Here is a 55,497-nt window from a genome sequence, read left to right on the forward strand (position 1 = left end):
AACAACAGGTTATGAGGAACGGCGCGGCATAATCCGAACCTCGGCATTATGGGCCTTATGCCGACATCGGCATAAGGCCCATTGGACCGGCAGCGAAAAGCGGCTGGAGCGGATCAAGAAGTTTGCAAATCGTGAAGCCTATGCCTTTGAAGAACTGGTCGCAGAAATTGGCGCTTGTTTTCTTGGTGCTCAGATTGGCGTCGCGCCGGAATTCGACCAAAGCGCCGCCTACGTTGAAGGGTGGTTGAAAGCGCTCAAAGAGGACAAACGGGCGGTTTTTCGTGCGGCATCTGAAGCGCAGAAAGCCACAGACTTTGCTTTGCAAGCAGCAGGTCAAAGCAAGGAGGTGGCAGCATGACTCCCGACTATCACAGCGATGATTTTGCGACGGCGCGTTTGGAAGATACCGTCAGCTTGCGAAGCGCCGCCCGTGAGGCGCGCGCCACGCTTTACGCGGTGTTGAGCCGGCTGGAACTGAACGATCTGGACGGCGAGGAGCAGCCCTATATCGACGATTGTCTTGGGGCTCTCGCAATCCTTGAGGAGGCGTTGCGATGACCTTGGAAGACATCAAAGCAGCAGTGGACGCGGGCAGCCGCGTTCACTGGGTCAGAGTTTGGCTACGTCCAATCCCGCTTGAATTAGGCGAGGGGCAATCTTTTTCATCTTGGCAAACTCTGTGCCGAAGGACGTTCCGATCCCCAGTCCTTCGCAGAACTCTTTCCCTGTCACGTTCTGAAGAACATTGTGGTGCTTGATAACTTGAAGATGCAGCTCGGCCACGTACCCGTTGCGCGGTGATTTTTCGAGTGCCTCGCTGATTGAAGCCAATGTTGTGTTGACAGCCATGATATCTTTCCTGTGCAATATGCATTTAGCTAAAAGCATATTGCACAAAGCAAGTCAAACTGAAAGTGCCCGATGGCGGGTAGGAGTATTGTGATGATCCAGCACTGATCGATGGCTGGGCGATCTATGTCCGAGTTGAGGCATCGGACGACCCGCAACAGCCCTTTGATCTACACGAGCTGCCCGACCATCAAACCTATACCAGCGCCGAAGGCGCGGCCCGCGCAATAGCGCTGCAATTGCTTGGCGATGCTGAGGCGTGGAACCACGACTAGTGGTGCCATGCCTTGCGCATGTGGCCGGGCTTTGCCCGGCGGTCGCAGCTTATGGCTGCTCCAAACGGAATACAGGCAGTTGATACAATATTATAATATTGAATCAATTATGGCGAAATGCCATAACAGAGCTGCCTGTATGATGCTGGCAAGAAATAGGGGTGATTACTTCACATGGGCCGACCGCGCACACCACGGCACAAGCGACTGACGCAGAAACAGCGTTTTGCCATCGTGCGCAAGCGTGCCGAAGGGGTGCCGATCGAGGATCTGGCCCGCGAATTCGGCGTCACGACCCGCAGCATCTTCTACACGTTGAAGGCCGATCAAAGCCGCAAACTCGACGCGCGCGTGCGCTCCGAACTGGTGAATGTCCGGCTGACGCCAAAGGAGCTTGCGGGCTTCGATGCGGTGCTGACACGGCATGATATCACCAGCCGGGCGGAGGGGCTGCGGCGGTTGATCCATGCCTCAAACGATCTCTTTGTCCCCGACGATGAACTGGCCAATCAGATGCAGGGGCTATCGGCCTCGCTCAATCGCACCGGCAACAACATCAACCAAATTGCGCAGCGCCTGAACGAGGCAAAGCGCCAGGGTAAGACGCCGCCTTATGGCAATTCTGCCCATGGCCAAGTGCGCGCCTTGGCCGGGCTGATCTTCGACATCGCAGACCAGGTTCAGGACATGGCGCAGCGCCGACGCAGCGCGCTGTCCGGCGAGGTTGCGCGCGTTCTGAGGGGTTTTGCCGATGGCCCGGAGTAACGCCGTTGCGGCCGCACAGGAGGCCTTCTTTGATCGAGACTGGAGCCGCATTCGCGGCAGCGTTCCGCGTGCCCGTGCAAAGCAGATGGCGCGCGCCGCCATGGGGCATTCCCCCGCGATCTTCAAAGCCATTCGCGACGGCGGAACGCACAACAAAACTCAGCTGCGTAACCAGCTGGAGTATCTAACCACCAAGTCGAGCTTCATCATCGACAGCCGTGGCACCTATGACGGCCAAAGCGTCTTGTCCGTGAAAGAGATCGAGCAGGTCACGCGCCGGTTTTCCGCACAGTGGAATGAGGGGTTCCATCCCAAACTGGGGCAGACCTCGCACCTCTTGATGGCCTTCCCAATTGGCACGCGCGGCGAGGATGTTGCCGAGATCACGCGCGAGATCTGTGAGCGGTTCTTTCAGGGCGAAGGCAGCCACTTTGACTATATCGCCGCCGTGCATGAGGACCGGGATCACCCGCATGCCCATATCGTACTGAACCGGCGCAGCAAGGACGGTGAATTCTTCTTTTTGAAAGAAGGGCACCACTTCAACTACGACAGTTTTCGCGAGGCGATGGTTGAGGTGTCGGACCGCTATGGGCTGAGGCTCGAGGCGACCCGAAAGCTTGAGCGAGGCATCACGACGAAGATGCCAAGCGACGTGGACCAACGTCGTGCAGAAGCTACGGGGCAGAAGCCGACCGAGCGAGAGCGCGTGGGGGCAGAGCTTGACCGTGCATTGGCTGAAGTCGCCCAGAACGCGCGGCTTTATCGCGGCCTGGCTGCCGAGGCCTCGCGCGAGAACCAGCATGACATCGCAGCAGCCTTGGACAAGGCTGCGACGCTTTTGGCGCAGGGCAAACCGATTGAAGCAGATGGAAAGGTATATGGCATGGCCGAAGAACAGCATTCCTTTGACGAGGTCGTGGATGCCTTTCACGACAAGATCAACCAGGCCGAACGCATTGTGGCGGACGCCCCAGTAGAGCGGCGCGCGGCGTTCGAGCATGAGCTGAACGACATCTATCGCTCTTTGTCACATCTCAGCCCAATGGGAGCGCAGTCCCACACCTTGCTCGAAGATGCCTCCAAGAGCGGGATCTATTCGGCCGCGAACATTCAGGCCGACGCCCAAAGTGCATTGCGGGATACAGCTCTTACCGAACGTCTTGAACAGGCTTTGAAAGGCACCGGCATTGACGCGCAGGATGTAGCGCGTCGGGTCGAAATCGGCGCGGGCAATGCCGCGCTCGAGCGGCAATGGCTTGGACAGGATTTGAAGGCAATTGCCGAGAAGGATGGCTTTGACCTGTCACGCGCCGATGAGCTTGAGAAAGCGATCGACCGCCTTGACCAGGTGCACAGTGATCTGGGCCGGATGTTGGCCAATGCTGAAGTTCTCAAGGACAGTGGAGCGGTGGAGGCCGACCGGGAGGAAGCCATAGTCGACGGGTTGCCGCCGACCACCTCTGACATCCTGAGCCGTTTGAGAGATGATCCGACCGCAGATCCATTCCGAAACGATCTGGAGCGCGAGACTTTGAGGGCCGAACTGGAGGATCTGGCCGGTGAAGAAAATACCCCGGACTTGGCAATTGGCGATGAGACCGCGCTGGAGGAACATATCGAAGACCGTTTGGACCGGCTCTATGCGGCTAAGGCCTATCTGCAGAGCGATGCCGCTCTGGCGAACAGTGTGGCGATGGAGCATGTCCTAGACGAGATCGCCAATGAAGAAATTGATGTTCAACGCGAGCGGCATGTCGATGCCGACGGCGAAAAGGGCGTGACGCATGGGTAAGGCGCGGATCGCACTCGGCGTCATGAGCTTTGCTCTTCTCGGCGCGGTGCTGGGGTATGTTCTGGCGTCGGCCTTTCTGACATTCCGCTGGTTCGGGGGCGGGGCGGATATCGATTTCCTGATGTTGGCGCGCAGCTATGGGGTTCTCCGAATGACCCATCCGGCCGATATGCAGATTGTTCACTTGATCGTGGGGATCAGCACTAGTGCCGGTGTTTTGCTCAGTGCGGTGTTGATGAACGATGCGCTGACCAAATTTGGGGAAACCCACTGGCAGCAGATGTCCGAGATGAAGCGGAACGGCTTTTTCGGAAAGCCCGGCCACGGCTTTGTCCTCGGCAAAATGGGTAAGCCTAAGAGTCGCAAACCCTTCGTGATGTCCAAGGTATTCCCCCATGCTTTGATCGTGGCCCCGACCGGACGCGGCAAGACGACGGGTTTCGTCATCCCAAACCTTCTGACCTATCGGGGCAGCGCGGTTGTGCTGGACGTGAAGGGTGAAAACTTCGAGGCAACCGCCCGCCACAGGGCTGCGCAGGGTTACAAGGTGTTCCGGTTCGCGCCAACAGATTGGAAGGATGGCCGCTCGCACCGCTACAATCCTTTGTTGCGCATATCGGCGCTCGAAAATGTCGACCGTCAGCAGATGGAGCTGCAACTCCTGGCCTCTTTGTTCCTGCAAGCAGATAACGACCGGGTTCAGGGACTCCTTGATGGCGGTGTCGATCTATTCGTGGCGGCGGGGCTTTTGGCGTTCGAGCGCAAGCGGCCGACCTTGGGCGAGATCTATCGCATCACCGCATCTGGCGGGGACAAGCAGAAGGAATATCGCCGCCGCGCCGACGAAGTGGTCAATCCCGCTGCCAAGCTAATCTTCATGCGCATGGCCTCGACCAACAACGACACGCTCACCTCTTATCTGTCGCTCTTGATGACGTCCGGCCTGAAGCAGTGGTCAAACCCCGCCATCGACCGTGCGACCGCAACGTCAGACTTCGATTTCCGCGACATCCGAAAGTCGCCGTTTTCGGTTTATCTTGTGGTCGAACCGCTGATGGTAAAACCGCTCGCGCCGTTGATCCGCTTGTTCTTCTCGGATTTACTGGCATCGCTTCAGGATCATGAACCCGGCAAGGACGAACCCTGGCCGGTGATGATCATGCTCGATGAGTTCAACCGCCTGGGCAAAATGCCGATCGTTCTGGACAGCATTGAAACCCTGCGATCGTACCGAGCCAATCTTGCGATCGTCACACAGACAATCCCGGCACTTGACGAGATCTATGGTGAAAACGCCCGCCGCGCCTTGCAGGGTAACGCGGGCATCAAGCTCTATCTGACGCCCTCGGATGAGAAGACCATCGAAGAGCTTAGCAAAGCCGTCGGCAAAACCACCAAGCGCGTTGTGACCCGCTCGCGCTCGGTCGGTCGCAACCCCTTCGCCGGTCGCAGTATGTCTGAACGGACCGAAGAGACCGCGCTGCTACCTGAGGATGAGGCGCGGCGCATGGATCTTGATGACATCGTTCTGGTGGTCGACGCGCAAATGCCCGTGCGAGCCAAACGGATCAAATACTATGAAGACCGGTTCTTTAAGCAGATCTTCGACAAGCAGACAGGCGATCTGCCATTTCCCTCAGCGGGTGACCAGATGCGCGGCCTACAAGGGCAGATCAAGGCGCTGGAGGCTAAGATTGGCGCGCTTGAGATGCCTAAGGTGGTTGCTGCTGAGGTATCAAAAGTTGGTGGGGAACGGCGCGAAGAGATCGAAAAACTGGCGTCTTACGGGCAGGGCGTGCAGTCCAGCGATGAACCTAGTCTGGATGATTATCGGTCTGGAACAGAAAGGGTGGATCGTTTTTTGGAAGATGCGTTCCGGTAGTTTGACAGGGAGGTTTTTTGCACAGAAACTCTCAGGCTCGATGTACAGTCAGTTTGGTGAGCTATGGCGTCTTAAGTCATCGAAGACACTCTCTCGGGGTTGCGGTTGATGGATGGGGGTACAATTTTGGCGCGAGTTTTCGGTTGCCAGTTCACTGGCCTCTGACACATAGTGAGAGGTGGCAATGAACTTCATTGTAAAATTTGAGTATTTGGAAATTTACATGATCCAACACTTCTTAAAGATTGAAAATCTTGGCGTTTTTTCAAACTACAAAAAGCCTGCGGGGATGGAACCCTTTAAGCGATTTAACTTGATCTACGGGCTCAACGGCTCGGGAAAGACGACACTGTCCCGTTTTTTTGCAGACTTGAACACGGGACAAGCGGAAGGTTTCCCCAACCTCAAGTACAAGATCAAGACCGAAGATGGAGATTTTCAACAGGGAGCCCCCTATTCGCGCAAGATAAGAGTATTCAATGCGGAGTATGTGGATGCCAACATTGGCAAACTCGAAGGCACGCTGAATCCAATATATGTCATAGGTGAAGAAAATAAGGCGCTTGCTGAGACTGTGAAGTCTGACGAAGCTCAGCTTGCCTTGCTGAAACAGCAGCTTGAGGAAAAGTCGTCTGAAAGAGATAAGTTGGTAAAAAAGAAGGGGAAGCTCTTCACCGATGTGGCCCCAAAAATTACCGAAGCCTCCAAAGGGGCCGTCACTAGGACTTATAACAAACGAAACGCCGAAAAAGCCTATGGTGAAATGTCCAGTGCCAAGCAGCTTTCCATCGATGAGTTGGCCGTCACGTCTGCGGAAATGAAACAGACTGCTCTAGACCGTTTGGATGAATTTCCAACTGTTAAAATGGAAACTCATAAAGGTGAGCAAACTCTCTTTGAGGCGCTAAAACTGCTGAGAGACGTAATCTTAAACCTCGGGCGAAAAAGTGCAACATCTGCTGCAATAGAGCGCATAAAAACCAATCCCGAATTGGCGGATTGGGTCGAGCGTGGGAGAGATCTTCACGATAGGAAAGATGACCAGATTTGCGAGTACTGCCTGCAAAAAATCCCCGAGGACCGTGAAGCGGAGTTAGCTGCACACTTCAACGAATCTGATAGTAAACTAAAGTTAGAGATCGAGAGTGCGATTTCCTCAGTTCGTACAGCCAGAGACAAAATTGAACGTATTAAAGGCTTGAGTGAAAAAAATCTTTACCCTGAACTTCAGGAAGAATTCTCAAAGAATTCAAAGGTCCTTTCCGAAGAACAAGCCCAGATACTGTCAAACCTGAAAGAAATGGATGAAGCGCTTAAGGACAAGCTCACTAGGCGTACAGAGAGCTATGAGGTGATGATTTCCGCACTCAGCAGTTCAACCTGGGATGCGGCAGTAGAAGCACTCAACACACTTATCAGACGCCACAATGCAGAAACTGATGATTACCAGAATCGGCTCGACAGTAATTTTTCGAAGATCGAAACACATTTCTTGTCGGCGATCCAACAAGATGTTCAAGATGTTTCAGATGAAATCAGTGTCTTGGATGGCGAGATTAAGGCGTGCATTGACGGTGATGCGAAGCACAGCACTCTGGGTACTAAAGATCTAGAGACACGCATTAAAGACAACCGAGCTAGAATATCTAACTCCCATCAAGCTGCCGCTGACTTGTCTCAGAAACTGGCCTCTTTTTTGGGCCGTGATGATCTAAGATTTGAACCTGAAGGAGAGGGTTATCGAGTAATGCGTTTTGGCCGAGCGGCAAAGAGGCTAAGTGAAGGCGAGAAAACAGCCATCACCTTCCTGTATTTCGTTGTCGGCTTGAATGACCAAGATTTTGACCTTGAAGATGGGATTGTTGTGATCGACGATCCGATCTCCAGCCTAGACTCCAGTTCAGTTTATCAGGCCTTTTCCTATTTGAAGAGTGCAGTGAAAGATGCGCGGCAAGTCTTTCTTTTGACACACAATTTTGAGTTCCTAAAGCTTCTTCTAGGATGGTTTACCTATGGAAATCAGAAAGATAAGTCGTATTGGATGCTGCACTGCACCAATACCAGTCCTGGTGCCAGAGAGACCGACCTTAAGCCGTTGGATAAAGTTCTCATAGAAAACCGAAACGAATATATATATCTGTTTAGAACTCTTGCGGAATTTGTTTCAGATGGGACGATTGCTCAGTCTTATCCAATCCCAAACATAGCAAGAAAAGTGCTCGAGACCTTTCTAGACCAGCATTCTACCGGAAAATCTTTTTTCAAGAAGCTGGAGAATCTTGACTATGATGAGCAGATCAAGTCATCTTTGTATAAGTATACCAATGACTTATCACACCCGACGATGTCGGGCCTTGACCCAGCATTGGTTGGAGAAACTCAGACAAATATTAAGCACCTCTTAGAGATGATCCAAACCGTTGCACCAGTGCACTACAAGGCTCTTACGGGTGCGGAAAGTTGATTTGGATCGATCTCGAAAAGTTGGATGGTCTTACCCCTATTTGCGAGGGAGGCACTACGATTTCAGGCCAACTGCGAAACTGTTGCATCGGGGTAAGAGCCGCACCATTCGCGGAATACGGACAGAACAATTATGCGCCTACTAGTTTCAGCTGACACTCACCTCGGATCACCCATAAGATCTGTAGCACTGCGCAATCCCGACCTCGGAGATCGCTTGAAGCAGGCCAGCCGTGATGCCTTTGTCGAGATCGTTGATCTGGCGGTATCGGAACAGGTCGATGCGTTTGTGCTTGCGGGTGACATTTTTGACAATGGTTACCCGGATCTTAAGTCCCGTGCTTTCCTGATAACTCAGCTGGCGCGCGCCGCAGAAGCTGGGGTGCCTACGGTACTGATCCGGGGCAACCACGACGCGCTTTTGGATCACAATGCTCATGGAGACTTGGGGCCAAACATCCATCTTTTGCACAAAGACGCTCCTACCGTCGAAATCGGTAATGCTGCGTTCCATGGCCTGTCTTTCGATACGGCGCATGTGGCAAAGAGCTTCCTACCGGACTACCCAGTTCCAGTTCCGGGAAAACGAAATATTGGTCTTATGCACACCTCGCTAGATGGTGCCCCAGGTCATGATCCCTATGCGCCTTGCGCTGAACAGGACCTGATGGGGCACGGTTTCGATCTTTGGTGTCTCGGGCACATTCACGCACCGTTTGAGCGAGTTGATGGATCGGTTCTGGCGGTTATGCCTGGTATCCCGCAACCGCGTCATTTTGGCGAGCGTCACGGGGGAACTGTGACCTTGGTTTCGATGGGGGATGGGGTCCCGGAATTTGAACGCCGAACGGTTGGGCGACTTGGCTTTTCTGAATGCTCTCTAGACCTAAGCGCATGTTCTGACCAACAAGAGGTACTTAGAAAATTGCGCGACGGCTTGATGACCGCGCAATCGCTAGGGCGCGATATAGCTGTGCGACTTAGCACTACTTCGGATCGATACGGTACTGAGCTTGTTACAGAACTGGCGTCAGAAGTCCTAGACAGTATTAATGGCGTATTCCTCGACAAGGTTAAATCGGCACCGCCGGTCAGCCAATCCAGTGCCGAGACTGATGATTTGGTTCGCTTGATGCAGGAGGAATTGACCGAAGATGGTTTTCGACAGGCCGCTCTCCAACAGCTCGAAGAACTGCGTCTAGCTATGCCGTCAGAAATCACAGACGAGTTTGCTGAGGACAGATTGGACGCACTTCTCGAAGAAGCGATTGCGGAAGTCTCTCTAAATCTGCATGCGGATATTTCCCAATGAGATTGAACCGGTTGGATCTTATCCGTTATGGGCGCTTTAAAGATGCCGATATTTGTTTTCCAAAACCGGCCGATGGGAAGCCTGATGTAACGGTGGTTTTCGGACAGAACGAGGCAGGCAAGTCTACCGCTTTCAATGGTTTTCTGGAATTGCTTTTCGGTTTCAAAGGCGGGGCCCATCCCTACGCTTTCCGGTTCGATCGAAGTGATCTTGTGGTGGGTGCTGAACTTGATCTGCCTGAACGTGGAACCACCGTATTGCGTCGCAACAGCAAGAGAACCCAATCACTGCTGGACTCGAACGAACGCCCTATCAACGAGGCGATTTTGTCTGGAGCTCTGCACGGCCTGACTCGAGACACCTATGAGGAACGGTTTTCACTCAATGAGAAAGGTCTGCGAGAGGGCGGCGAGCGAATTGCCGGAGCGCAGGGTGACCTTGGCCAACTCCTGCATGCAGGTCTCTCCGGTCTGACAGGGATGGCTCAAACTCTGGATTCCTTGGCCGAGCGAGCAGACAAATTCTACAAGAAACGTGGTCGGGGTACGGTATTGAAGACCGGCAGTGATCGCGTCAAAGAGATTGGTCGCGAATTGCGTGCTGATCACTTGACGACTGAGCGAGAGTGCAAACTTCGCCAAGATCGTGACCGGACAGTAGCCGATTTCGAAACTGCCGATGCTGAGCTTCGACAAGTTTATCAACGACAAGCAGCGTCGAAGGCTGCGGAGTTATGGTATGTTCGGACCGAGAAGATGGGGCAACTGACTGAAGCCTTGGCCGATTTTCCCGGCGGTCCCGACCTTGCCCCCGATGCGGCAGAGCGTGTCGCTGGCCTGGTCGAGAAAATCGCGGCTCAGTCGATCCGAGTCACTGAAGCGGAAGAAGAAATCGTCAAACTAGATCAGATCATCGATGACCACCCAATCGACAACTTGGCTCAGCCTTTGAAGGCAGAGTTGGAACGGCTTGATCAACTAACTTTTGATGGTGCACCGCTTTTGGGGCGCGCGAGCACCGCGAAGGCTGACCTCGACCGTCGCCGCGAAGACTTGGACAACCTCGGAGAGCAAATAGACAAAGTATTGGTTCTCCTCGAGGTGCCGGATGCGCCGCCGTCCACAATCACCTTAGAGGCAAATGATTTGGAAGACATCGCCACCGCAGTGCAGGAGTGCTTGACGGCCAGTCTTTCAGCCAGTGCTGCAAAGGAGGCCGCTGAAGTCGCTCTCGTCCAACATGGCAAAGCGCCCTGTGAGCCGCAAGATTTGACGGCTCTGAGACTCGCCTTCGAAAAATGGAAAACCGTAGCGGATGTGTCCGCTTTCGAAGTTGCTCATGGCCAAACTTTGGCGCGCCTGACCAAGGTCGCAGCTGGTCTGCCGCAGTCTTGGATGGACCTTGTTGCAGCAGGCTTACCTGCGCGAGAAACGCTCGAAGAAGTCAGTCAGGATTGGGCAACCCTAACTGCCGATCTTGCGTCGGCCCGGAAAGACCTCGAGGCCCGTGTAGCCGAGTTGGTGGAGGCGCGGGCAGATCTAACGACGCAAGAGGCCGCACCTGACGCCGTTGACATCGTCAAGACCGAAGAGACGCGGCGTCAGCGTGATATCGAATGGCAGCAGCATCGGGGCGATCTGACAAGTGAGACGGCTGACCAGTTCGAGGAGGCGATGTACGCTGATGACAGCGCCCGAGCTCATTACCTTACGGGGGCTGAGGCTCGGCAGCGGCTGTTGGCCGCACAGGGGAAGGTGCGGAGCGCTGAAGCCCGGCATGAAACTGCAAAGAACCGTCAAGACGACTTGATTGCGAGACATGACCGCTTGTCAGAAAGCTGTTCAAGATTGGCGCTGGCACTGGGGTTTGAAGCAGGCACGCCCCCTTCGGCCTTCAACGCTCGCCAACAAGCTCTGACGACGGCGGCCGAAGCCGCGGCCGATGTTTCCAATGCTGAAAGAGCGTTGAAAGACCGTCTTTTGCAACAAGCGGAGGCTTACGATGCATTGACTGGAGCGGCGCGTCCCCTTGGGTATGATCCCGCGCAAGGTGATCTGCCCACTCAAATTCAGAGAGCGCTCACGTTGGAAAAAAGCGATCGCGAGGCTTGGGCCAAATGGCAGGATGGCAAGAAGACCATTGCTGAGTTGGAAAAAAAGGCTGAGCAAGCGAGCGACGATCTCGACTTCGCTTTGAATAAGCTTGAACAGTTAACTGTTGCGTTGCCGTTGCCGGATTGTTCGCTTGATGGTATTCGAGCCGCTTTGCCGCACCTTCGGAGCCTGCAGCAGCTTTATGGAGAGCATAGAAAGCTCTCAATGCGGATTGGGGCCTTGGAGCAAGCGATCGCTGCGCTGGCAGATAGCGCAGAGCGCTTGATCCGAATTCTGGGGGATCCTGAAAACGATGCAGATCCTGTCCAGATCATCGACCGCGCTCGCTCGCGTCAAGCTTTGGCCGTGCGGGCAGACGAAAAACGGGAAGAGGCGGTTCTGCGACGGGATGAACTTGACCGTTTCAAACGTAGCGAAGAGACGGAGCTTCAGGACGCGAACGCCCACCTAGAATCTTGTTTCGAAGGGCAAGGACGTCAGGACTTGATGCCTCGCGATCGTGTTGCAAAGTTGGTTGAACGTGATCGTCTTCGAGCGGAAAAGGCAATTGCGGCACGTGAACGCCAAAAAGCCCGAGAAGGAGTCGATGCCGATCTTTTCGCCGAGGAACTAGATCGGATGCCTGACGCCACGCGCCCGACAGAGCTGGAACAGGCGCAGCAAGACGCACAGCTCACCCGGGACGCCGCCCGCGATGCTCAGCGAGAAGCTGACCGTCTATATCGCGAAGCTTTTCAAGCCGCCGACCGCAGCGACCTCGCGACCGAACAAGCGACACTGCTGGAAGAGCTACGGAGCGGCGCGCGTCAGGCGGCTGTGGCTAGACTCGGAGTGCTGGCGGCACGAGGGGCGCTGCGTCGCCTTGCGGCAGAGCGGCGCGGCAGCATGCTGCGCGACGTCGAAGAGGCTTTCGTCACCATGACCTCCCCGGCCTGGACCGGTGTTGATGTCTGGACACAGTCCGAAGGCGAAAAGCTCGTCGGTATTCAGCCAGATGGAAACACGGTTCCTGTGGAGCAGATGTCGACGGGCACAATGGGTCAGCTGTACTTTGCGTTGCGTCTTGCTGGATATCGCAGCTTTGCGCGTGACCCTGGCCCACTGCCGATGGTCCTGGACGATATCATGGAGACATTTGACGATGTGCGGGCACGAGCGGCCTTGCAACTCTGTGCCGAGATCGGCGCGAACGGACAAGCAATCCTCTTCACACACCACGCGCATCTGGTCGAGTTGGCAAGAGACTGTATCGATGGGGTGGCGATCGTAAACATGCCAGACTGAACTTTAGTCTGAACTAATGACGAGACTGCCGCGCAAAACCCTGGAATCTGGCTGTAGCGTTCTAAGGCCAACTTGCCCCATGACCATTATTCCAACCGCTTCGCCCGTTCAGCAACTCTCTGAACCATCGAAACGGTCGCGCCACCTGCCTGCCGTATCCCAGCCCCCGCGATCTCAGCATTCGATCTGGTCCCAAACCTTGCCCGCGCCCGTGACCCCTTGGTTCCAATCAACCCTTTTGCGAAGCCGCCAGGACCCGGAATGCTTGGCGGTCCGGCCATCATGAAATTGCCTGAGATGGAGCGCACGATCAGCGGGGTGGCGATGATCATGCCGCCTGCGAGGAACATCATCATAAAGAAGGGCACAAGTGCACCGATGTTGCTCGCGCCAGAGGGATCTCCGAGTTCGGTCATCAGCGAGCGCGACATCCCGACGACGGTGGAAAACACGCCTGCGATCACGAGGGGGTAGAGCGCGTAGGATACTGTGCTGGACAGCCAGCGGTGGAAATAGTCCTTGCTGACATCAAAAAGCGAAAGCGCGATCATGATGGGGGCGATGCCGATCATGAAGGCCAGCATGATCTTGGCGAAGATCAGGACCAGGCCGCAGAGCGCGCCGATGACGCCTAGTAGGAATGCGCCGATCGCTCCGATCAGGGCTCCGGCCATCCAATGCATGTTGTCTCCGGCGGCATTCAGGTAGTCGCCAAATTCCTCGATGAGATCGTCGAAGGCCTCGGCAAAGTAGGTTGCACCCGCGCCGCCTCCGCCAAGGCCTGCCACCATGCCGCCCGCGAGCTGGTCGAGCCCGTTGATAAGGGCGCTGGCTACCGCGTTGAATTGGACCCAGTTCATTGCGAATAAAGAGATCAGCATGAGCTTGAGGGCGAACCAAAAGGCGGTTCGCCCATCCATCGATTTGTACTGAAACACCATGTTGAGGAAGACGCCGATCACGGCGAGCGTGGAGGCGACCGCAATGACGCCGCCAAGCTGTCCGGCGACGTTGCCAAAGGTGGTTTGGGCTGCGTCTTCCAGAAAATTGTCGGTGGTCTCTACCATCCAGGTGACGACGCCCATCGGATCTTCCTCGGTCTGCTTTAGGCGCTCGCGCCGGTGCGTCGTTTCATGAAGGCCTTCAGGATATGCTCGCCGTCAAAATCCGGCACGACCGAGACCAGCTCCCAGCCGTCTTGGCCAAGAGCCGTCAGCTGCGCTTCGATCTTCGGTGGCTTTGTCTTGGCGGTGTTGATCTGTTCAATCTTGTATTCAAACATGAGCTGTTTCCTTTGAATGGGCCGGATCAATCGGCAGGTAGAATTCGGTGATGCCACGTGTGCCTTCATAGCGACCGGCCTGGATGATCACATCGATCGAGCGGGTGATGTAGTCGTTCATGTCCTGGTAGGTCATGGGCACGTCAGTTTTCAGGGCGGCGATGGCGAGGCGCTGCACGGCCAGCTGAGGGGTTTCAGCATGCAGCGTGGTGAGTGAGCCACCATGGCCCGTGTTTATGGCCTCCAGGAAGGTCATGGCCTCTTTGCCGCGCACTTCGCCTAAAACAATCCGGTCCGGCCGCATTCGCAGGGTGGAGGTCAGCAGGACATCAGCGCTGCGTGTGGCTTCGTCGCGATCAGACATCAGCGTGACGACATTGGGCTGCGTCGGACGCAGTTCAGCGGCCTCTTCGATCGTGACGATACGCTCGTCGGCGGGCACGAAGGAGAGGATTTTACGTGCCGTGACGGTCTTGCCGGTCGAGGTGCCACCAGAGACGATCATGTTGAGCTTGTGCGTGACGCAGAACTTGATCGCCGCATCGATGTCGCCGGTGGCCACGACATCGCGCAGCTCGGCGTTGCGCTTGCGCCGCGCACCTTCATTGTTGCGTTCTTTGCCGAAGAGATAAGACAGTTTGATCTGGTCCAATGGTAGGTCCGCAAAGAACCGCAAAGAAATCGCATAGCCGCCATCGACAGCGGGGGGCTGAATGACTTGCGCGCGGATTGGGCGGTCACGGTAGGTGATGCTGACCGACACGATGGGCTTGGTCCGGCTGAGCGTGGTGTTTGCGGCCGAAGCAATCTGATTGCCCAGGTCTTTGATTTCGTTGGGCGAGAGCGGTCGATTGACGGACCGCATAAAGTGATCCCCCTGAAACTCCGCCCACAGCGTGCCGTCGGGGTTGATGCAAAGCTCGATCAGCTTTGGATCACGCGCTTCGGGGATCTTGTCCATCGAGCTTTGCAGATAGCTGGCCGCCATGATCAGGAAATCTCCAGATCGCGATCAACCATCACGGTGACACGGGCACCTTGATCGACATAGATCACGGGCGATACAGAGAGATATTCGCCAATCACGCTTTGCGCGCTGTCCTGAAGGTCTTCGCCAATGCCCTCGAGCACGTCCGACGCAATCTCATCTTCGGTGTTCTGGGCTGCCACGGCGGGCAAGGCTCCTATCAGCGATATCAGGGCGGCTGAACCGAACCGCGTGCCAAAACGGCTATCGACAAAACCGGTAGTGCCGGACCGCCCCAGTTCATCGCCCCCGAAGGCGCTGATTTCGACGGTCTGGTTGCTGGGCAGAATGATCCGGTCCCAGGCGATCGTCACGCGTTGCTGTGCGATGTCGAGGCCGGATTGATACCTCCCGATCAGACGCGCGCCGCGCGGTATCAGAACTCGTGATCCGTCATAGGCGTGGACGTCTTCAGACACCATCGCACGGACCTGACCGGCGAGCGAGCTGTCGATTGCGGTCTCCAGGACTGCCTGGATCATCGTGCCCTGAACAACCGTGTTTGACGGGTTCACAATCAACTGGGCCTGCGTTACCTCAGCGGGTTCAGCGCCATTGCGGACGAAGTCTGTTTCGCCATCAAGCCTTCGCTGCTGCGCGGGGGTTTCATTGTTGCCGTTACCCGATCCGCCAAAGGCGATGATTGGGCTGGCGATGCGGGCTTGGAGTTCGTCAAGTTCGGCTTGCCGCCGTCGTTCCAGCTCCTGAAGGCGCAGTTCCTCGGCCGTGGGGCCGGTTGGTGCGGGCGTGCGCGGGGCTTCCAGGCGTGCAAGCTCCAGATCGTTCTGCAGACGCTGGATTTGCCGCGCGCGTTCTTCCAACTCCTCGCGCAAAGCGGCTTGCGTTGCTGTCGCCTCGCTGCGCAGGGCATCGATCTCTGCGCCCAAGGTATCCAGCGCGTCTGTATTGACGGTCGGAGCCTCAGGTGCTGGCGCGTTGCGCAGTGCTTCAAGTTCGGCCCGCATAGCTTCCATTTGCGCGCGTAGCTCTTCTGTTTCGCTGTCTGGTTCCGGCGGCGGGGTAGTGTCAATCGGTGCAGGCGTGGACTCGAGCGCACCAAAGCCCGGTCCCGCCGCTTGGAATTCATCCGGTGAGGCGGTTTCCAGGCTTTCGGGTTCAGAGCCGCCAGAGAACAACAGCAAGAGACCACCAAGGGCTGCGATTGCTCCGATGCCTAGGGCAATCGTGACAACAGATGGCGGTGCATTTCGGTTTTGTGGTTTTCCTTCAAGCGCTTCGAGCCGCTTCTTAAGCTCAGCTGTTTCACTCATCGGGGTTTGCCTCGCTCATCTCTTGGACGCAGATCTCATCCTCACCGAGCCTGAGAACCCATCGATCGCTGACACCTGACACACGGATCACGCCGTCTGGCCTTGCGAGAGCATTCACGCTGCGCTCATTGCCAGCCGACCAGCGAAAGATTGCGGGCAACGGCGCGTTTGCGGCGAAGCGGAAATAGGTGAAGGTGCCGTCATCCCAAATCTCGCGTGGGGTAATCTCGGATCGGGCGCTGACGCCATAGGCGTGGTTTGCAGGTTGGCTTGCGGCCCCTCGAGATTGCTGGGGAGCCGCCTCAGGATAGGTGAAACGGATGACGTAGAAGGTCGGCGAACTCGCTTCGGTCACGTTGAAATAATAGCTGCGCCGGTTGGTGTAGACGGTGATGTTGGTATGCGCGCCGCGTGTGACGGGCTTGATCGCAAAAGCCTGACCACCGGGCACGCCGTCCAAAAGGAAGCCCTCGGTATCGCCTGCAATGATCGAGCGGATGGTTTCGCCCTGGCCAAACTCAATGCTGGTCACATGGGTCAGGCTGGTGCGGATGCGATAGACCTGCCCATCCTGATAGGTGGCCAGCCGGACGCGGGCATCATAGGGGCCTTGGCGCGGCTGGGTTTCTGCATAGGCGGTGCCAGCAAGCGGAACAAAGAGGGCGAGGATCAGGAACAGGCGGCGCATGGGTTACTCCAAACGATCCGAGCGGATCGCGTATTCTGTGACAGTGAAGCCGAAAGGGTTCTGCCAGACGTCGTCGATCGACCGGCTGTTCTCGGGCCGAAACTCAAACATCAGAGTTGCGGTGAAGAGCCCGTTTTGACTGCCGCGCGGCGAGCTCAGCCGCTTGCGCAGACGCACCTGGGCACGGTTGGCGCTGATATGGGTGATCGAAAGCACCTCGACATCAAGCCGGGCATCTGTGCCATAGCTGTCCGGCGGATAGGCCTCATGGCCGCTGGTCCAAAGCGCGCGCAGCCCGGCGGCGGCTGCGCTGTCCGACTGATCCAGGACCCGCCGCACGCGCACATCATTGTCGAGCTGATTGTATGTCTCTCGATCAATGACGTAGCGGTAGACCTGTGCCTCGATGATAGCGGGGCGTTCCGTGAGTGAGACGGCTTCAACCATTGCATTGGGGAGGGCCATGCCGGTTTCGCTATCAAAGGGCACGATCATGGGCGGCGGGTCCACGTCGAACAGGGCAACGAGGGCAGCGGCGAGGCAACCTGCCATGCCAAACGCCATGCCTGTCAGCCCCAGCTTCTGCCACATGAGCTCGCGTCGTCGTGCGCCGTAGACGAGCTCCTCTTCGATGATTTCTGCCTCGCTGTTCATGGCATCAGTCCGCGCGAAGCTCTGGCAAGGTGAACTCCATATAGCGGCGCTCTTCGGCCAGCGTGGCGGCATCAACGACGCCAGATTGGCCCGCGCCGACGGTTTGAATGGCTTCGAGCTCCCACATGCGTGTCATGGCAATGGCCAGCTCGGCCGTGACGCGGGTATTGTGATCAACCGCTTCCTTGAGCGTTTCCATGTCCGGGATCAATGAGACCAGCTGTTCGACCCGTTCGAGGGATTGCGCGGCCTCTTCATAGCTGTTCTCAGCGGCAGCTGACATCACGGCCCCAGTGCCCGCCTGGCTGGCAATGCGCTCCGCCCCCGGATTGCCGCTGCTGGCCATGTCAGAGAGGGTTTCTTGGTCAAACCCTGCATCCTCCAAGGCTTGCGTCATGCGCCCTTCCATTTGTGGGGCCGCATTGCCGATCAGGCCACTGAAGTCACCGCTTTGGATTTGCCGGATGGTGCCAAGGAGATCACCGAATTCCTGATCGAGAAGCCCGTCGAGATCACCGCCCATGGCCATTTCAATGATATCCGTCGCGCCGGTCAGCGCGGCGTAGGTCTCGTTGAGCGTGTCGAGTTGCTGTTGTACCAGGTCTAGCTGCTCGAGAAGCGTGTCGAGCTGGTCGGTCTGGATCCCGAAATCCTCCAGCATCTGCTGCAGTTGACGAATTTCCTGGGCGATGTTGCGCGTGTCGACCGTGGGGACACCTTGAGCAGCTACGGGTGAGGCAACCAGCAACGCGCAGGTGGCAACAGTAGAAAGAAAACGGATCATTGAAGTGCCTCCAGATCGAATTGCATGAAGTCTTGTTCGCGTGCCTGTGCGGCCGCCATGGCCAGCTCGGCCGCGCCAAGCGGACGGGTATGGGCGGCCTTGAGGCGCGTGCGAATTGCGATCAGGCGAGCGAGTTCGGCCCGCGCATAGGTGTTGAGCGACATGGCCGCGTGAATGTCGTCGGTTTCGCCGATGCGGGTGATGATGTTCTGCACCCGAAGCGCAGCCGCTTGCACCGAGACCATGGAATAATCGCCATAGACCCCTGCGCCGAAGGAGGTGAGGCTCATGGTCGAGTTGGCGAGCAGAACAGGATCAATGGTGCCGAGCGCGTCAACGCCGCCCACGCGGGCAAGGTAGAGATTGTAGCGCTCGGGGATCACCTGAACGTAGTGCTGGGTCTCAGCGAAAGGGGGCACGCCGCCGTAGCGTTGCACATTGCCCGGACCGGCATTGTAGGCCGCCAGCCCGTGAATGATGTTGCCGTCAAACATGGCCAGCATCTGCGCCAGATAGCGCGCGCCGCCAGTGACCTGGATGTAGGGGTTTTCATAGTAGGCCGGATAAATCCCGAGATCCTGGGCCGTGCCGGGCATGATCTGGGTCAGGCCGAACGCACCGACAGGCGAGCGCGCGCCGATGGTGAAGCGGCTTTCTTGCCAGATCAGCGCCTGCAACAGACACCGCCACTGCTTGGGCGATAGACCCGCTGCGCGCACGCCAGACATGTGGTGCGTTTCCTGAGCCGCGCGAATGATCAGCTCTTCAATCGAACCTGAGGCATCGCCGAACATCTGGGCTGCGCCTGGGTTTGGGTCGACCGAACCATAGAGCGTGTCTGCGGCGCTTTTAGGTGATGAACCAGCTTCCAGGCTTGCGACCAGTGCGCCTGAGTTCCCGCTGGCAAGCGTCGAGGCATCGAGAATGTCTTCTAGCGCCTGGAGTTGTTCTTGCTCGAGCGCCTTAAGCTCTTCTTCTTTGGTCAACCGATCCCGCTGCAGCGCCAGATCTTGTTCGCCTTGCTGCAGCACGCGCTCGCGCTGCAAGAACATACCCGCATCAAACGTGGGAACGCCTTGGGCAAAGGCCATTGGTGCTGCGAGCGACACCAGACCTGCAAAGATATGCGGACGGAAGCTATTCATGCAGCGAACCAATCGGCCCGAGCAGCTCGAAATTGCAATTGCTGCGGCTGACCTCGGCAAACGAGTTGAAGCATTCAGCTTCGGATGGCCGGTATTCCGTGCAGGCTGTCAGGGTCAAAAGGGTGAGGGTCAGCACGCAAAGTCTAGGCATTAAATCTGTCTCCAAAAATCGGGGTTTTGGCGGTAATCCGCGCCAACCAGCGCTTCGCCTTTTTCCATGCCGCCAAGGATCGTGAGATAAGGGCCGAGCGCGCTGAGATCGGCATCGATCACGACCGAGCCTTGATCATCGCGCACCAGTGCCAGACGGGAGTTGCTGCCGGTGCCGAGCAAAACACTGAGCTCTTTCTCAGAAAGGCCCAGCATGGTGTAATCACTGGCCGAGGCCCGAATGTTAGGAAGCAAAAGCTGCGTCGGCACAGCCTCGACAATTGTTTTGCCAGTTCGAGTTTTCTCAAGCTGGCTTGCGTATTGGGTCATCATCACGACGACGGCGTTCTGTTTGCGCGCCGTGACCAGCCAATTGCTGAGCCGATCTGCGAAATACGGGTTGTCGAGCGCCTTCCAGGCTTCATCAATGATGATTAATGTCGGCTTGCGGTCCTCGATTACACGCTCCACCCGCCGAAACAGGTAGGACAGGACCGCCATGCGTTCTTTTTCGCTTTCGCTGTCGAGAATCCCGGTCAGGTCGAATCCCACCACATCACCATCGAGCGAGAAGGTGTCCTCAGAGCTTTGACCGAAGATCCAGCCATATCGGCCGTCTGCGGTCCATTCCTGTATCCGCTCAAACAGATCCCCTTCATCCGCCCCGGCGACAAAGAGCGAGGCCAGATCCTGCCAGTTGCGTAGCGCGGCATCGCTGGCTCCGGCGTTCTGGCGCACCACTTCCTGAATGCGGTTGATCTGGACCGGGCTCAGGGGCTTGTCGGAGCGATGCAGCAGCGTGGCTAACCAATCAGAAAGCCAGGCTTGCCCGCGCCCGTCAATTTCTGTGCGGAGCGGGTTCAGTCCGGTGGCTTCACCTGCCTTGATGGCGCTGTAGCGCCCGCCATTGGCGCGTACGGCCATTTCCATGCCAGCGCGATAGTCGAAGACAAACACGCGTGCGTCGCAGCGCCGGGCTTGGGTCATGAGGAAGGCTGACAACACCGACTTGCCGGAGCCAGGACGACCGAGGATCAATGTGTGTCCACCGGTCGGCTCTTTGTCCGGCTGACCTGTCTCATGGTAGTTGAACAGGAAGCCCGAACGCTCCGGCGTCGGGAAGAGAGTGATCGGCTTGCCCCAAGGCACTTTGTGTCCGGGTTTGCCCAGTTGACCGCGATGCAGCGCTGCGAGATCGGCAAAATTCGTGTTGGTGATGGCGGCCTTGCGGCTGCGCATCTGCCCATTGCCCGGATGCTGCGCGAAATAATGCGTCCGAGCTGCAAAGCTCTCATTGACAAGATTGACGCCTTCACTGGCCGCGATGTTGCGTACCTCGGAAGCGATGGCTTCCAGCTTTTCCTCGGTCTCGGCGAAAACCGTCACCGTCATGTGATGGTCGCCAAAACTGAGGCGCTTGGATTCCAGATCGTCCAGCGCGTCTACCAGTTCTTCGGCGAGTGAAATCGCGCCGTCATCGCTGGCCTTCATTAGGCGCTGTTGGCGCTTGATCCGGCTGGCCATGATGTTGCTGTTGATCGGCGTGAAGGAGTGTGTGACCACCATGTCGACGGGCAGGTTCAGCTCATCGAACATGGTGCAGTTGGTTTTGGCCGGATAGGTCTTGATCGCAAAGCTGGTGCCAAACCGCTTTCCCGCTGTCCCGTCGTCGAGCGCAAAGCCGCGCCCCTGAAACGTGACACGCGTATTGGCCACATCATCGGCAATGACGCCAAAGCGGGATTTCGCGAAGAGCGGTCGCTCTTGGCCAATATTGAGTGCCCCGAGGAACCCGAGTAATTCGCCGCTTTCAGCTCCAAGAAGGCGCGGGCTCATCTCTGCGAAAGACGAGAGCAGAAAACCGACGACCTCCTCGAGCTTGCGCAGCTGCTTGGCTGTCTGGTCTTTCAACTGTGCGATCGAGTCTGAACGCTTCAGGCGCAGCCGCGCGCCCATGGGAGGGCGTTTCAGCACCGTGAGCGTGAGTGTCTTGTCCCGCAGACCCGCCTGCGCCATGGCCACCTGCCAGCGGGTGTCCAGCGCTTGCGCAAACCCTTCCTCGCGAACCGGTGGCAAAGCAGTCTCGATCGCTTTTGAAACCTTGTGCACGTAGAAACTGTACTCCGGCCCGATCTGCGCAATGATCGCTGCAAAGAGCGCGCGGATCTTCTCCAAGTGCGCGTCATCGCTGGTCATGCTGTTGACGCCATCAAGGCGGATGCACTGGAACAGGGCATTGCCGCGCGTGCGGATCGTCACGTCATTCACGAGGCTGACATAGGGCAGCATGCTGGCCATAGGGCGCTCTTTGCGCGCCCAGTCCGGTAGCGTCGCAAGATCATCCGAGGGGTTATGGAGCATAGCTGTCCCCCGAATGGATCTTGCGGTTCGGGGTGGGCGGCGTTTCCTGCAGGGTGGTGACCATCACCTCAAGAAAGGCAGGATCCCAATCGGCCGCTTTCCAAAGTGCGGGATAGGCCAGAGCGGCGATGATGATCACCGGCCAGCTTTGGACCCAAAGAAACAGCAACACAAACCCGAAGAGCCAAACCATTGCATACATGATTGGTAAGCCGATGAGCTTTGGCGGCCGGATCAGGCCCAGGAAGAGGCGGGTTTGCGTTGCCATGCCGGATTTATGCGCCCCAGATGGCGGTCACGATGGTCGGCGCAGCTGCGATGCCTGCGATAGCGACCAGCACCCAAAGAGCCTGGCGGAAATCCAGAATGCCAAAGAGCCAGGAGAGGAACACGCCAATCAGGGCCAGGGTGCCGATCACAATGCCCAAGGGGCCGGTGATCGTGTCGACAATGCCTTGAAGAAGGTTCTGCACCGGGGAGAGATCGATGCTCTGTGCAAGGGCCGGGTTGGCAATCATCAAACTGGCCAGAGCCAGCGACAGGATCGTGCGGAGTTGTGTGTGCATCAGGAGGCTCCAGTCAGTCGGTCACGCACGGCCATGACCCGGCGCACGTGATTTTGGGTTTCTCGGTAGGGAGGGATGCCGCCATAGCGCGTGACCGCGTCTGGTCCCGCGTTATAGGCAGCGAGCGCGAGTTCGGGCGTGCCGAACTGCGCCAGCATCATCAGAAGGTAGCGGGCTGAGCCGTCGAGGTTGGCCTGCCAGTCATGCGGATCCACGCCGAGCTGCGCGGCCGTCGCGGGCATCAGCTGTCCAAGGCCAATCGCGCCTGCGGAACTGCGCGCATTTGGGCGATAGGCGCTTTCGATCTCGATATTGGCTTGGAACAGCGCCTGCCATTCGGAAACGGAGAGGCCAGCACGGCGCAGCGCGGGGTGCCCGCCATAACGATGCGCCGTGCTTTCAATGGCTGACAGGACTTCGGGGCGGGGAAAGGCGCGGGCGGGTGCAGGAGGCGGAGCTTCAGGCTCAGGCGCTGCAAAAACGATCAGCTCTGGCGGGTTTTCACCAATCCCGTCGACATAGCTTTGCGCAAAACCTGATTGGGGGGATTTGGTCTCCAGCTGGCCATCGGCTCGCATGGAAAGCACGAAGCCTTCGGAATAGGCCGGGGCAGCTAGGAATGCTGCGAAGACGGCAAGTGGCTTAGCCCGCGTCGTCCAACTTGTGAGAGGCGATCTTGCCTTCGAACATGGGGATCGAGACGATCGAAACACCAAGCCCGGCGAGGAAGCTGGATAAGCCGTTGATTGTCTTAAACTCTCGGGCCGCCATGTTGTTACGCGCGGTGACGAGCAGGCGACGCGTCTCGCCATCTGGCGAGACGCAATGCACGGTCCAAACTCCGGACCACTGAGCACCTGTACGTTTGGGCGTAACCCGGCACACAACATCCGCCGAATGACCCTCGGCAAGTAGTGTGCGCAGCCCGTCTTCACTGACAACATTAGGGGCGTCTTGCATCAAATTCATAGGATCGAGCCTTGCAGAATTGTGCATTGGCCCGGCAGTCCCTCATGGACTACCGAACCGATACAATATTATAATCTTGCAATCAATAGGTGCAATTTGAGTTGTTGCGCCCTTCATGCGTTGAAACAAATTTACTGCAACGGAGTGGCTGAGCCAAGATAATATGGGGCTTTTGAAACAAACATGCGTGGCTATGGTCGTTCTGAGCTGGGGATCTGCCGCGATCGCGGGCAGTTGTTTGCCGCCTGCGCCGCCGTGGATGCCGACCGATGCCGATGACGTGCAGGCCTATGCGGATCTGTTGAAGCGCGATGCGGAGGCTTATTTTGCGGATGTCGAGAATTATTTCCGTTGCCTAGATCAGCAGAGGCGAGAGGTCTTCGAGCAAGCGCGCGTGGTCAGTGGAGACTATGCGCGCGTTCTGGAATTCCTGAACGACATGAGGAAATGATACCCGTCCTCAAGTCGAGAAAACTGCCGTTCAACAAAGCTGCCGCGAAGGTCGCCAACGCGGGACCTAGCCGACCTTGCGTAATTTTGAATCGACGGCCGGTTTCGGTGCATCGCGACACCCGCCGATGAAGTCGGTTTGAGATTGATCCGGTGTATGCATCGCGTCAAACTAGCAAGAGCAGCCGTTCGAGCAAATTTTAGCGAAATTCACCTTCAGATGATTGAGTTGCAGGACAGAGTTGCGGTTTGCGAAGCAAAAACTTACGGCTGCATTACTCGCGTAGCCCGTCGCCAAAACCATCCTTCATCAGAGCGTCCAGCATTGGACAGGCTGCGGTTCCATCGTCGCAATTCTTGGAAAGGCTCAAGAGCGCTTCTCTGAGGCGAGTGAGGTTCTCTATCTTCGCGTTTATTTCACCCAAATGGTCCTCAGCCATGGTCTTCGCTTCACCACAGGATCGGCCCTTTTGTGCAGTGAGCGATAGAAAAGTCTGTATGATTGAGATCGGGAAGCCCAAATCGCGACAGCGGCGCACGAACCTGAGTTTGGCAATCTCAGCGGACGAGTACAGCCGACGTCCACCTGCTGATCGCCCCGGCTTCGGAACAATCCCCTCTCGTTCATAGTAGCGGATCGTTTCGATGTTCACGCCGCTTTGTTCCGACGCTTTGCCGATGGTGAACATTTTGCTTGCTCCTGTAGTCACTACAGGAAGTAGAAAAGCAAAATGGATTTGAATGCAAATCAACAACCGGTGGCGAACTCTGGCGTTGCTTCCAGGCTTGTGATGCCCTTCGCAGCACTTCTGGCGCTGTTTTCGGCGTCGTGCTGTGTTTTGCCTATCGGCCTTTCGATACTGGGCCTAGGTGGTTCATGGCTCACCATGCTTGGGCCATTCGTCGCTTACCGGGACTTCATTCTTGTCGGAGTCGCGATTGCCCTCGTTTGGGCATGGTATCGGGTGCTTCGGCGCAGGCCATGTGCAACGCGCAGGCGGTCCACAATCGTCTGGACTACAGTCGCGTCCATCGCCTTTCTGGTCGCGCTATCTTCGCCCATGTGGGAAGCATCCGCACAGCGTTTTATGTGGGATTTGTGGAGATCGACACAATGAAGAACAAACTATTGGCCCTAGGAGTGGGTGGCACGATCTTGGCCGCGCTCTGTTGCTTCACACCGTTACTGCCGGTCGTACTGACAGCGCTTGGCCTGACGGGCTTACTTGGCGTTGTTTACAACGATGCCGTTTTGCTGCCGATATTGGCAGGATTTCTAATTCTGACGGGGTACGCGCTATGGCGACAGAAGAAACAAAAGTAGTGCTGCAATCTACTCTCACCTGTCCAAATTGCGGACACGTCGAAACTGAGACTATGCCGACAGATGCTTGCCAATGGTTCTATGAATGCAAGTCATGTCAGTCAGTCTTGAAACCGCTCGAGGGGGATTGCTGCGTCTATTGTTCTTACGCAACTGTTCCATGTCCGCCGATTCAAGAAGGTAAGTCCTGCTGCGCCTAGGGGCGATTCAGGCCTCGCGCAGCTGAAGGGTCAACGAACCTTCGAAAAGCCTCTTAGCGAGGCGGCTCAGATAAAACGACGGGTTGACGCCATATACTCTTCAAAATCAGACCCGTATTGCTTCTTGAGCCACGGTTCTTCCGCGAATGGCGCAGCTACCAAAACCAAGATCGAAGCCGTTCCAATAATGAGCGTTGATGGTGCTGCAGAAAGTATCATCCATCCACCAACAATCGCGATATCGGCCAAGTACTGAGGATTGCGAGAGTAACGATACATGCCAGCGGTCCTCAGCGTACCTTTCGCGCCGCCCGTTTGCGGAACCCCGAAATGAGCGACTTCAGACCAGACGACAACATTGCCGAACACAATGAGCGGTATCCCGACCCCGAAACGCAGCCAGGTGGGAAACGCCAGATCACCCCAGCCCAAGATGCCAAGCATGATCAGAATGCCAAACAACGAAAACGTTGGCACCCAGACCAGAATTGGTGTGATCGACGTGTAGCGCTTGGGCGGCCAGATACGACGCTCGGGGAAAGCGATTGACCAAAGGATCGAAGCAAGTGTCAGCGCAGCAATTCCCAGACCTAAGTAAATCAAGATGACTTCTATCATTATCTGGTCTCCTCATGCCCATAGAGCTGCGCTCCATCGTGTGCATTCCCCAGATCCTCCAATTCGAGAGTGGAGTGCCGGATGCCGAACTCTTCGGCGAGGCGCGCTTTCACTGCCGCTTTGATCCCTTCGCCGAATGCGCCATCAGCGGTCACGACATGGCAATCTAGCGCCGCCTCATTCTCTTGCATCTGCCACAGATGAACATGGTGGACATCATGCACACCATCGACGTCGCTGATTGCAGCAACAACGGCATCATTGTCGATGTTGGGTGGGCTTCCGAGCATCAGGATACGAATAGGGCCACCGATTTCGGTAACTGCAAGGTAGAGGATGTAGAGCGCGATGCCGATCGTGATCGCCGGATCGACCCACCACATGTTATAGAGCAGGATGAGCGAGCCGCCGATAATTACGGCAACAGAAGCCAGTGCGTCAGACAGGTTATGCAGGAAGAGCGCCCGAATGTTGACGCTGCCCTTTTGCATCGAATAGGTCAGCAGCGCTGTCAACGTGTCCACGACCAGCGCCACCGAACCAAGGATCACTACTGTCCAACCGGCCACTTCGGTCGGTTCGATCAAACGCATTCCGCCTTCGTAGATGAGATAGAAGCCAACGAGGATGAGGGTGGTGTAGTTGATCAAGGCAGCCACAACTTCGATCCGGCCATAGCCGAATGTCATGCGCTCGTCCGCAGGGCGTCTTGCGATTTTCCGAGCTGCAAAAGCGATCACCAAGGATGCCATGTCCGAGAAATTGTGGAGCGCATCTGCAATAAGCGCGAGGCTGCCCGACAAGATCCCGCCGACGATCTGCGCGACCGTCAGAAGCGCGTTGGCCCAGATCGCGATAGAGACACGGCGGTCGCCAGAAGCGGGATCAATATGCGCGTGACCGTGATCATGAGGCATGACGGGACTCCTCGTGCTTATGATTGGGCAACGCCAAGCCAGGTATTTGCGGCACGTTACCGGACCTGATCCGCCGCACGCGGGTATTCATCCAATGGCGTATGATATGGCGATACAATATGCCCTTTACGAAGCTAAACGACTGCTGATGAGCGGCGTAGAACTCGTCGGGTGCGTCGAAAGTGCCAAAGTCCTGAGCGATGCCTGTCTCCTGGATGTAGGTATCGCCCCCTGTCCATTCTACCGGCGGAGCCTGCAGACAATCGGTTCCCGCCCCATAACCGCAGAGGCTGGGTGAATCGGTAAATGCGGATTGGAGCGCCAATAGAAACTCTGCATCCAGAATGAACCCTTCGAGGTTCGCCCAACCCATCTCGGTCTCCACCTCAACCCATGAGTGGACGATCTCATTGGGGGCAAGAGGATAAACGAGCTCTGGTACAACGCCCCGTTGCAGTTCTTTGTGGATCGTGAACCCGTGAAGGCGACACCGCACACCTACCGCGCGCAACAAGGCCATAAGTAACGTGCCCTTGGTATTGCACTGACCAAAACCGTCATCGAGGACGTCGGCCGCCGGGATATCGTCTGCGCGGTTGTACCCAAAGGCAATTTCATTGCGGACAAAATCGTAGACGGCGCCGATCCGATCATGTTGGGAAAGGGCTTTCCACCCTCGGTCCTCGATCAGTTGTGTAATCGACGGGTGGTTGAAGTTTAGGATTGGGGTTGCTGCCAACAGCCGATCACCAGCGCTCATTTTTATCTCCTCGAATCGCCTTTGAGATAGATGTAATTGCTACAGTGACTTTAGGTTCAAGTGTTCTCTTCGTTTTAGTAGCTTGAGAGCCGTGGAAACGGTTAAGCCCCTATTTCATTGTGATCGGTCAGGCACTCAGAATGATCGCGCAAAACCTCGAGAACCTTGCAGTCCGCTGTATTGCCTCCGCTGCATTCGTGGATCATGCGCTTTAATTCTGTGCGCAGCGCTTTCAGCCGATCCATTTTTAGTTCTACCTGCTTGAGTTGCCGCCGGGCGATGGAATCCGCCTCATGGCAAGAGCGGTCGGGATTATCACTGAGATCGAGAAGCTCGCGGATCGCTTCAAGGGGAAACCCCAACTGGCGTGCGTGCCGGATAAAGGACAAGCGGTCAACTTCCGCATCCCCGTAGCGCCGCTGCCCGCCTTCGGTGCGACCTGGTTCGGGCATCAGGCCGATCTGTTCGTAATACCGGACAGTCTGAACTTTTGTTCCGGTCTTCTTTCCCAAACTTCCAATTGTCAGCATGTGACCTCCATATCTATAGCGTTGGTAGCTATAGCTATTGGCATCCGCAAGCCAGCACCCTAATCACAGATCCGTGACACGCCGCCGCAATGCCGAAAAACAACTTGAACCTCTAGCAACTAGAACATTTAGACCGCTTTAAAAATGGGCGGAATCGGGCGCAATACAACCAATGAAATTTTCTACGTTACAAAAAATGCTTTGGGGACTTACCGCGATCGTGGTTGTTGGGTCCATTTTTTTGCAGTTTTCTATCAGAGAAGAACAGCGCGCTGATGCGCCCGCGTTCCAAGCTGACTTCGAACTGACCGATCACCGAGGCATAGTGCAGACGGACGAAGACTTCGCAGGGCGCTGGTTGCTCGTCTTCTTCGGCTTTGCGAATTGCCCCGATGTGTGCCCCACGACCTTGGCAGAGGTTGCCGCTGTCATGGATGCGCTCGGCTCCGATGCCGCCAAAGTCCAGCCGCTCTTTATCTCGATTGACCCCGAACGTGATACGCCCGAAAAACTGGCAGAGTTCGTTCCGGCTTTCGAGGCAGATATAGTAGGCCTCACCGGCACGGCCGATCAGATCAAGCGAACATCGGAAACCTTCCGCGTGTACTTTGAGAAGATCGAGGAAGCCGCTTCGCCCAATGGATACACGATGGGACATTCCTCCCAGCTGTTCCTATTTGATCCCCAAGGCGGATATGTCGGGGCTTGGACATATGGCACATCAGCTGAAGAGATTGTTTCCGATCTAAGGGCGAGGATGTAGATATGAGCCGAGTGATGGCAAAAGATTCGGCTCTTGCCGCCGCCTGGATCGTGGCTTTGGGGAGTTCCTTAGCAGTGCTCTATATTGGTGAGGTTCTGGGTCAGGCACCTTGCAATCTGTGCTGGTTTCAGCGCGCTTTCATGTTCCCCTTAGTAATCGTTCTTGGCCTCGGTCTCTGGTGGGAGGATCATCGGGTCGGCCGCTACGGCGTTGCGCTCGCCATTGGCGGGGCCGCCATCGCGCTTTGGCATCTTGGACTTTACACAGGCATCCTTCCGGAACCCATCAAACCCTGCACCGAGACTGGCCCGTCTTGTACCGGCGATAACCAGTTATTCCTTGGCGTCCCAATTCCGCTCTTGGCGCTCATAGCCTTCGCTCTGATCGCACTCTTTTCGTTAATCTCCCTGAAGGAGCCCCGCACGTGAAAAGTAAATCAATCGTTCTAGTCGCATTAGCTGCAGGTCTCGCAATATTTGCGGCCGCTGCCTGGAATCAATCCCGCACTGCACCAGTTGCCGTGGTCGAACCGCTTCAATCCGAGCAAACAGAGGCGCTGATGCGTCCCTATTCTCCCATCATGGGACCCGAGGACGCCCCCGTCACAATCGTGGAATTTTTCGATCCCGCCTGCGAAGCCTGCCGTGCTTTCTATCCGATCATAAAGGACATCATGGCTGAGCACGGCGATCAGGTTCGCGTCGTTCTTCGATACACCCCGTTTCATGGCCCGGCGTCAGAAGAGGCGATCAGGGTAATGGAAGCGGCACGCATGCAGGGTGTCTTTATCCCGGTCAAAGAAGCGATCCTAGAACAACAGCCACGCTGGGCGTCGCACGGTGAACCTGCGCCGGGTTTGCTCCTTAGTATTGCGGAACAGGCTGGCCTTGACGTTGAAGCGGCCCAAGACCAAATGAGGGCGCCGCAAACTGTTGCAATCCTTAATCAGGACCGCGCAGACGTTGAAACGATGGAGATCCGTGGCACCCCCACTTTCTTTGTAAACGGCAAACCTCTTGATCCCTTCGGCGCCGACGAGTTGCGCGCCCTCGTTGCTGCGGAAGTCGCTGCGCATGAATCCTGAACAATTGGCTATTAGGAACAAACCCATGAAATCAACTGCCTACATCGCCATCGCATTCAGCCTCTTAATTGGGTTGCCCGCCTCTGCTGTGGCGGATTCCGGCGACATTGTAGTCGAAGACGCATGGGCCCGCGCTTCTATCGGCACCAACCGCCCAGGCGCAGCTTACATGATCCTGCGCAACACGGGTTCTGACCCGGTGACATTGGTCGGGCTGGAAACCCCATTGGCCATGATGCCGGACATCCACGAAACCACGACTGATTTAAATGGTGTCAGTTCCATGGGCCCTGTCGGTGAAATCACCATTCTTCCGGGCGAAAGTGTTTCGCTGGAACCGGGCGGCATGCATGCCATGTTGATGCGCTTGCAAACCAAGATGGTCGAAGGGGAGACCTTTCCGCTGACACTGAACTTTGCTGATGGCGGGACGCTGAACGTTGATGTGCCTATTCTTGGCATTGCCGCCCGCGGGCCGGAGGGCTGATGAACCGGCGCACGCTCCTTACTTTTGGCGCAGCCGTGAGCGGCGTTGTTGCGCTAACGCTGTTCATCGGCTGGTGGCAGGTTGATGGGCCGGGTGCGCCTGAGCCGGTGGCTCAGCGACCTTTGCCGCTTACCCAAATGGAATTCCAGATGACCAACCAGGACGGGGCAACCGTTGGACCTGCGTCACTTATCGGTAATCCATCAATGGTGTTTTTCGGCTTCACATATTGCCCTGATGTGTGCCCCACCACATTGTCGGACATCTCTGGTTGGCTCGACGATCTTGGCGATGAGGTTGCGGACCTGAATGTCGTATTCATCACGGTAGACCCAGAACGCGATACCGTGGACGCCATGGCCGACTATATCAGCTATTTTCACCCTGCCATCCAAGGCTGGAGCGGAACGCTGGATACGACGGCACGGGCAGCGGCGGGCTTCCGCGCACGATATGAAAAAGTCGCCACGGAGGGCGGCGACTATGCAATGAACCATACGGCAAGCGTCTTTCTCTTTGATGCTGAGGGGCAGTTTTCCGGCACGATAGATTACCATGAACAACGGGAATTCGCGGTGCCAAAAATCCGCCGCGTCCTGACAATGGAAGAAGAAACATCATGAAGTTGAGGTATCCTGCCTTTGGTGTCTTAGGCGCTACTTTAGTCCTAACGCTAATCTTGGCATCCCAGACCAACTGGGGAACGTCCCGGGCACCCGATGCAATTGCTGTGGCGTCGAATTGGCAGCCCGTTCCCTTGCGACAGCCATCTATGTCGCTGCAAACGGAGGCACCCTCCTGGAGCACGATTGCGGCAGCTGACAAAGTCATTTGGTCCTCAGAACCGCCGGAGCCCCTAGCTTACGACAGAGCATTTTTGGAAACGGCCTCGCCAGTGGTATCCTGGTCGGGCACCTTGTCCTCGGGTGAAACCTTAGATGCATTGCTGTCTGCGGCGGGCCTTTCTGCTGGTGATCGCGCCGAAGTAGCTCTGGCCATGGCGGCAGAATATGACCTGCGCAAGCTTAGACCCGGATATGGCATCGAGATTGAAACTTCCGTTTCCGGATCGCTGAGACGAGCCGTATTGTCTGTTGACGAAGGCGTCCAAATCGAAGCGGTTTTCACAGATGAGACTGCCACTCGGAGAATACTGCCTGAGCCTGATTTGGTGCTGCGGGCGGCAGATACGACGGTGCAAAACTCGATTTCGGCAACTCTTGCATCGGCAGATGTTCCCGCTCGGTTTGCCGTAGACTTGGCTGAGATGTTGGGGGGGACTGTAGACTTCCGGCGTGATTTGAAAGGCGACGAACCGTTGCAATTGATGTGGCGTGAAGCCAGGCTCAGCGACCAAATTATCGGACAACCTCACCTGTCCTTCGCTGCGCTGACCATCGACGAAACCCGTTATGAGATCGTGTGGCCGGACGACAACTCTGGAAACGCGACAATTTTTGTCGATGGAGAAGTGTTGCGCGTGTTCGCGCAGCCTGTGAAGGGAGCGCGGTTGAGTTCGGTGTATGGCAACCGCAGACATCCGGTGTATGGAGATGTGCGCATGCATACAGGGGTCGATTTTGCAGCTCCGCATGGGACGCCCGTTTATGCCACCGCACCTGGAACTATCTCCTTTGTTGGCCGACGCGGCGGCTATGGACGCGTGGTCGAGATCGCGCATGGCTCGGACACTATGACCCGCTATGCCCATCTGAGTTTCGTGCCCGACGGTCTTTCGGTCGGAGATAGGGTTACAGCGGGTGAGGCTATCGGTCGCGTTGGCGCGACAGGAACTGCGACGGGTCCAAATCTGCATTATGAAGTGCGGGTGGATGGCCGACCCACAGATCCAATGTCGGAAGAACGGCTTGCCGAAGCGGCAAACGCAGAAGGAACCAATCCAGACATTGTAGCACGTCTTCATGAGAGCCGGGCCCAGTTTACTGGATTACTTGATTCGGATGTCGCTCAAACGATGTCGGAAAGGCTTTAGATAATGAAAAAACTCTCACTCTCCGCCTTGCTCACGCTCGCATTGGCTGGGCAATCGATTGCCCAAACGACCCCAATTGAAGTCGTTAAGACGAATGGTTGCGGTTGCTGCCTAGCGTGGATGAAACACCTCGAAGAAAACGGCTTCGAACCCACAGGTGAAGATATGTTTGCGGGCCTTTTTGTACGCTTCAAACTCGATAATGGCGTTCCGCAAAGAATGGTGTCCTGTCACACGGGTCTGGTAGAGGGCTACGTGATCGAGGGCCACGTGCCAGCAGATGATATTCGCAGGTTACTCAGCGAAAGGCCGGACGCAATAGGCCTCGCGGTGCCGGACATGCCACTTGGCTCACCTGGTATGGATCAGAGCCGCTGGCGTGAGGCCTACGACGTGTTTCTCATCAACAACGACGGGTCGACAGAAGTCTTCTCAAGCTATTCTGGCGATTGAAGCCATTTGAAACGAAAGATCTGAATTTGGACACTCTCTCCCCTATTATGCTCGGATTTCTGGGTAGTCTTGCCGCAGGCTCAATGACGGCCATTGGCGCAATACCCGTGCTTTTTGGTCGCGTGCCGTCTCGCGCTACCCGAGACCTGTCACTTGGTTTCGCGGCGGGCGTGATGCTTGCTGCATCCTTCTTTTCGCTGATTATTCCTGCTCTTGATGCGGCTGAATTGCGATATGTGAACGAGGCAGCACCGGCCGCAATTGTGTGTATTGCGATCCTTCTTGGGATGGGTGCCGTGGCACTCATGAACGAGAAACTACCGCATGAGCATTTCAGCACAGGTCGCGAAGGGCCTGAGGCAGCATCGCTCCGCAGGGTGTGGTTGTTCATCATCGCCATCACGATCCACAACTTTCCCGAAGGGCTGGCGGTGGGCGTCGGCTTTGGCGCAGACGGTGTGTCAGGCGGTATGCCGCTTGCCATCGGGATCGGGCTGCAGAATGCGCCCGAAGGTCTGGCCGTCGCGGTGTCACTGCTCGGCGAAGGGTATTCGAAAGTCCGGGCTTGGGGGATCGCCGCATTAACTGGCATGGTTGAACCCATTGGCGGACTTTTGGGTGCGGGGATCATCACGATCTCGGAACCGCTTCTCCCTTGGGGTTTGGCGTTTGCGGCAGGCGCGATGCTCTACGTTATCAGTCACGAGATCATTCCTGAAACCCACCGAAGCGGTCATCAGAACAAGGCCACGCTCGGCCTTGCGATCGGCTTGGTCATCATGCTGTTTTTGGACGTCTGGCTCGGGTAAAAAACGATGAAGATATTCATCCTTCCCGGCCTGACTACAGTGTTGATCGCTCTTTTCGTGGATCAAGTCACGAAGTTCTTTGTCATGGACAACGCATCCTCGTTTGCCACCGGCATTCAAATCTTACCCATTTTCGACCTTGTGTATGTTCAAAATGATGGGGTTAGCTTCGGGATGTTCGGGGGCATGCCTTGGTGGGGACTGTCGGCATTGGCGCTCGTGATATGCACTGTTCTCGGCGTGATGCTTTTTCGCAGCGACAATCACATCGAAGCTGTCGCGCTTGGTGCTATCATTGGCGGCGCACTCGGTAACGTCGTAGATCGCTTCCGATTTCAAGCCGTTACCGACTTTCTGAGCTTCCACATCGCTGGCCTGTATTGGCCGGCCTTCAACCTTGCCGATGTATTTGTCGTGTGTGGCGTGGGGGTACTTTTGTTGTATCCGCTGCGGAGGGCACGTTTTCAGGCATAAATGTCGATGGGCGTTCCATCGCGCACCATGGCATAAATCTCTTCAATCTGCCGATCGGTGACCGCAATACATCCTGCGGTCCAGTCCTGCTTATTTGTCGGATCAATGCCCCGCCTCGGGCCACCGTGGATAAAGATATCACCCCCTGGAGACCGGCTCTGAGCAGCCGCGAAAGCACGGTCTTCGGCATTGGGGTAAGAAATGCCTATTGAGAGATGAAACAGGCTCTCGGGATTTCGGCGATCGATGGTGTAGGTTCCTTCGGGCGTGCGTCCGTCGCCCTCGAATTGCTTGTGTCCTTCGGGGGCAAAACCAAGCCCGACCGGGAAAGTGCGCAACACACCCTGCGCGCCATCGAGAACGAGCAGTCGTTGAGATTTGTAGAGGCGCAGGCGTGTCACATCAGGGCCAGTGTACGACCTGAATTTGTTGGCGCATCCGGCCAAGAATGTAGCCACCGCACCAGATAGGAAAAGCCGTCTCGGTAATCTTGTTATCATCACTGCCCTATGCCTCTTCTTTGGAGGTTCGTTGTGCCTATCGGATACAGCGTTGCCTTTCACCGATCAATGGCCGTGTGCCAGCGCGCCTTTTGCCATTTCCTCGCCAACTTGCTCTCCGCTGCGCGGTCCTTGGTCGCCGTCGCGTGCTCCTATCAATCGCAAGGCGTTGGCGACAACGAGAAGCGAGACCCCGACGTCTGCCGCAATCGCGCCCCACATGGATGCCATACCGAAGGCAGTCGCCACGACGAAGACGGCCTTGGTTGCAAGGGACAGCCCGATGTTCTGTTTGATGATCGACATGGTCCTGCGCGAATGCCCGATCAGCCATGGAAGTTTGCCAATATCGTCCGTCATCAAAGCAATGTCTGCCGTTTCAATCGCAGCATCCGACCCAACTGCGCCCATTGCTATGCCGTAATGCGCACGCGCCATTGCCGGTGCGTCGTTCACTCCGTCCCCGATCATCGCGACGGTCGTATATTGCGCCACCAGTTCTTCGATGGCCGTGACCTTATCCTCGGGAAGGAGTTCGGCCCGCACCTCATCTATGCCCACCTCGGCAGCCACTGCTCTTGCCGTGGCCGCGTTGTCGCCGGTCAGCATCACGATCTTTTTGACACCTTGTGCGTGCAAACGCGCGACAATGCCCTTGGCATCTGGCCGGATCCGGTCGCGCAGTTCGAGAACGCCGTTGACGCCGTTTGCATCACCGATCGCCACAAGCGTGCTTCCAGCGCCTTCGATCTGATTGCGCAGATCAGCCGGAATATTCCCGCCAAGACCCTTTTCCTCGGCAAACCGGTCTGAGCCGAGCCAGATGGACTGACCGCCCATTTGACCCTCAAGGCCGCGCCCAGGGACGGTTCGGGTATCCTCGGCGGCGACGATTTTTATTCCGTCCCGCTCTGCACGGCCAAGGATAGCCCGTGCTAGAGGATGTGAGGAACGCGCTTCGAGGGCCACGGCCCGTGCCATCAATTCGGCTTCGGTTGTGCCACCAAGCGGATAAATGGCCGCAACCTCGGGCTCACCCATGGTGATCGTACCGGTCTTGTCCATTGCCAACGCAGTGGTGCGCCCGGGGGCTTCGACATAGGCCCCGCCTTTGATCAGCACACCATTTCGGGCGGATGCCGCAAGCGATGCAACAATGGACACTGGGGTCGAGATCACCAAGGCACATGGACAGGCGATGACCAGCAAAACCAGCGCGTTATAGAACCAAAAGCCCCAGTCGCCGCCCGCGACAAGTGGCGGGATTAAGGCAATGAAAATGGCAAACACCATCACAACTGGAGTGTAAATGCGGGCGAACTTTGTCACCCATTGTTCGACCTCAGCGCGACGCGAATGTGCATCGCCAACCATGCGAATGATCTTGGACAGAACCGTGTCAGACGCGGCCATCGTTGCCCGTACGGTCAACGTGCCCTCACCATTGATGGTGCCCGCGTAAACATCGTCGCCCGCCTCTTTTGGCACCAAAGCGCTTTCACCCGTAATGGGCGCCTGATCGACAGCTCCCGCCCCGCCGACAACTTCTCCGTCCAGGGGAATGCGGTCCCCACCGCGCACGATGAACTTGGTTCCGACAGCGACGGCCGCGGCGGGAATATCCGTCTCAGACCCATCCTCGTTTATTACCCGCGCCGTCGCAGGCGCGAGGTCGAGAAGCGCCGAGACAGCGTTGCGTGCCCGCCCGACGCTCCAGCTTTCAAGATAGAGCGAGAGTGAGAAGAAAAACGCAACAGTTGCGGCCTCAAAGAATTCTCCAAGCCCAATGGCACCGGCAACGGCAACCACCATCAACAGGTTCATATCAGGAGAGATCCGGCGCGCAGACGACCATGCTTTAGGTGCCACCAGCCACACACCGAATAGAATTGCGCCAGCGAACAAGGCAACCTCCGCCATTGGCATCGCGGATTCCCCATGGCCGGCAAAGATGCCGATGGCCCCGCCAATCCCGGTTTCAACGAGGTGGTAAATGAACCCCGCCGCCCAAAAGCCTCCGCTCAACATCGTAAACTGCTTTTGTTTCTTCAAATGTGCAGCCTGATCGGCGCTGGCGTCCTCGGCATCCCACGGCTTAGCCGTCATGCCTGTTGAAGCAACCAAATCAATAATCTGTTTCGACGACGGGTTCGTCCCACCATCCAGAACCGTCATGCGCGCGTTGATAACATCAAAGGCGAGGTACTCCGCTCCACCGACCTTTGGTCCGACGACGCGGTTGAGGATCGAGACCTCTTCCGCGCAGTCCAAACCGCTGACGTGGAAACTACGCCCGTCGGAGGCGCTGACTTGCGTTGGCGGAACAGCATCACCACCGCAGCAACTTGTGCCTGTATCAGGCGAAGAAGCGGCATGATCGTGATCATGATGAGCAGCATCGTGTGGCATGAGTTATCCTCAGATTCGCGACTATTTTGATTAGGATACGAGCTACAGCAACTAGAGCTTCAAGAAGAAAAATGACAACGCGTCCGATTTTCGTTTGAACCGCGAAAACCTGCCTCAAATAGTCACCTTCGAACATCGCGCCGGAGCAAGTTTTGAGGCCGACGGCGGGAAAGCTTGAATATCGTATGGCTTTCATCATATCAGCGAAGCAACAATATTCAGGTAAATGGAGCCAAAAGATGATCAAGCGAAGTGCAGCCGTATTCACACTTATACCGCTCGTGAGCGCTTGCGCGGTCACCATGACCGAGCCTGAAGCCGCAAGCCCGACACGTTCTATACCTGAGGAAGTGATTGCAATTGCAGGGCCCAATCAGGACATTATGTCGGCCTTCCTGCGCCCCGACGACAATTGCTTTTGGTACATGCACAATGGCCCGGTTGAAAGAACACCTCTGCCACTCAGGACCTCTGATAGCCGTCACATTTGCATTCAACAGCCCGCTGAGACGTAACAACGAAAACGGCCCTAAATTCATCAGAGCCATTTTCATTCGTTTGCTGTGATCGACGATGCTTTGACTGTCAGCTAGTTGAGAGCACGCTATCCGAAGCGGAGTAAAGATATACAGTCGAACCCATTTCGACATTTGGATAAAGCGCATTGATATGCGCCATCACCATCCGAACACAGCCTGAACTCGCGCGGCCCCCAATCGATCTGGGGTGAGGCGTGCCATGAATACGTAGATACGTATCACGCTGGCCCACGTAGAGGTAAATCGCACGGGAGCCGAGGGCATTTGTCGGACCTGGCTCCATGCCGTCAGCCCACTGGGCGTTCACAGGGTCACGCTCGATCATTGATTGGGTGGGTGTCCAATGCGGCCACTCAACCAGACGGCGCACCGTATAGGTGCCCGGTTCATAAAGATTGCCGCGCGCAATCGCGACGCCGTATCGCATCGCCGTGCCACCTTCTTCGATGTGGTAGAGGTATCTTGCGACAGCATCGACGTGGATATCGCCAGGCACCAGCCCATCCCGCGCCTCGACCCGTTGCGGCAGGAAACGCGGTGCAAGATCCCATGGGTTAGATGTCTCAAGAACGAAGTTTTCTGGAGTAACTTGCGCGTCCCAGGTAGCCTTTTGCGACGCAGATGGCCATGTGTTGGCGAAAGCGGGCGACGCCAGCGGGGCTGAAAAAAGAGCAGTCGTGGTTGCGATGAAATGGCGTCTTGTCAACATGTTGAACTTGTCTCCGTCCTAATAGTCAATTTGCGTATTATGTGCCGCATGCTCCATAAGACAGGTACAACCTACACCAACTGGAGGTTCAATAAGAATCTTCGCTTCACACAAATTCGTGTATTTGCATTTGCGTACTGACAACATTTTGTCACGCGACGGAGGCCAGCAAGCAGTGGCCGCTTTCGGGAAAACTCGGCGGCGGCGTGAGCTTCCCCTTAAATCGGGGCTGAAAAAGGTCGAACGACAGCTTTGTGCAGCGGATTCAGGTCATTTGCGTGGCGTGCAGAATCTAGGACTCTGGGCTCTTTCCGGCCGTTAGCTGCGTTTTCCACCAATGTCTGGTTCAGTGGTAAGCTCTGAGTTGTGTTGCGCTATAGGCTCGCCGTCATTGTGCAACGCAGCCTGCGTCTCGCCGTTGTCCCAGCGATACAGAAGGCCGATTTCTTCACCTGTTTTGATGCATGAAATACGGCCGATGGCTTCGGCCGTTGTGCGAACACTCGTAATTTCGGGCAATATCAGCCCCTCTTGTTTAATAACTCTTGTGGGTCGATTTCGAGAGCAAGTGCGATCCGCTCCAGAACATCGATTGATGCTGAATTTTTGGCGAGTTCGATCTCGCTGATATAGCTGCGATCTACATCCGCAGCCAAAGCTAGCTGTTCTTGGCTCAATCCTCTGGAATTTCTTAGATTCCGGACATTTAACCCTACTCGTTCCCGTAATTTCATGGCCTCTATTCGGCCAGATCACAAGAACCGCTCTACGGAATATATTCCACAAAACGCGCGCGAGCATCACAAACACTATGCTCGCATATGGTGTAAAGGTCGGGATTTCAGGTAGCTTAACAATAATGCGGTAATGTAGTCGAAAGGCATTTATTGATATGTGGTCCAGACTTATCAGAAATTGGAGCGCTGGAGCTGTCGTGGCTCTGCTCTCAGCTGTGGCTCCGCAGGCGGCTAAGGCCTATCAGGTTGACTGCGCCATTCTGCTTTGCCTGGCTGGTGGGTGGCCCGCGTCAGCAGAATGTGCCCATGCCCGTGCCGTGTTTATCCGTCGGATCACGCCCTGGCCGATTGAGCCGCCGTTGCAAATCTGGCGTTGTCCGATGGGTGTTTCTGAGCGTGTGCCTTTGCAAAGCACGGCCCCGAAAATCTGGGAGGCCAGCAACCAATCAGGTCAGCAGCTCGCACAAGTCATTCTGGCACAGGTAGTCGAAGGTGGTGCCGATATCGACATCAGTGGTCTGGAATTCGATTTCGTACGCTCGATTCGTGTCTGGGATGTTCGGCACTACAGCCATCGCGAACGCGGTCGCGACGATGATTGTTCTGAGAGTTACAACATGCGCCTCGGGACCTATGGCACGCAGGGCGAATTCGGCTGGCAAAGCACGACACCAGCGGCCGCCCCGCAATGGGTTCTGCCGTCACGGCGCTGTTCATCATCGAATTGGCGACGAGGAGTTGGCGTGGAATGGGAAGATCACGAAGGTAACCACGGATATGAGTGGGTGGCCTACTAGGGCTATTCCCCGATGTCTTTCATGCGTTCCGCGATATCGCCCGCAATGCGCTCATACAGGGCGGCTTGCTTGTCCCTTGGCGTCCCAGGCTTTGGGTTTCTTCGACGGATGCGTTTGGCGAGCCAGAACAGCAGCCGCGCGGCTGGATCCGACGTCGCATCCGGTTCTGCAGCCGGGTACTTCTCCTCAAGAGCGACGACGATTTCCTGCGACAGGCTGCGCCGGTTCAGTGTGGCATGCGTTTCCAGACGCTTCTTCAGCGCGGCAGGAAGCAAGAGTTTGAATTGGACCAAGGCTTCTTCTTTCATGATTGCATGATGGACAATATTTGTCCTCAATGATATGGACATTTTATGTCCTTTTGTTGAGGTGTAAATATGAAGACAACCCAGTTCAAACTTAACCTTCCAGCGGACGTGAAAGCCTGGCTCGAAGAGGAGGCTGTGCGGAACTTACGCTCACAGGGCGCTCAGGTGGTGTCTTGTTTGCGGGCAGCCATGTCGCGGCAAGAAGCCGTGGGTGAGAGGGCTGAAAAATGAGCCCAAGCCATATTCAGCTGATTCCGACCCCAGAGCTTGCGCTTCTCTTCGGCTACAGTGAGCCGAGCGCGTCCTTCTATGACTTCTGCCGTAGGACGGGTATCGCTCCGGTGCCCGGTCGGCGCGGGTGGTATGATCCGAAACTCATCCGCGCGCGATTGGATGCTGTTCAGGGTATCAGCGCGGCAGAACGCGAGGCCGCTTCGCAACCGAGCCTCGTTGCACAGCGGAGAGCGCGTCGTGCCCAGAAGTAACTTCCCCAAGGGCGTCCACCGTGTCCGGCGCAAGGTCGTGTCCGGTGTTCGCTACCATTTCTATGCTTGGCGGGGTGGCCCCAAATTTTGGGAAGGGACGGACCCAAACCCAAAGGAACCCGAATTCTTCCATGCGTTTTCGCAGTGCGGTTCGCCCGTGAGCCCGGACGAATACCTGACGACTCACTTAGTCGACGATTTTCTGTCCAGTGCGTCCCTGCCTAAAGCTGAGCGTTCAAAGGCGGATATCCGCAAGTGGCTGGAGCTGTTTCGCGAGGAGTTCGGTGCCGATCCTGTCGCGATGTTCGAAGAGCGCGCCTCGCGGGGCGAGGTTAACAATTGGCGCAAGAAGTGGCTTCATTCCCCCAAGCAGCACGACATGGCGGGTACCCATGCGACACGCGTTCTGAATTGGGCGGTGGAGGAGGGGAAGCTGAAAGAGCACCACTGTCACAAGCTCAAGAAGCTCTACCAATCGAACCGGACTGAGATCATTTGGACGAGTGGCGACATAGCGCAGTTCAATAAGCACGCGCCGAAATGGGTGCAGAGGATCCTTACCGCAGGATGCGAAACCGGTTTGCGGGCAGCTGATCTGGTTCAGGTCAAAATGGACCAATTCGAAGACACGCCGCACGGCAAGCGCCTTCGTTTCAGGACCAGTAAGCGCGGCCAGATCGCATATATCCCGGCCACTTCAGCCCTTGAGAAACTGATCGCAGAGACGCCGGAGGGCCAAGATGTGCTGCTGGTGTCAGAGCTTGGCAGGCCTTTGACGGCCCGTTGGGCATCGAACCAGATCACCAAGTGGCGGCGCGAAGCGGAGATCCCACCGTGGATCGATGGGCGCGAGAAGACTTTGTCCGATACGCGCGGGACAGCGGCGACAAGATTGCTGAATGCCGATCTGTCTTTGCGCCAAATCGCAGTTCTGATGGGGTGGTCGGTTCGCTACGCGGCGCAGGTAATCGAGCATTATGCGCAGGTTAGCCCGGACGAAAGCGATGCGGTTCTGCGCAAGCTCAATCGAGCGAAATCACTGTCTCAAGACACAAAAATGTAAACGCCCCTGTAAACGTAGGGCCTCAAGCACGGCAAGGAGTGATGTAAGTGATTGTTTTTAAATGGAGGCGAGTACCGGAATCGAACCGGTGTACACGGATTTGCAATCCGCTGCGTCACCACTCCGCCAACTCGCCTCATGTGGTGTGTCACCCAAGTGCGGCTGTGCCGCGACTTGTTGGGGTGATTTAGAGGTTTCCCAAAGGAGTGTCCAGAGGGTTTTCGATATTCTTCTCGCTGCTTGGTTCAGTTCAGGGTCACGGCGGGTGGGGCGGGCGCGGGCTGCGGGTCGGCAGGGATCTCTTGGGGCAGATCATTCAGGCGCGACTGGATGGTGTTCAGCACAACAGGCAGGCGGCGGCCGCTGGCATGGCGCGACGGGTAGACGGCAAAAATCTCTTTCGGGGCAGGGGGGTAGTCCGGCAGGATCACCTCCAGTGCGCCGCTTTGTAGCTCATCCGCAATCAGGATTTTAGGCACCCGCGTGTAGCCTGATCCGTTGAGCACCGCGCGCAGGATCAGGTCGGGATCATCCGCAGTAAAGCCGACCCGGATCGGCGCCTGATGCTCGGCACCATTGCGAAACAGCGCCATATAAGGAGCCTCATGTTCCTCATTGCGCAGGATCAGTTTCAGCCGATGCATATCTGCCGGTTTTTGGGGCCTGCCGACCTGATCCAGATAGCCCGGCGTGGCGACCAGAACCGCCTCCAACTCAGCGATTTTGCGGGCGTAGCCGTCGGTATCACCCAGGCGGCCACTGCGGATCGCCAGATCGTAGTTTTCCCGGATCACATCAACAAAACGGTCTTCCGTCCGCATCACAAAGGTCAGGTCAGGGTGGGCCTTGTCCAGATCCAGCAGCGCGGGGCCCACCACCATGCGCCCCAGAAAGGTGCTGACGCTGATGCGAAACGTGCCGCTCAAAGATTGATCCAACCCGGCCAGATCGGCGCGCAGGTGGTCATAGCCTGACAGCAGGCGCCGGGCGTGGCTGGCAACCAGATCCCCGGCGCGGGTGGCCTTGACCCCACGTGGTGTGCGTAGCAGCAATTGCTGGCCCAGCAGCGCCTCAAGCTGTGCGATCTGCTGGCTGACGGCGGATTGTGTCATTTCACGCCGTTTGGCAGCGCGGTTGAGGCTGCCCTCATCCAGGGCGGTCACAAGGGTGTCAAGCAGGCTGAGGCGGTCCAAGGTATCGTGATCTCTTATATGTGCTATCGTATTTGCGCGGCTTATCTGCCGCGTTTCATTGAAATACGTTCATTTGGCACAGGAAATCCAGAGAGATATTGCAGGAGTTGCTTATGACTTTTTCACGCAGAACAGTGATGCAGATGTTGGTGGGGGCGACGGCTGGGGCCGCGTCCCTTGGGATGCCGCGCGCGGCTTTGGCCACCTCAGGGGCTGCGGGGCAGCCTGCGGGGGTTTACCGGTTCCGGTTGGGGGAGGCCACGGTGACGGCGCTGCTGGATGGCCATATCGCGATTGCACCGGAGTTGGTGGTTGGCTTGGATCCAGCGCAGGCTGATCAAGCCCTGATGGCGGCTGGCTATCCCAAAGGGTTCCAGGGGCTGCAGATCCCGGTCAACGGCTATCTGGTTGAGATGAACGGTCGCAAAACCCTGATTGATGCCGGTGCGGCGGCCACGATGGGGCCGGGCGGGGGCGGGTTGTTGCCGGCGCTGGCAGCTTTGGGTGTGACACCGGCCGATATTGATGAGGTTCTGCTGACCCACCTGCATTTGGATCATGTCGCGGGCGTCGTGGATGGCAGTGGCGCGGCCATGTTCCCCAATGCGGAACTGGTTGTGGCGCAGTCCGAATGGGACTTCTGGCATGATGAGGCTGTTTTTGCCTCGGTGCCTGAGGAAAATCGCGGCTTCTTCCATATTGCGCGGACCTCTGTTGCGTCCTACGCGGATCGCATGCGGTTCTTCACCGGGGAGGAAGAGGTTTCAAGCGGGATCCTGTCGGTGCCGATGCCGGGCCACACGCCGGGCCATGCCGGGTTCCAGCTAAACTCAGGCGATGACAGCCTGTTGATCTGGGGCGATCTGATCCACATGACTACGTTGCAGATGGCACATCCGGAATGGACGGTGGTGTTTGACGGCGACCCGGCGCTAACGGTTGAGAGTCGCAAGCGGTTCCTGGATCGGGCTGCGGCGGACAATCTGCTGGTGGCGGGTATGCATCTGGACTTCCCCGGATTGGGCCGGGTGCAGCGCGCAGGCGAGGCCTATCATTTCCAGCAGGCCCCTTGGCAGGCCCTGTTGTGATGTCACCCCAAGGCAACACCTGAAAAATAAGGGGCGGCCCATGCGGGTCGCCCTTCTTCTTCAAGGGCCTCATTTTTAAGTGCTTAGCTGGTTTTCGCCGATTGTTATGCGTTGCCGCTTGAATGGTGATGTGACACACTATAGATCACCAATCTGAACGAAAGAGTTTAGTAAATGACAGACTTTACCGCGCGCCGCACCATGATGGTGGACACACAGATCCGCCCGTCAGATGTGACCAAATTCCCGATCATCGAGGCGATGCTTTCCGTGCCGCGCGAAGAGTTCGTGCCGGCCGACAAAATTGACTCTGCCTATGTTGAAGAAAACGTCGATCTGGGCGGCTCTCGAGTGGTGCTGGAACCGCGCACCCTAGCCAAGATGCTCGACGCGCTAGACATTCAGGCAGATGAGCTGGTGCTCGATCTGGGCTGTGGGCTGGGCTATTCCTCTGCTGTGATGGCGCGCATGGCCGAAGCGGTTGTGGCCGTCGAAGATGACGAAGCCCGCGCTGATGAGGCGCAGGCTGCCCTGTCACGTGCAGGTGCTGACAATGTTGCGGTGCATGTTGGTGCGCTGGCAGAAGGGGCCGCGAAACACGGGCCCTATGATGTGGTTGTGCTGCAGGGCGCAGCCGAACATCTGCCTGAAGCCATCATTGATCAGGTGAAAGAGGGTGGCCGGATTGCCGCGCTGATGGTCGAAGGTGCGCTGGGCACAGTTAAAATCGGATATAAGATCGACGGTGTGATGTCATGGCGGTTTGCTTTCAATGCTGGGGCGCCCGTACTGCCCGGCTTTGAGCGCCACCAGGCCTTCACATTGTGAGGATATCAGGCAAACGTCCCGACGGATAACACATCGGCGGGCGTATCATAATTTCAGGCCGGACGGGGCCTTTGAGGGAGCAGGACATGAAACGCGCGTGGATTAAATCCAAACAGGCGGCCCAGGTCGCGGTATTGACCGTGACAACTGCCCTTGGCGGCACGGTGGCCGGGGTAGCTACGGCGGATACTTTGGCCGGTGCCCTGTCAGATGCCTACAAGAACTCAGGCCTTTTGGAACAGAACCGTGCGGTGCTGCGTGCTGCAGACGAAGATGTGGCACAGGCCGTCGCCGCGTTGCGTCCGGTGCTTAGCTGGGCGTGGGATGTGACCCGCCAGTTCGGCACGCAGCAATCGGCACAGACCGGCAATGTGGCGGCTGGATTTAACGGCACCTCCACTACGCTTGGTCTGTCGGCCTCACTGACGCTGTATGATTTCGGGTCCAGCAAAGGGCAGGTCGATATCGCCAAGGAATCAGTTCTGGCAACCCGTCAGGCGTTGGTGTCAGTGGAACAGAACGTGCTGCTGCAGGCTGTTGATGCCTACACCCGTGTGCGCACCGGGGCGGAAACGCTGGCGCTGCGTCAAAACAACGTCCGTGTGATCACCGAAGAGCTGCGCGCTGCCAAGGACCGGTTTGATGTGGGTGAAGTGACCCGCACCGACGTCGCCCAAGCTGAGGCCCGGTTGGCACAGGCCCGTGCCTCGCTGGCGCAGGCACAGGGTGATCTGGTTGCCGCACAGGAGTATTTCTTGGCAGCCGTAGGCCGCAAAGCTGGCAACCTGGCCAGCCCCACACGCGCCCCGATTTCAGCCAAAAACGCCGGTGAAGCCAAAGCGATTGCGCAGCGCAATCACCCCGATGTTCTGCGCGCTAAACATGAGGTGGCTGCTGCCGATCTGGGCGTTGCGGTTGCTGAGGCTTCGATGAAGCCCACCGTAAACCTGACCGGTCGTTACGGTTTGACCGAAAACTTCGATTCCAGCGACTACAGCCGCGCAGGCTCCATTGGTGTTCAGGCTTCCGGTCCGATCTACGCGGGTGGCCGTCTGGCCTCGGTTGTGCGTCAGGCCATTCAGCGCCGGGATGCGGCCCGTTCGGCATTGCACCTGACCACCATTTCGGTGGCGCAGGATGCTGGCACCGCTTTTGCCAACCTGCAGGTGGCCCGCGCCGCGCGTGAGGCAGGCGATCGTCAGGTCCGTTTCGCGCAGGTCGCCTTTGACGGTGTGCGTGAAGAGGCCTCGCTGGGCGCGCGCACCACGCTGGACGTGCTGAACGCGGAACAGGAGCTCTTGAACGCCAAGGCCAACCTGATCACCTCAGTGGCAAATGAATACCTAGCCTCCTATTCGCTGCTTGCGAACATGGGGCTGCTGACGGCTGACAACCTGCGCCTGAACGTGCCGCGCTATGATCCGGCTGAGTACTACAAGCAGGTGAACAAAGCCCCCGCCGCGGTCAGCGCTCAGGGGCGTCAGCTGGACAAAATGCTGCGCCGGATCGGTAAAGAGTAAAAATTGACCGGTCGGTTGTGAGAATCTCTGCCTTTGGCTACACTTAGCCAGAGGCAAGAGTGGAAGTGTAAATGTCAGATCCCGTAACCAATGTTGAAATTGAGGACGTTTTGGCCTCAATCCGTCGCCTTGTGTCCGATGAACATGGCGACGAATCGCGCCGTGATGCAACGGCCGAGGCTAAGGCGGACAAACTGGTTCTGACCCCGGCGTTGCGTGTCGCAACGACCGAAGACGCCCCACAGCGTTTCCCCGAAGAAGAGCCTGCGTGTACCAGTTTTGGCCGCAAACAGCCCGGTGAAGCCAAGCCCGTTGAACCCGTTACGGACGACGCGCCAGAGCAGGTGGTTGAAGCAGAGCCAACGCCGCTGCCGACCATGCAGCTGGGTGCGGAATATGCGGTGTCGGACCCCGATGAGCCGCAGGAAGATCTGGCCGAGGTTGCAGAGGTTGCTGAGGTGGATGAGCCTGCCGCGCCGGAAGTGCGCCTTGAGGATCGTTTTGCCGATCTGGAGGCCGCGGTTTCTGTTTCCGACGATCAGTGGGAACCAGACGGCAATGATGAGGATGCCTTTGGTGCCGCCCCGATGAGCATGGAGTGGCTGGACCACACGCCGCAGGAATCTGTAGGGGGTGTCGAAGCCGAAGAGGCCCCGTTCTGGGAAGGTGTGGAGCCGCTGGAAACCTCAGCTGAGATCACCGCACTGCACCATGATGTGGTTGAGGCGGATGAAGTTGAAGAAGTGATTGACGAGGCCGAAGAAGAACTCGACGCTGCTGATGATGTCGCAGATGAGGGTTTTGAGGCGGCTGAACATGTGGATGAGGCCGCTGCACTTGATGAGCCAGCTGTGGCCGTTGAGACCCCTGTGGAAGAGAGCTACGACGCAGTCGACCCTTACACCACGCAGGCCTACGACAGCGTAGAAGAGGATGCCTCCGCCGCGCTTGAGGATCTGGCTGGCCTTGGCCTGCAGGATGGCATTCTGGATGAGGAAATGCTGCGCGAATTGGTGGCAGATATCGTCCGTCAGGAATTGCAGGGCTCACTAGGGGAACGGATCACTCGCAACGTGCGCAAGCTGGTGCGCCGGGAAATCCAGCGCGCCCTCACCGCGCGTGACCTCAGCTGAACTTAGCGCTGCGCTTTCGGCTCTGCCGCAATCTCCAACAGGGTGGTGAGGTCCATATGGGCCTCAATATGCGCAGCCAGTTGATCCAGCACCTGTTCCAGCCCTTCATCATAGGCGATCTGGGCTGTGGCCCCCAATTCCCCTAGGTACTGCGCGCGGAAGTCATCCGCGCTGAACAGCCCGTGCAGGTAACAGCCGCGGATCTTGTCATCGGCTGAGGCAGCCCCTTCGGGCCGGCCATCCAGGTCCAGCCAGGCCCGTGCGCAATCCGGACCATCTGTAACGCCAAGGTGGATCTCATAGCCCGACACCACATCGCCCGTCACACGGTAACTGGCATGGCTCAGCGCGACACGTTTTTGCGGTTTCATCACGGTAGTCACATCCAGCAGACCCAGACCGGGAACTGTGCTCGGTGCGCCTTCGATGCCATCAGGGTCCGAGATTTCTCGGCCCAGCATCTGATAGCCGCCGCAGATCCCCAGCACGTGCCCGCCACGGCGCACATGGGCCAGCAGATCAATGTCCCAGCCTTGGGCGCGGAAATGGGCCAGATCGGCGATGGTGGATTTTGATCCGGGGATCAGCACCAGATCGGCATCGCCGGGCAGCGGGCGACCGGCCTCGATAATCTCAACACTCACATCCGGTTCTGCCGACAGCGGATCCAGATCATCAAAGTTGGCGATCCGCCCCAGACGCGGCACCGCAATCTTCAAGCTGCCACCGGATTTGGAGGAGATGTCCATCACATCCTCAGCCGGCAGGCGCCAGGCATCGGCAAACCAGGGCAGGGTGCCCAGATCGGTCCAGCCGGTCTGATCCACAATCGCCTGCGCCCCATCGGCAAACAGGCTGACATCACCGCGAAACTTGTTCACGGCAAAGGCTTTGATCCGCTCTGCGTCCTCCTTGGGCAGGATCACCTGCGTGCCGACCAGCTGGGCGATGACGCCGCCCCGGTCGATATCACCCAGCAGAACCACCGGAACGCCCGCAGCCTCGGCAAAGCCCATATTGGCGATGTCCCCTTTGCGCAGGTTCACCTCGGCAGGGCTGCCGGCGCCTTCGATCACCACAATATCGGCCTCAGCACACAGCCGGTCGAAGCTTTCAAGGGCCGGGCCCAACAGTTCGGGCTTGGCTTTGGCATAGTCTCGCGCCCGCAGGGTGGCAAAACGTTTGCCCTGCACGATCACCTGCGCGCCAGTATCAGTTTCCGGCTTCAGCAGGATGGGGTTCATATCGGTATGGGCCGGAACCTTGGCGGCCAGTGCCTGCAGCGCCTGGGCCCGGCCGATTTCACCGCCATCTTCGGTGACGGCGGCATTGTTGGACATGTTCTGAGGTTTGAAGGGTCGCACGGTCAACCCACGATTGACCAGCGCGCGCGTGATCCCGGCAACCACCATGGATTTCCCCACGTTGGACCCTGCGCCCTGGATCATGATTGCCCGTGCCATCTGCCGTCCTCCTGCCTTTTCTTTGCTATAGCAACTGCCTCGCAGCGGGGGGAGGGCAAATGCGGCGCGCCTGTTGCATTCTGCGTCTCAGGCTCAGCTCACCCCAGATCCGGCACCCAGAAATGAGAAAACCTGCCTTCCCCCAGGAAGACAGGTTTTTTCTGACAGACGTGAGTGTGTCTGCAACTGCGGCAGCAGTTGGATCAGGCGGCTTCGGCCTGCTGTGCGGCGTTGCGACGCTCGCTTTCCTCGCGCGACAGCGCGACGGAGGTACGTACACCTTTGCCTACAAACTCCATCAGCCCCTGAACAACACGTTCGTTGGGGTCGATGCCGGCGCAGGACAGAACTTCGCGGCCGTCGCGCGAACGCGCCCAGCGAGCGATCTGTTCAGGGCCGTTGCCATATTTCTTGTCATCAGAAATGGCATCGTCGAGCGCAGCCAAAACAACGGCTGCAAACAGTTTGCGTGCACGGTTGCCTTGCTCGTTGTTAAAGGCGGTGCCGTCAACGAATTCTTGCATAGATTCGTCCTTTATTATTGCTCTTGTGTTTCTGGCGTGAGGGGCCTTATGACCGATTTGTGACGATTCGGGTAGGCCTGTATTGCATGGCTTCCATGCGCTCAGTGCATGGCTTCCGATTTTGCCACCCCGTGGTCGGTCTTCTTGCTTTGGGGCTGCCCGCAAGATATAGGTGCTGTCAAATTCCGATCAACCTTACGACGTGGTTTTGTTACATGCCTAAAATCAACGGGAACGAGATCCGCCCCGGCAACGTGCTGGAACATGATGGTGGCCTGTGGGTCGCTGTGAAACTGGAACATGTAAAGCCCGGTAAAGGCGGCGCTTTTGCTCAGGTGGAAATGAAAAACCTGCGCAATGGCTCCAAGCTGAACGAGCGCTTCCGCTCGGCCGACAAGGTAGAGCGTGTCCGCCTGGAGCAGAAAGATCAGCAGTTCCTGTACGAAAGCGACGGCATGCTGGTGTTCATGGACACCGAAACTTTCGAACAGATCGAATTGCCTGCCGACCTGCTGGGTGAACGCCGCCCCTTCCTGCAGGACGGTATGACCGTTGTGATCGAATATTATGACGTTGAGGCATTGAACGTGACCCTGCCGCAGAAAGTCACCTGCCAGATCGTTGAGACGGAGCCGGTTGTCAAAGGCCAGACCGCTGCGAACTCGTTCAAACCTGCCGTGCTGGACAACGGTGTGCGCGTCATGGTGCCGCCGTTTGTCGCCCAGGATGAGATGATCGTGGTCAACACCGAAACCATGGAATACTCCGAGCGCGCCTAAGCCGCTGCTTGGTGATTTCGAAAGGCCGCCCGGATCAGGGCGGCCTTTCTTGTGTCTGGCAATCCTTGCGATACGTGCCTCAGATAGCGATCCGGCGTTCGATCCCGATCCTTTGCAAAAACGCTGGATCGTGACTGACCACCAGCAGCGCACCGTCATAGCCGTTCAGCGCCGCCTCAAGGGTTTCCACCGCCTCAATATCCAAGTGATTGCTTGGCTCATCCAGCAGGAGCAGCTGGCGTGGTTGGCTATGACCCAAGGTGCAGGCCAGCGCGGCCCGCATGCGTTGCCCGCCGCTGAGCGTCCCGATGCGGCGCTCCGCAGCGTTGCCGCGAAACAGAAACCGGGCCAGCATCGCACGTCGGTGGTTATCCGTTGCGTCCGGGTCCAACCGGGCAATGGCCTCAACCACGGTTTCGTCTGGGTGCAACAGGCTGAGATCCTGATCGATCAGGGCATGCGGCACGGACAGATTTACCAAGCCTTTTTGGGGCTTTAGCTGTCCCTCAATGCAGGCCAATAGCGTGGACTTCCCCGCGCCATTTGCCCCCTCAATCGCCGCCCGCGCGGGGCCATGCAGGGCAAAGGACAGGTTTGAAAACAGCGGTTGGCTGGTTTGATAGCCAAACTGCAGGTCCTCGATGCGCAAAACCTCACGGGTGGGCGGCAGATCACAGGTGGGGATCTCCATCCGCAGCGGCTCCAGCACCTCAATCGCCTCTTTCGCGGCCTGCAGGTCTGCAGTGGCCGCTGCAGCTTGACGCGCGTGCAGCCGGGCCGCTGAGGAGGCGGAGCCTTCGCTGCGTTCCTTGGCGGCATCCAGCAGCAGCTTTGATTGGCTGCCGGACACACGTAGCTGCTTGCCCTGGCGGTCGGTCCGCGCCTTACGTTCAGTGGCGCGCTGCGCCTGTGTCTGCACCTCCCGCACGCGGTGTGCGGCCTGCTGTAGATTCTGTCGGGCGGCCCGCAAAACGGCGTCCTTGGTACTGCGATAAAAACTGTAGTTGCCGCCGTAGCTCTCCGCGCCAAGGCTAGTGAGTTCGACGATGGCGTCCATCTCCCCCAGAAGGGTCCGGTCATGGCTGGCCACCACTGCGCAGCCCTGCCAATCGCGCAGGGCCTGCACCACATGTTGGCGGCCCTCCTGGTCAAGGTGGTTGGTTGGCTCATCCAGCAGCAGCGCATCGTGATCTGCAAACATCAGCGCGGCGAGATTGGCCCGGGTGCGCTGCCCGCCGGACAGTGTGGCCAGCAGCGTTTCGGGCGCATGGTGCAGGCCCAGCCGATGCAGCGCGGCGTGCAAACGCGCCTCCAACGTCCAGTCTGCAATCGCGAGGTCTTCCGCAGTCGCCACGCCGCGCTCTGCGCGTTCAAGCAGGGCCAATTGGTCTGTGACCCCAAACAGATCGGCAATGGTGGCCGCTGGATCCAATTCCGGGATCATCTCCGGGTTTTGGTGCAAAACCCCGATTGAGGGCGGCCGCTGAATGGCGCCGGCATCCGGCGTCAGCGTGCCTGCCAGAAGGCGCAGCAGCGTCGTCTTGCCCGTGCCATTTCGCCCGACAAGCCCGGTGCGTTGTCGGCCAAATGAAAGGGTCAGATTGGTGAAAAGGGGATCGCCACCAGGCGTGTGCCAGCTGAGGCCGGCGACGGAGAATGTAGACATGGTGCAGCTCGCAAGAAAAACCGGAAAAGGGTTTAGTCGGCGCGTGCGTGATCCATGGTCTTAATCTCCAAATAAGTCTGACGGCTCAGCGTCTGATCTGCAACATGGCCATGCGGGGATGGGATTTCAAGCCCGGTGTTTAGAAAAGGGGGCCGTAGTCCTCGGCTGATGCCCCGAGCGGCCCCGGTGGGACCGCCCAAGTGTGTCTTTGCTTACAGACGCCGAACCACAGCGTCGCCCGCCTGCATATCGTCTTTAGCCCGGTCAAACCGCAGGTAGGCGATCGCCTCATCCCCAGCGCGGCTCAGCAACTCACCTGCCTCTTTAACGCCGTTCAGGATCTTGTCGCCCGTGGCGGCGTCACCTTCCACCGAGACCCGTGCCAGACCTTTGCGTAGCTCGGTTTTATGCTTCATCCGCGCAGTGACTTCCTGACCGACATAGCAGCCTTTGCGGAAATCCACCCCATTCAGCCGTTCAAATCCCGCTTCCAGAATGAAAGAGTCTGGCGTTAGCTCAACCCCGGTTTCCGGCACCAGATGGGTCACCCGCAGCGCCGTCCAGTCGCTGCCGTCATCGCCGCCCTCAGCTCCGTACAGCCGCCACCCCATCTCCGGGTGGCGGGGATCCGCAAAAGCGCCGTCAGGCAGATCGCCGGTGCCGCGTTTCACGGTGAGGTCGGTTTCTTCCAAGGTCACTTGTGCGCGCAGTTTGTACATGGATAGGCGTTGAAACAGCATCGCGGCCAGATCGCTGGACACATCGATCAGAATGTTTTCACCTTCGGGCACCAGAAAGAAATCGGCCATGTATTTGCCCTGCGGCGTCAAAAGCGCGGCATATACAAGCCCTTGATCCAGCTTCTTCACATCATTGGTCACCAGCCCTTGCAGAAAGTCCCGGGCGTCATCGCCTGTCAGGCGGAAAATGGTGCGGTCTGTCACGTCTATGCTCCCGTTGCGCGTGGTTATGTAATATAGGCTTTGCCAGCACAGGCAACAGGGGCAGATGCCACAGAGGCATCAGAATGAGGTGAAGATGCGCGCAGCTCTCTCGGTGGTGATTCCGACACTGAATGCCGGCGGGGCTCTGGCGGTCAGTCTGCCCCCGCTGATGGAGGGGCTGCAGGCTGGCGTGATCCGTGAATTGATCATTTCTGACGCAGGATCAAACGATGAGACGGTTCAGATCGCCGAAGAGGTTGGTGCGACGGTTGTGACTGGCGCGCCCTCCCGCGGAGGGCAGTTGCGCCGTGGCGCTGCTGCGGCCGCGGGGGACTGGGTGCTGTTTCTACATGCGGATACCGAACTGCCTGCGGGCTGGGCGGATGCGGTTTTGGACCATATCGAGGCCCATCCAGAGGCCGCCGCCTATTTCCGCCTGAAGTTCCTTGAGACGGGGCTGGGCGCGCGTTGGGTCGCGGGTTGGGCCAATCTGAGGGCAAAGTGGTTTGATCTGCCCTATGGCGATCAGGCCCTGCTGCTCCCCCGCGCCTTGTATGATCTGGTGGGCGGGTTTGCCGATCAGCCTTTGATGGAAGATGTGGCGATGGCCCGCGCCCTCAAGGGGAAGTTGCGGGCCATTCCTCTTAGCGTCCGAACAAGCGGCGCGAAATACGTCCAAGAAGGTTGGTTGCGCCGGGGGCGTCGGAACCTGTGGTGCCTGCTGCGCTATCTTTGCGGCGCCGACCCGCACGCTCTAGCGCAATCGTATCGGCGGTCGGGCCGTCGGTCTTGAACTGCAGCTGATGCAGCTGGGCATAGATGCCACCGCGTGCCAGCAATTCATCATGGGTGCCCTGATCCACCACCTGGCCCCGGTCCATCACAACGATCTTGTCCGCATTGCGCACGGTCGACAGCCGGTGCGCAATGACCAGCGTGGTCCGGCTGGCGGCCAGCTTGTCCAGCGCTTCCTGAACAACCTTTTCCGAATGGGCGTCCAGCGCGCTGGTGGCCTCATCCAGCAGCAGAACAGGGCTGTTGCGCAGCAGTGCGCGTGCGATGGCCACACGTTGACGTTGCCCACCTGAGAGCGCTGAGCCACGTGGCCCCACCGGCGTGTCCAAGCCTTGCGGCAATTTCTGCAGGAAGTCGCTGACATGTGCGGCGTCCAATGCGGCCTTCAACTGAGCGTCACTGACATCGGTCCGACCCAGCAGTATGTTTTCGCGCAGTGTTTCATCAAACAGCGCCGCGTCCTGGGTGACCACACTGAAGAGGTTGCGCAGCGCGGGCAGGGCCATCTGATCCGCCTTGACACCACCAATCAGCACGTCACCGGAACTTGGATCAACCAACCGGGTCAGCAGGTTGAAGATGGTCGATTTTCCAGCGCCTGAGGCACCAACCAAAGCGGTGGTTTTGCCGGCAGGTGCCGTCAACGTGGTGCCGCGCAGAACCTCGGTTTCGCCATAAGATAGGCGCACATCACGCAGCTGCACGTCAGGCATGCCGCTTGGTGCCTGCACCGGCTTGGCCGGGGAGGTCAGCTTCGGTTCCGTGTCCATCAGCTCTTTGATACGTTCAATCGCGGCGGCGGCGTTTTGCCATGTGGCGGTGATCCCGCCGAGGCGGCGCAGTGGTTCAAAGGCAAAGCCGATTGCGGTGAAGAAAGTCATAAACTGACCAATGGTTTTTTCACCCGCAATGATTTCGGATCCGCCGAAGACCAGCACTCCAAGGAAGCCAATACCGGCCATGATATCGATCAGCCCGGGGATTGCCGCTTCGCCAATACGGGCCCGCACCTGAGCGGTGACCAGATCATCGGTCAGGGTGCTGTAGCGGTCGGATTGATAGCTTTCCAGGCGGTTCAGTTTCACGGGGACCATACCGTGGAAAACTTCATCCAATCGGGTGGCCAGTTTGGCCGAAAGGTCACGCGCCTGACGCGAGCGGCGGCGCACAAAGGTCTGCACCATTTGGCTGGGCAGAACCAGAAGGGGAATGCCCACACAGGCGATCAGGGTCCATTGCCAATCGGTAGTCAGCGCCACCATCATGAGAATGAACAGTGAAATCACGTCGCGCCCGGCACCCGTGATGACCACGCCCCAAACCTGGTTGATGGCTTCCACGTCGCCTTGCACACGCTGGATCAGAAAGCCAGGCGGATGGGTCTGGTGAAAACTACCGTCCTGACGCATCAGGTGGTTCAGCATATCAACCCGCAGTTTGGCTGCAGAACGCTGTGAAATATAGGCCAGCAAGGCTTTCTGGCCGATAGAGGTCAAAGCGCGCAGCAGGAAAATGGTCA

Annotated in this window: 58 protein-coding genes, 1 tRNA gene and 1 pseudogene (1 of these 60 only partly in view); 28 read left to right on the forward strand and 32 right to left on the reverse strand. The window is 57.4% G+C overall.

Features of this window, described 5'->3' with window-relative positions; all coding sequences use genetic code 11:
- Positions 1 to 358 (forward strand): zincin-like metallopeptidase domain-containing protein (locus tag TL5118_RS02495; protein WP_242601712.1); only part of this gene is annotated, 358 nt, incomplete at its 5' end.
- Positions 355 to 558, forward strand: a complete 204-nt coding sequence (locus TL5118_RS02500) for a hypothetical protein (protein WP_058260716.1) — start codon at positions 355 to 357, stop codon at positions 556 to 558. The genes TL5118_RS02495 and TL5118_RS02500, both read left to right, overlap by 4 nt.
- 51 nt (positions 559 to 609) lie before the next feature.
- On the opposite strand, the gene TL5118_RS02505 is transcribed toward TL5118_RS02500, so the two are convergent.
- Positions 610 to 849: an HTH-like domain-containing protein gene (locus tag TL5118_RS02505; RefSeq protein ID WP_058260717.1), complete on the reverse strand. Its 240-nt coding sequence runs from the start codon at positions 847 to 849 to the stop codon at positions 610 to 612.
- 449 nt (positions 850 to 1,298) lie between these two features.
- Between TL5118_RS02505 and TL5118_RS02510 the strand changes: the two genes are divergently transcribed.
- The 6 genes from TL5118_RS02510 (at position 1,299) to TL5118_RS02540 (ending at position 12,739) form a co-directional block, all read left to right on the forward strand.
- Positions 1,299 to 1,889 carry a helix-turn-helix domain-containing protein gene (locus TL5118_RS02510; RefSeq protein WP_058260718.1) on the forward strand — a complete coding sequence of 197 codons (591 nt, stop codon included), beginning with the start codon at positions 1,299 to 1,301 and terminating at the stop codon, positions 1,887 to 1,889.
- Positions 1,876 to 3,684 carry a relaxase/mobilization nuclease domain-containing protein gene (locus TL5118_RS02515; protein WP_058260719.1) on the forward strand — a complete coding sequence of 603 codons (1,809 nt, stop codon included), beginning with the start codon at positions 1,876 to 1,878 and terminating at the stop codon, positions 3,682 to 3,684. The genes TL5118_RS02510 and TL5118_RS02515 overlap by 14 nt, the downstream gene beginning before the upstream one ends.
- Positions 3,677 to 5,566 (forward strand): type IV secretory system conjugative DNA transfer family protein, encoded by a 1,890-nt coding sequence (locus TL5118_RS02520; protein WP_058260720.1) that lies wholly within the window; start codon positions 3,677 to 3,679, stop codon positions 5,564 to 5,566. Before TL5118_RS02515 ends, TL5118_RS02520 begins: the two co-directional genes overlap by 8 nt.
- Positions 5,567 to 5,750: 184 nt before the next feature.
- Positions 5,751 to 8,030 (forward strand): AAA family ATPase, encoded by a 2,280-nt coding sequence (locus TL5118_RS02525; RefSeq protein WP_058260721.1) that lies wholly within the window; start codon positions 5,751 to 5,753, stop codon positions 8,028 to 8,030.
- A gap of 132 nt (positions 8,031 to 8,162) precedes the next feature.
- Positions 8,163 to 9,341, forward strand: coding sequence for a metallophosphoesterase family protein (locus TL5118_RS20820; RefSeq protein WP_082638135.1), 1,179 nt, complete (start codon positions 8,163 to 8,165; stop codon positions 9,339 to 9,341).
- Positions 9,342 to 9,352: 11 nt separating this feature from the next.
- Complete coding sequence (locus TL5118_RS02540; protein WP_165590009.1) at positions 9,353 to 12,739, forward strand: AAA family ATPase; 3,387 nt, start codon at positions 9,353 to 9,355, stop codon at positions 12,737 to 12,739.
- An 86-nt stretch (positions 12,740 to 12,825) separates the two neighbouring features.
- On the opposite strand, the gene TL5118_RS02545 is transcribed toward TL5118_RS02540, so the two are convergent.
- The 13 genes from TL5118_RS02545 to TL5118_RS02600 all read right to left on the reverse strand — a co-directional run bounded on the left by TL5118_RS02545 (position 12,826) and on the right by TL5118_RS02600 (position 23,636).
- A complete protein-coding gene (locus TL5118_RS02545) occupies positions 12,826 to 13,824 on the reverse strand; it encodes a TrbL/VirB6 family protein (RefSeq protein ID WP_058260725.1) in 999 nt (332 codons plus the stop codon).
- Between the two features lie 20 nt (positions 13,825 to 13,844).
- A complete protein-coding gene (locus TL5118_RS20825; protein ID WP_165590010.1) occupies positions 13,845 to 14,021 on the reverse strand; it encodes a DUF4177 domain-containing protein in 177 nt (58 codons plus the stop codon).
- Positions 14,014 to 15,009: an ATPase, T2SS/T4P/T4SS family gene (locus TL5118_RS02550; protein WP_058260726.1), complete on the reverse strand. Its 996-nt coding sequence runs from the start codon at positions 15,007 to 15,009 to the stop codon at positions 14,014 to 14,016. Before TL5118_RS02550 ends, TL5118_RS20825 begins: the two co-directional genes overlap by 8 nt.
- A gap of 2 nt (positions 15,010 to 15,011) precedes the next feature.
- The gene (locus TL5118_RS02555) at positions 15,012 to 16,319 is read right to left on the reverse strand and encodes a TraB/TrbI/VirB10 family type IV secretion system protein (protein ID WP_058260727.1); all 1,308 of its coding nucleotides are present in this window, start codon (positions 16,317 to 16,319) and stop codon (positions 15,012 to 15,014) included.
- Entirely contained in the window at positions 16,312 to 17,007 is a 696-nt protein-coding gene (locus tag TL5118_RS02560) for a TrbG/VirB9 family P-type conjugative transfer protein (RefSeq protein WP_058260728.1), read from the reverse strand. Before TL5118_RS02560 ends, TL5118_RS02555 begins: the two co-directional genes overlap by 8 nt.
- Positions 17,008 to 17,010: 3 nt before the next feature.
- Positions 17,011 to 17,661 (reverse strand): VirB8 family type IV secretion system protein, encoded by a 651-nt coding sequence (locus tag TL5118_RS02565; RefSeq protein WP_058260729.1) that lies wholly within the window; start codon positions 17,659 to 17,661, stop codon positions 17,011 to 17,013.
- Between the two features lie 4 nt (positions 17,662 to 17,665).
- Positions 17,666 to 18,445 carry a type IV secretion system protein gene (locus TL5118_RS02570; RefSeq protein WP_058260730.1) on the reverse strand — a complete coding sequence of 260 codons (780 nt, stop codon included), beginning with the start codon at positions 18,443 to 18,445 and terminating at the stop codon, positions 17,666 to 17,668.
- Positions 18,442 to 19,590: a lytic transglycosylase domain-containing protein gene (locus TL5118_RS02575; protein WP_058260731.1), complete on the reverse strand. Its 1,149-nt coding sequence runs from the start codon at positions 19,588 to 19,590 to the stop codon at positions 18,442 to 18,444. Before TL5118_RS02575 ends, TL5118_RS02570 begins: the two co-directional genes overlap by 4 nt.
- 150 nt (positions 19,591 to 19,740) lie before the next feature.
- Positions 19,741 to 22,101: a VirB4 family type IV secretion/conjugal transfer ATPase gene (locus TL5118_RS02580; protein WP_058260732.1), complete on the reverse strand. Its 2,361-nt coding sequence runs from the start codon at positions 22,099 to 22,101 to the stop codon at positions 19,741 to 19,743.
- Entirely contained in the window at positions 22,091 to 22,369 is a 279-nt protein-coding gene (locus tag TL5118_RS02585; RefSeq protein ID WP_058260733.1) for a VirB3 family type IV secretion system protein, read from the reverse strand. The genes TL5118_RS02580 and TL5118_RS02585 overlap by 11 nt, the downstream gene beginning before the upstream one ends.
- 7 nt (positions 22,370 to 22,376) lie before the next feature.
- Positions 22,377 to 22,667, reverse strand: coding sequence for a TrbC/VirB2 family protein (locus TL5118_RS02590; protein WP_058260734.1), 291 nt, complete (start codon positions 22,665 to 22,667; stop codon positions 22,377 to 22,379).
- Positions 22,667 to 23,245, reverse strand: a complete 579-nt coding sequence (locus TL5118_RS02595; protein WP_058260735.1) for a lytic transglycosylase domain-containing protein — start codon at positions 23,243 to 23,245, stop codon at positions 22,667 to 22,669. The genes TL5118_RS02590 and TL5118_RS02595 overlap by 1 nt, the downstream gene beginning before the upstream one ends.
- 64 nt (positions 23,246 to 23,309) lie before the next feature.
- On the reverse strand, positions 23,310 to 23,636 hold the full coding sequence (locus TL5118_RS02600) for a hypothetical protein (RefSeq protein WP_058243064.1): 327 nt from the start codon (positions 23,634 to 23,636) through the stop codon (positions 23,310 to 23,312).
- A 193-nt stretch (positions 23,637 to 23,829) separates the two neighbouring features.
- On the opposite strand from TL5118_RS02600, the gene TL5118_RS02605 reads away from it, so the two are divergent.
- Positions 23,830 to 24,087 (forward strand): hypothetical protein, encoded by a 258-nt coding sequence (locus tag TL5118_RS02605; protein WP_082638140.1) that lies wholly within the window; start codon positions 23,830 to 23,832, stop codon positions 24,085 to 24,087.
- 274 nt (positions 24,088 to 24,361) lie between these two features.
- Here TL5118_RS02605 and TL5118_RS02610 read toward each other — a convergent pair whose 3' ends face one another.
- Positions 24,362 to 24,775: a MerR family transcriptional regulator gene (locus TL5118_RS02610; protein WP_025054180.1), complete on the reverse strand. Its 414-nt coding sequence runs from the start codon at positions 24,773 to 24,775 to the stop codon at positions 24,362 to 24,364.
- 293 nt (positions 24,776 to 25,068) lie between these two features.
- On the opposite strand from TL5118_RS02610, the gene merF reads away from it, so the two are divergent.
- Positions 25,069 to 25,410: a mercury resistance system transport protein MerF gene (gene merF, locus TL5118_RS21735; RefSeq protein WP_306345409.1), complete on the forward strand. Its 342-nt coding sequence runs from the start codon at positions 25,069 to 25,071 to the stop codon at positions 25,408 to 25,410.
- Complete coding sequence (locus TL5118_RS21700; RefSeq protein WP_076400265.1) at positions 25,386 to 25,610, forward strand: GDCCVxC domain-containing (seleno)protein; 225 nt, start codon at positions 25,386 to 25,388, stop codon at positions 25,608 to 25,610. The genes merF and TL5118_RS21700 overlap by 25 nt, the downstream gene beginning before the upstream one ends.
- Before the next feature lie 66 nt (positions 25,611 to 25,676).
- Here the strand turns inward: TL5118_RS21700 and TL5118_RS02620 are convergent, their stop codons facing one another.
- The 4 genes from TL5118_RS02620 to TL5118_RS02635 form a co-directional block, all read right to left on the reverse strand.
- The gene (locus tag TL5118_RS02620) at positions 25,677 to 26,228 is read right to left on the reverse strand and encodes a methyltransferase family protein (protein ID WP_025054181.1); all 552 of its coding nucleotides are present in this window, start codon (positions 26,226 to 26,228) and stop codon (positions 25,677 to 25,679) included.
- On the reverse strand, positions 26,228 to 27,145 hold the full coding sequence (locus tag TL5118_RS02625) for a cation diffusion facilitator family transporter (RefSeq protein WP_025054182.1): 918 nt from the start codon (positions 27,143 to 27,145) through the stop codon (positions 26,228 to 26,230). The genes TL5118_RS02620 and TL5118_RS02625 overlap by 1 nt, the downstream gene beginning before the upstream one ends.
- A complete protein-coding gene (locus TL5118_RS02630; RefSeq protein WP_058243065.1) occupies positions 27,135 to 27,905 on the reverse strand; it encodes a transglutaminase-like domain-containing protein in 771 nt (256 codons plus the stop codon). Before TL5118_RS02630 ends, TL5118_RS02625 begins: the two co-directional genes overlap by 11 nt.
- Before the next feature lie 101 nt (positions 27,906 to 28,006).
- A complete protein-coding gene (locus tag TL5118_RS02635) occupies positions 28,007 to 28,435 on the reverse strand; it encodes a MerR family transcriptional regulator (protein ID WP_025054184.1) in 429 nt (142 codons plus the stop codon).
- 172 nt (positions 28,436 to 28,607) lie between these two features.
- Between TL5118_RS02635 and TL5118_RS02640 the strand changes: the two genes are divergently transcribed.
- From TL5118_RS02640 to lspA, 9 genes are all read left to right on the forward strand, one after another.
- Positions 28,608 to 29,198 carry an SCO family protein gene (locus TL5118_RS02640; RefSeq protein ID WP_037969025.1) on the forward strand — a complete coding sequence of 197 codons (591 nt, stop codon included), beginning with the start codon at positions 28,608 to 28,610 and terminating at the stop codon, positions 29,196 to 29,198.
- A 2-nt stretch (positions 29,199 to 29,200) separates the two neighbouring features.
- Positions 29,201 to 29,626, forward strand: a complete 426-nt coding sequence (locus TL5118_RS02645; RefSeq protein ID WP_025054186.1) for a disulfide bond formation protein B — start codon at positions 29,201 to 29,203, stop codon at positions 29,624 to 29,626.
- Entirely contained in the window at positions 29,623 to 30,282 is a 660-nt protein-coding gene (locus TL5118_RS02650) for a DsbA family protein (RefSeq protein WP_025054187.1), read from the forward strand. Before TL5118_RS02645 ends, TL5118_RS02650 begins: the two co-directional genes overlap by 4 nt.
- A 25-nt stretch (positions 30,283 to 30,307) precedes the next feature.
- Complete coding sequence (locus tag TL5118_RS02655; RefSeq protein WP_025054188.1) at positions 30,308 to 30,769, forward strand: copper chaperone PCu(A)C; 462 nt, start codon at positions 30,308 to 30,310, stop codon at positions 30,767 to 30,769.
- The gene (locus TL5118_RS02660) at positions 30,769 to 31,392 is read left to right on the forward strand and encodes an SCO family protein (protein WP_025054189.1); all 624 of its coding nucleotides are present in this window, start codon (positions 30,769 to 30,771) and stop codon (positions 31,390 to 31,392) included. Before TL5118_RS02655 ends, TL5118_RS02660 begins: the two co-directional genes overlap by 1 nt.
- 149 nt (positions 31,393 to 31,541) lie before the next feature.
- Positions 31,542 to 32,762: a M23 family metallopeptidase gene (locus tag TL5118_RS02665; protein WP_234969169.1), complete on the forward strand. Its 1,221-nt coding sequence runs from the start codon at positions 31,542 to 31,544 to the stop codon at positions 32,760 to 32,762.
- Between the two features lie 3 nt (positions 32,763 to 32,765).
- Positions 32,766 to 33,215 (forward strand): DUF411 domain-containing protein, encoded by a 450-nt coding sequence (locus tag TL5118_RS02670; RefSeq protein WP_025054191.1) that lies wholly within the window; start codon positions 32,766 to 32,768, stop codon positions 33,213 to 33,215.
- Positions 33,216 to 33,241: 26 nt separating this feature from the next.
- Positions 33,242 to 34,024, forward strand: a complete 783-nt coding sequence (locus tag TL5118_RS02675; RefSeq protein WP_025054192.1) for a ZIP family metal transporter — start codon at positions 33,242 to 33,244, stop codon at positions 34,022 to 34,024.
- A gap of 6 nt (positions 34,025 to 34,030) precedes the next feature.
- On the forward strand, positions 34,031 to 34,498 hold the full coding sequence (lspA, locus tag TL5118_RS02680; RefSeq protein ID WP_025054193.1) for a signal peptidase II: 468 nt from the start codon (positions 34,031 to 34,033) through the stop codon (positions 34,496 to 34,498).
- Here lspA and TL5118_RS02685 read toward each other — a convergent pair.
- The 5 genes from TL5118_RS02685 to TL5118_RS02710 form a co-directional block, all read right to left on the reverse strand.
- Positions 34,489 to 34,998: a L,D-transpeptidase family protein gene (locus TL5118_RS02685; protein WP_037969026.1), complete on the reverse strand. Its 510-nt coding sequence runs from the start codon at positions 34,996 to 34,998 to the stop codon at positions 34,489 to 34,491. The genes lspA and TL5118_RS02685 overlap by 10 nt on opposite strands.
- A 66-nt stretch (positions 34,999 to 35,064) precedes the next feature.
- Complete coding sequence (locus tag TL5118_RS02690) at positions 35,065 to 37,407, reverse strand: heavy metal translocating P-type ATPase (protein ID WP_058243067.1); 2,343 nt, start codon at positions 37,405 to 37,407, stop codon at positions 35,065 to 35,067.
- 585 nt (positions 37,408 to 37,992) lie between these two features.
- The gene (locus TL5118_RS02700) at positions 37,993 to 38,655 is read right to left on the reverse strand and encodes a L,D-transpeptidase (RefSeq protein WP_025054197.1); all 663 of its coding nucleotides are present in this window, start codon (positions 38,653 to 38,655) and stop codon (positions 37,993 to 37,995) included.
- A gap of 318 nt (positions 38,656 to 38,973) precedes the next feature.
- Positions 38,974 to 39,174: a hypothetical protein gene (locus TL5118_RS02705; protein WP_058260737.1), complete on the reverse strand. Its 201-nt coding sequence runs from the start codon at positions 39,172 to 39,174 to the stop codon at positions 38,974 to 38,976.
- A gap of 2 nt (positions 39,175 to 39,176) precedes the next feature.
- On the reverse strand, positions 39,177 to 39,389 hold the full coding sequence (locus TL5118_RS02710) for a helix-turn-helix domain-containing protein (protein WP_058260738.1): 213 nt from the start codon (positions 39,387 to 39,389) through the stop codon (positions 39,177 to 39,179).
- 158 nt (positions 39,390 to 39,547) lie between these two features.
- On the opposite strand from TL5118_RS02710, the gene TL5118_RS20835 reads away from it, so the two are divergent.
- Positions 39,548 to 40,189 carry a hypothetical protein gene (locus tag TL5118_RS20835; RefSeq protein WP_082638137.1) on the forward strand — a complete coding sequence of 214 codons (642 nt, stop codon included), beginning with the start codon at positions 39,548 to 39,550 and terminating at the stop codon, positions 40,187 to 40,189.
- Positions 40,190 to 40,191: 2 nt separating this feature from the next.
- On the opposite strand, the gene TL5118_RS02720 is transcribed toward TL5118_RS20835, so the two are convergent.
- Entirely contained in the window at positions 40,192 to 40,497 is a 306-nt protein-coding gene (locus TL5118_RS02720) for a hypothetical protein (RefSeq protein ID WP_131727396.1), read from the reverse strand.
- A gap of 471 nt (positions 40,498 to 40,968) precedes the next feature.
- On the opposite strand from TL5118_RS02720, the gene TL5118_RS02730 reads away from it, so the two are divergent.
- Positions 40,969 to 42,045, forward strand: coding sequence for a tyrosine-type recombinase/integrase (locus TL5118_RS02730; RefSeq protein ID WP_082638138.1), 1,077 nt, complete (start codon positions 40,969 to 40,971; stop codon positions 42,043 to 42,045).
- A 62-nt stretch (positions 42,046 to 42,107) separates the two neighbouring features.
- On the opposite strand, the gene TL5118_RS02735 is transcribed toward TL5118_RS02730, so the two are convergent.
- Both TL5118_RS02735 and TL5118_RS02740 read right to left on the reverse strand, forming a co-directional pair.
- Positions 42,108 to 42,181: transfer RNA gene (locus TL5118_RS02735), tRNA-Cys, on the reverse strand.
- A 109-nt stretch (positions 42,182 to 42,290) separates the two neighbouring features.
- Complete coding sequence (locus TL5118_RS02740; protein WP_082626234.1) at positions 42,291 to 43,238, reverse strand: LysR family transcriptional regulator; 948 nt, start codon at positions 43,236 to 43,238, stop codon at positions 42,291 to 42,293.
- A 113-nt stretch (positions 43,239 to 43,351) separates the two neighbouring features.
- Between TL5118_RS02740 and TL5118_RS02745 the strand changes: the two genes are divergently transcribed.
- From TL5118_RS02745 to TL5118_RS02760, 4 genes are all read left to right on the forward strand, one after another.
- Positions 43,352 to 44,326, forward strand: a complete 975-nt coding sequence (locus tag TL5118_RS02745; protein ID WP_058243074.1) for an MBL fold metallo-hydrolase — start codon at positions 43,352 to 43,354, stop codon at positions 44,324 to 44,326.
- A gap of 174 nt (positions 44,327 to 44,500) precedes the next feature.
- A complete protein-coding gene (locus tag TL5118_RS02750; RefSeq protein WP_058243075.1) occupies positions 44,501 to 45,154 on the forward strand; it encodes a protein-L-isoaspartate O-methyltransferase family protein in 654 nt (217 codons plus the stop codon).
- 86 nt (positions 45,155 to 45,240) lie between these two features.
- A complete protein-coding gene (locus tag TL5118_RS02755) occupies positions 45,241 to 46,674 on the forward strand; it encodes a TolC family outer membrane protein (protein ID WP_058243076.1) in 1,434 nt (477 codons plus the stop codon).
- 71 nt (positions 46,675 to 46,745) lie between these two features.
- Positions 46,746 to 47,807 carry a hypothetical protein gene (locus tag TL5118_RS02760; protein ID WP_058243077.1) on the forward strand — a complete coding sequence of 354 codons (1,062 nt, stop codon included), beginning with the start codon at positions 46,746 to 46,748 and terminating at the stop codon, positions 47,805 to 47,807.
- A 2-nt stretch (positions 47,808 to 47,809) separates the two neighbouring features.
- Here the strand turns inward: TL5118_RS02760 and TL5118_RS02765 are convergent, their stop codons facing one another.
- The gene (locus tag TL5118_RS02765) at positions 47,810 to 49,270 is read right to left on the reverse strand and encodes a cobyric acid synthase (protein ID WP_058243078.1); all 1,461 of its coding nucleotides are present in this window, start codon (positions 49,268 to 49,270) and stop codon (positions 47,810 to 47,812) included.
- Between the two features lie 203 nt (positions 49,271 to 49,473).
- Entirely contained in the window at positions 49,474 to 49,794 is a 321-nt protein-coding gene (locus TL5118_RS02770; protein ID WP_058243079.1) for a DUF6280 family protein, read from the reverse strand.
- 215 nt (positions 49,795 to 50,009) lie between these two features.
- Here TL5118_RS02770 and efp point away from each other — a divergent pair, with 215 nt between their 5' ends.
- Positions 50,010 to 50,573, forward strand: coding sequence for an elongation factor P (efp, locus tag TL5118_RS02775; RefSeq protein ID WP_058243080.1), 564 nt, complete (start codon positions 50,010 to 50,012; stop codon positions 50,571 to 50,573).
- A gap of 79 nt (positions 50,574 to 50,652) precedes the next feature.
- Here the strand turns inward: efp and TL5118_RS02780 are convergent, their stop codons facing one another.
- Positions 50,653 to 52,239, reverse strand: coding sequence for an ABC-F family ATP-binding cassette domain-containing protein (locus TL5118_RS02780; protein WP_058243081.1), 1,587 nt, complete (start codon positions 52,237 to 52,239; stop codon positions 50,653 to 50,655).
- Positions 52,240 to 52,451: 212 nt separating this feature from the next.
- Complete coding sequence (gene ygfZ, locus TL5118_RS02785; protein WP_058243082.1) at positions 52,452 to 53,183, reverse strand: CAF17-like 4Fe-4S cluster assembly/insertion protein YgfZ; 732 nt, start codon at positions 53,181 to 53,183, stop codon at positions 52,452 to 52,454.
- Between the two features lie 94 nt (positions 53,184 to 53,277).
- Here ygfZ and TL5118_RS20840 point away from each other — a divergent pair.
- Positions 53,278 to 53,892: pseudogene (locus TL5118_RS20840) on the forward strand (glycosyltransferase); the annotation flags it as partial.
- Here the strand turns inward: TL5118_RS20840 and TL5118_RS02790 are convergent.
- Positions 53,828 to 55,497, reverse strand: the 3' portion of a protein-coding gene (locus tag TL5118_RS02790) for an ABC transporter ATP-binding protein (RefSeq protein WP_058243083.1). The gene runs 256 nt beyond the window's last position; only the last 1,670 of its 1,926 coding nucleotides appear in the window; its start codon lies beyond the right edge, outside the window; the stop codon is at positions 53,828 to 53,830. The pseudogene TL5118_RS20840 and the gene TL5118_RS02790 overlap by 65 nt on opposite strands.

The organism is Thalassovita autumnalis (assembly GCF_001458255.1).
Taxonomy (GTDB): Bacteria; Pseudomonadota; Alphaproteobacteria; order Rhodobacterales; family Rhodobacteraceae; genus Thalassobius; species Thalassobius autumnalis.

Excerpts from the sequence above, each read along its gene's own strand:
- TL5118_RS02635 (WP_025054184.1), bottom strand. The coding sequence starts at position 28,435 with ATGCTGACAATTGGAAGTTTGGGAAAGAAGACCGGAACAAAAGTTCAG.
- TL5118_RS21700 (WP_076400265.1), top strand. The coding sequence starts at position 25,386 with ATGGCGACAGAAGAAACAAAAGTAGTGCTGCAATCTACTCTCACCTGT.
- TL5118_RS02505 (WP_058260717.1), bottom strand. The coding sequence starts at position 849 with ATGGCTGTCAACACAACATTGGCTTCAATCAGCGAGGCACTCGAAAAA.
- TL5118_RS02760 (WP_058243077.1), top strand. The coding sequence starts at position 46,746 with ATGTCAGATCCCGTAACCAATGTTGAAATTGAGGACGTTTTGGCCTCA.
- TL5118_RS02620 (WP_025054181.1), bottom strand. The coding sequence starts at position 26,228 with ATGATAGAAGTCATCTTGATTTACTTAGGTCTGGGAATTGCTGCGCTG.
- TL5118_RS02720 (WP_131727396.1), bottom strand. The coding sequence starts at position 40,497 with ATGAAAGAAGAAGCCTTGGTCCAATTCAAACTCTTGCTTCCTGCCGCG.
- TL5118_RS02710 (WP_058260738.1), bottom strand. The coding sequence starts at position 39,389 with ATGAAATTACGGGAACGAGTAGGGTTAAATGTCCGGAATCTAAGAAAT.
- TL5118_RS02605 (WP_082638140.1), top strand. The coding sequence starts at position 23,830 with ATGGTCGTTCTGAGCTGGGGATCTGCCGCGATCGCGGGCAGTTGTTTG.
- TL5118_RS02515 (WP_058260719.1), top strand. The coding sequence starts at position 1,876 with ATGGCCCGGAGTAACGCCGTTGCGGCCGCACAGGAGGCCTTCTTTGAT.
- TL5118_RS02670 (WP_025054191.1), top strand. The coding sequence starts at position 32,766 with ATGAAAAAACTCTCACTCTCCGCCTTGCTCACGCTCGCATTGGCTGGG.
- TL5118_RS02625 (WP_025054182.1), bottom strand. The coding sequence starts at position 27,145 with ATGCCTCATGATCACGGTCACGCGCATATTGATCCCGCTTCTGGCGAC.
- TL5118_RS02500 (WP_058260716.1), top strand. The coding sequence starts at position 355 with ATGACTCCCGACTATCACAGCGATGATTTTGCGACGGCGCGTTTGGAA.
- TL5118_RS02570 (WP_058260730.1), bottom strand. The coding sequence starts at position 18,445 with ATGATCCGTTTTCTTTCTACTGTTGCCACCTGCGCGTTGCTGGTTGCC.
- TL5118_RS02745 (WP_058243074.1), top strand. The coding sequence starts at position 43,352 with ATGACTTTTTCACGCAGAACAGTGATGCAGATGTTGGTGGGGGCGACG.
- efp (WP_058243080.1), top strand. The coding sequence starts at position 50,010 with ATGCCTAAAATCAACGGGAACGAGATCCGCCCCGGCAACGTGCTGGAA.
- TL5118_RS02645 (WP_025054186.1), top strand. The coding sequence starts at position 29,201 with ATGAGCCGAGTGATGGCAAAAGATTCGGCTCTTGCCGCCGCCTGGATC.
- TL5118_RS02690 (WP_058243067.1), bottom strand. The coding sequence starts at position 37,407 with ATGCCACACGATGCTGCTCATCATGATCACGATCATGCCGCTTCTTCG.
- TL5118_RS02595 (WP_058260735.1), bottom strand. The coding sequence starts at position 23,245 with ATGCGAGCCGATGGCCAGCTGGAGACCAAATCCCCCCAATCAGGTTTT.
- TL5118_RS02665 (WP_234969169.1), top strand. The coding sequence starts at position 31,542 with ATGTCGCTGCAAACGGAGGCACCCTCCTGGAGCACGATTGCGGCAGCT.
- TL5118_RS02585 (WP_058260733.1), bottom strand. The coding sequence starts at position 22,369 with ATGGCAACGCAAACCCGCCTCTTCCTGGGCCTGATCCGGCCGCCAAAG.
- TL5118_RS02700 (WP_025054197.1), bottom strand. The coding sequence starts at position 38,655 with ATGTTGACAAGACGCCATTTCATCGCAACCACGACTGCTCTTTTTTCA.
- TL5118_RS02770 (WP_058243079.1), bottom strand. The coding sequence starts at position 49,794 with ATGCAAGAATTCGTTGACGGCACCGCCTTTAACAACGAGCAAGGCAAC.
- TL5118_RS20820 (WP_082638135.1), top strand. The coding sequence starts at position 8,163 with ATGCGCCTACTAGTTTCAGCTGACACTCACCTCGGATCACCCATAAGA.
- TL5118_RS02510 (WP_058260718.1), top strand. The coding sequence starts at position 1,299 with ATGGGCCGACCGCGCACACCACGGCACAAGCGACTGACGCAGAAACAG.
- TL5118_RS02550 (WP_058260726.1), bottom strand. The coding sequence starts at position 15,009 with ATGGCGGCCAGCTATCTGCAAAGCTCGATGGACAAGATCCCCGAAGCG.
- TL5118_RS02560 (WP_058260728.1), bottom strand. The coding sequence starts at position 17,007 with ATGCGCCGCCTGTTCCTGATCCTCGCCCTCTTTGTTCCGCTTGCTGGC.
- TL5118_RS02610 (WP_025054180.1), bottom strand. The coding sequence starts at position 24,775 with ATGTTCACCATCGGCAAAGCGTCGGAACAAAGCGGCGTGAACATCGAA.
- lspA (WP_025054193.1), top strand. The coding sequence starts at position 34,031 with ATGAAGATATTCATCCTTCCCGGCCTGACTACAGTGTTGATCGCTCTT.
- TL5118_RS02590 (WP_058260734.1), bottom strand. The coding sequence starts at position 22,667 with ATGCACACACAACTCCGCACGATCCTGTCGCTGGCTCTGGCCAGTTTG.
- TL5118_RS02765 (WP_058243078.1), bottom strand. The coding sequence starts at position 49,270 with ATGGCACGGGCAATCATGATCCAGGGCGCAGGGTCCAACGTGGGGAAA.
- TL5118_RS02755 (WP_058243076.1), top strand. The coding sequence starts at position 45,241 with ATGAAACGCGCGTGGATTAAATCCAAACAGGCGGCCCAGGTCGCGGTA.
- TL5118_RS02525 (WP_058260721.1), top strand. The coding sequence starts at position 5,751 with ATGAACTTCATTGTAAAATTTGAGTATTTGGAAATTTACATGATCCAA.
- TL5118_RS02520 (WP_058260720.1), top strand. The coding sequence starts at position 3,677 with ATGGGTAAGGCGCGGATCGCACTCGGCGTCATGAGCTTTGCTCTTCTC.
- TL5118_RS02630 (WP_058243065.1), bottom strand. The coding sequence starts at position 27,905 with ATGAGCGCTGGTGATCGGCTGTTGGCAGCAACCCCAATCCTAAACTTC.
- TL5118_RS02580 (WP_058260732.1), bottom strand. The coding sequence starts at position 22,101 with ATGCTCCATAACCCCTCGGATGATCTTGCGACGCTACCGGACTGGGCG.
- TL5118_RS02685 (WP_037969026.1), bottom strand. The coding sequence starts at position 34,998 with ATGATAACAAGATTACCGAGACGGCTTTTCCTATCTGGTGCGGTGGCT.
- TL5118_RS02660 (WP_025054189.1), top strand. The coding sequence starts at position 30,769 with ATGAACCGGCGCACGCTCCTTACTTTTGGCGCAGCCGTGAGCGGCGTT.
- TL5118_RS02565 (WP_058260729.1), bottom strand. The coding sequence starts at position 17,661 with ATGAACAGCGAGGCAGAAATCATCGAAGAGGAGCTCGTCTACGGCGCA.
- TL5118_RS02750 (WP_058243075.1), top strand. The coding sequence starts at position 44,501 with ATGACAGACTTTACCGCGCGCCGCACCATGATGGTGGACACACAGATC.
- TL5118_RS02575 (WP_058260731.1), bottom strand. The coding sequence starts at position 19,590 with ATGAATAGCTTCCGTCCGCATATCTTTGCAGGTCTGGTGTCGCTCGCA.
- TL5118_RS02545 (WP_058260725.1), bottom strand. The coding sequence starts at position 13,824 with ATGGGCGTCGTCACCTGGATGGTAGAGACCACCGACAATTTTCTGGAA.
- TL5118_RS02655 (WP_025054188.1), top strand. The coding sequence starts at position 30,308 with ATGAAATCAACTGCCTACATCGCCATCGCATTCAGCCTCTTAATTGGG.
- TL5118_RS02780 (WP_058243081.1), bottom strand. The coding sequence starts at position 52,239 with ATGTCTACATTCTCCGTCGCCGGCCTCAGCTGGCACACGCCTGGTGGC.
- TL5118_RS20825 (WP_165590010.1), bottom strand. The coding sequence starts at position 14,021 with ATGTTTGAATACAAGATTGAACAGATCAACACCGCCAAGACAAAGCCA.
- TL5118_RS02555 (WP_058260727.1), bottom strand. The coding sequence starts at position 16,319 with ATGAGTGAAACAGCTGAGCTTAAGAAGCGGCTCGAAGCGCTTGAAGGA.
- TL5118_RS20835 (WP_082638137.1), top strand. The coding sequence starts at position 39,548 with ATGTGGTCCAGACTTATCAGAAATTGGAGCGCTGGAGCTGTCGTGGCT.
- merF (WP_306345409.1), top strand. The coding sequence starts at position 25,069 with ATGTGCAACGCGCAGGCGGTCCACAATCGTCTGGACTACAGTCGCGTC.
- TL5118_RS02640 (WP_037969025.1), top strand. The coding sequence starts at position 28,608 with ATGAAATTTTCTACGTTACAAAAAATGCTTTGGGGACTTACCGCGATC.
- TL5118_RS02600 (WP_058243064.1), bottom strand. The coding sequence starts at position 23,636 with ATGAATTTGATGCAAGACGCCCCTAATGTTGTCAGTGAAGACGGGCTG.